The organism is Aeromonas sp. R5-4, from assembly GCF_040908215.1.
In the GTDB taxonomy this organism is placed as follows: Bacteria; Pseudomonadota; Gammaproteobacteria; order Enterobacterales; family Aeromonadaceae; genus Aeromonas; species Aeromonas veronii.
Window position 1 is genome coordinate 1 of the sequence record NZ_JBFODG010000014.1, and the last position, 56,222, is coordinate 56,222.

Annotated in this window: 50 protein-coding genes and 10 tRNA genes (1 of these 60 running past the window's edge); 23 read left to right on the forward strand and 37 right to left on the reverse strand. The window is 60.0% G+C overall.

The window, feature by feature from the left end:
- Nucleotides 1–532 precede the first annotated feature (532 nt).
- Both rapA and rluA read left to right on the forward strand, forming a co-directional pair.
- Entirely contained in the window at nt 533–3,400 is a 2,868-nt protein-coding gene (rapA, locus tag AB5Y83_RS05520; RefSeq protein WP_368174826.1) for an RNA polymerase-associated protein RapA, read from the forward strand.
- Nucleotides 3,401–3,515: 115 nt separating this feature from the next.
- The gene (gene rluA / locus AB5Y83_RS05525; protein WP_005343025.1) at nt 3,516–4,172 is read left to right on the forward strand and encodes a bifunctional tRNA pseudouridine(32) synthase/23S rRNA pseudouridine(746) synthase RluA; all 657 of its coding nucleotides are present in this window, start codon (nt 3,516–3,518) and stop codon (nt 4,170–4,172) included.
- Nucleotides 4,173–4,232: 60 nt separating this feature from the next.
- Here the strand turns inward: rluA and AB5Y83_RS05530 are convergent, their stop codons facing one another.
- The 5 genes from AB5Y83_RS05530 to treR all read right to left on the reverse strand — a co-directional run bounded on the left by AB5Y83_RS05530 (nt 4,233) and on the right by treR (nt 9,443).
- Nucleotides 4,233–4,421, reverse strand: coding sequence for a hypothetical protein (locus AB5Y83_RS05530; RefSeq protein WP_005336040.1), 189 nt, complete (start codon nt 4,419–4,421; stop codon nt 4,233–4,235).
- Nucleotides 4,422–4,541: 120 nt separating this feature from the next.
- Nucleotides 4,542–5,141: a sugar O-acetyltransferase gene (locus AB5Y83_RS05535; protein WP_368174827.1), complete on the reverse strand. Its 600-nt coding sequence runs from the start codon at nt 5,139–5,141 to the stop codon at nt 4,542–4,544.
- A 3-nt stretch (nt 5,142–5,144) separates the two neighbouring features.
- A complete protein-coding gene (gene treC, locus AB5Y83_RS05540) occupies nt 5,145–6,806 on the reverse strand; it encodes an alpha,alpha-phosphotrehalase (protein WP_368174828.1) in 1,662 nt (553 codons plus the stop codon).
- A 66-nt stretch (nt 6,807–6,872) separates the two neighbouring features.
- A complete protein-coding gene (gene treB / locus AB5Y83_RS05545) occupies nt 6,873–8,303 on the reverse strand; it encodes a PTS trehalose transporter subunit IIBC (RefSeq protein WP_005348758.1) in 1,431 nt (476 codons plus the stop codon).
- 192 nt (nt 8,304–8,495) lie between these two features.
- Nucleotides 8,496–9,443, reverse strand: coding sequence for a trehalose operon repressor TreR (treR, locus tag AB5Y83_RS05550; RefSeq protein ID WP_021229070.1), 948 nt, complete (start codon nt 9,441–9,443; stop codon nt 8,496–8,498).
- A gap of 137 nt (nt 9,444–9,580) precedes the next feature.
- On the opposite strand from treR, the gene AB5Y83_RS05555 reads away from it, so the two are divergent.
- The 7 genes from AB5Y83_RS05555 to pbpG all read left to right on the forward strand — a co-directional run bounded on the left by AB5Y83_RS05555 (nt 9,581) and on the right by pbpG (nt 15,199).
- Nucleotides 9,581–10,531, forward strand: a complete 951-nt coding sequence (locus AB5Y83_RS05555) for an AEC family transporter (RefSeq protein ID WP_368174829.1) — start codon at nt 9,581–9,583, stop codon at nt 10,529–10,531.
- A 62-nt stretch (nt 10,532–10,593) separates the two neighbouring features.
- Nucleotides 10,594–10,788, forward strand: a complete 195-nt coding sequence (locus AB5Y83_RS05560) for a heavy-metal-associated domain-containing protein (protein ID WP_005357810.1) — start codon at nt 10,594–10,596, stop codon at nt 10,786–10,788.
- 130 nt (nt 10,789–10,918) lie between these two features.
- The gene (ansB, locus tag AB5Y83_RS05565; RefSeq protein WP_279488462.1) at nt 10,919–11,977 is read left to right on the forward strand and encodes an L-asparaginase 2; all 1,059 of its coding nucleotides are present in this window, start codon (nt 10,919–10,921) and stop codon (nt 11,975–11,977) included.
- 17 nt (nt 11,978–11,994) lie between these two features.
- Complete coding sequence (locus AB5Y83_RS05570; RefSeq protein WP_201990967.1) at nt 11,995–12,273, forward strand: hypothetical protein; 279 nt, start codon at nt 11,995–11,997, stop codon at nt 12,271–12,273.
- Nucleotides 12,236–13,528 (forward strand): hemolysin family protein, encoded by a 1,293-nt coding sequence (locus AB5Y83_RS05575; protein ID WP_040069001.1) that lies wholly within the window; start codon nt 12,236–12,238, stop codon nt 13,526–13,528. Before AB5Y83_RS05570 ends, AB5Y83_RS05575 begins: the two co-directional genes overlap by 38 nt.
- Before the next feature lie 18 nt (nt 13,529–13,546).
- The gene (locus AB5Y83_RS05580) at nt 13,547–14,212 is read left to right on the forward strand and encodes a DedA family protein (RefSeq protein ID WP_150995431.1); all 666 of its coding nucleotides are present in this window, start codon (nt 13,547–13,549) and stop codon (nt 14,210–14,212) included.
- A 159-nt stretch (nt 14,213–14,371) separates the two neighbouring features.
- Nucleotides 14,372–15,199: a D-alanyl-D-alanine endopeptidase gene (gene pbpG, locus AB5Y83_RS05585; RefSeq protein WP_088868356.1), complete on the forward strand. Its 828-nt coding sequence runs from the start codon at nt 14,372–14,374 to the stop codon at nt 15,197–15,199.
- 343 nt (nt 15,200–15,542) lie between these two features.
- Here the strand turns inward: pbpG and AB5Y83_RS05590 are convergent.
- The 12 genes from AB5Y83_RS05590 to pncC form a co-directional block, all read right to left on the reverse strand.
- Nucleotides 15,543–15,619 (reverse strand) — tRNA-Arg (locus tag AB5Y83_RS05590).
- Nucleotides 15,620–15,647: 28 nt separating this feature from the next.
- Nucleotides 15,648–15,724 (reverse strand) — tRNA-Arg (locus tag AB5Y83_RS05595).
- A 29-nt stretch (nt 15,725–15,753) separates the two neighbouring features.
- Nucleotides 15,754–15,830: transfer RNA gene (locus tag AB5Y83_RS05600), tRNA-Arg, on the reverse strand.
- Nucleotides 15,831–15,855: 25 nt separating this feature from the next.
- Nucleotides 15,856–15,932, reverse strand: a tRNA-Arg gene (locus tag AB5Y83_RS05605).
- Between the two features lie 100 nt (nt 15,933–16,032).
- Nucleotides 16,033–16,109: transfer RNA gene (locus AB5Y83_RS05610), tRNA-Arg, on the reverse strand.
- A gap of 3 nt (nt 16,110–16,112) precedes the next feature.
- Nucleotides 16,113–16,205, reverse strand: a tRNA-Ser gene (locus tag AB5Y83_RS05615).
- Between the two features lie 214 nt (nt 16,206–16,419).
- Nucleotides 16,420–16,608, reverse strand: coding sequence for a carbon storage regulator CsrA (gene csrA, locus AB5Y83_RS05620; protein WP_005336053.1), 189 nt, complete (start codon nt 16,606–16,608; stop codon nt 16,420–16,422).
- A gap of 103 nt (nt 16,609–16,711) precedes the next feature.
- Nucleotides 16,712–17,950, reverse strand: coding sequence for an aspartate kinase (locus AB5Y83_RS05625; RefSeq protein ID WP_005336054.1), 1,239 nt, complete (start codon nt 17,948–17,950; stop codon nt 16,712–16,714).
- Between the two features lie 16 nt (nt 17,951–17,966).
- Nucleotides 17,967–20,591, reverse strand: a complete 2,625-nt coding sequence (gene alaS / locus AB5Y83_RS05630; RefSeq protein ID WP_139433435.1) for an alanine--tRNA ligase — start codon at nt 20,589–20,591, stop codon at nt 17,967–17,969.
- Between the two features lie 295 nt (nt 20,592–20,886).
- A complete protein-coding gene (locus AB5Y83_RS05635; protein ID WP_101530905.1) occupies nt 20,887–21,396 on the reverse strand; it encodes a regulatory protein RecX in 510 nt (169 codons plus the stop codon).
- Nucleotides 21,397–21,440: 44 nt separating this feature from the next.
- Nucleotides 21,441–22,505 carry a recombinase RecA gene (recA, locus tag AB5Y83_RS05640; protein ID WP_040068994.1) on the reverse strand — a complete coding sequence of 355 codons (1,065 nt, stop codon included), beginning with the start codon at nt 22,503–22,505 and terminating at the stop codon, nt 21,441–21,443.
- 80 nt (nt 22,506–22,585) lie between these two features.
- Nucleotides 22,586–23,077 carry a nicotinamide-nucleotide amidase gene (pncC, locus tag AB5Y83_RS05645; protein WP_005357800.1) on the reverse strand — a complete coding sequence of 164 codons (492 nt, stop codon included), beginning with the start codon at nt 23,075–23,077 and terminating at the stop codon, nt 22,586–22,588.
- Between the two features lie 322 nt (nt 23,078–23,399).
- Between pncC and mutS the strand changes: the two genes are divergently transcribed.
- Entirely contained in the window at nt 23,400–25,919 is a 2,520-nt protein-coding gene (mutS, locus tag AB5Y83_RS05650; protein WP_368174895.1) for a DNA mismatch repair protein MutS, read from the forward strand.
- A gap of 90 nt (nt 25,920–26,009) precedes the next feature.
- Here the strand turns inward: mutS and AB5Y83_RS05655 are convergent, their stop codons facing one another.
- The 4 genes from AB5Y83_RS05655 to AB5Y83_RS05670 form a co-directional block, all read right to left on the reverse strand.
- On the reverse strand, nt 26,010–26,873 hold the full coding sequence (locus AB5Y83_RS05655; protein WP_005357796.1) for a patatin family protein: 864 nt from the start codon (nt 26,871–26,873) through the stop codon (nt 26,010–26,012).
- 277 nt (nt 26,874–27,150) lie between these two features.
- Nucleotides 27,151–28,050 carry a hypothetical protein gene (locus AB5Y83_RS05660; RefSeq protein ID WP_368174830.1) on the reverse strand — a complete coding sequence of 300 codons (900 nt, stop codon included), beginning with the start codon at nt 28,048–28,050 and terminating at the stop codon, nt 27,151–27,153.
- A 75-nt stretch (nt 28,051–28,125) separates the two neighbouring features.
- On the reverse strand, nt 28,126–28,815 hold the full coding sequence (locus tag AB5Y83_RS05665; protein ID WP_167557112.1) for an LrgB family protein: 690 nt from the start codon (nt 28,813–28,815) through the stop codon (nt 28,126–28,128).
- Nucleotides 28,808–29,209 carry a CidA/LrgA family protein gene (locus AB5Y83_RS05670; protein ID WP_040069042.1) on the reverse strand — a complete coding sequence of 134 codons (402 nt, stop codon included), beginning with the start codon at nt 29,207–29,209 and terminating at the stop codon, nt 28,808–28,810. Before AB5Y83_RS05670 ends, AB5Y83_RS05665 begins: the two co-directional genes overlap by 8 nt.
- Nucleotides 29,210–29,343: 134 nt before the next feature.
- Between AB5Y83_RS05670 and AB5Y83_RS05675 the strand changes: the two genes are divergently transcribed.
- Nucleotides 29,344–30,228 (forward strand): LysR family transcriptional regulator, encoded by an 885-nt coding sequence (locus AB5Y83_RS05675; RefSeq protein ID WP_005336083.1) that lies wholly within the window; start codon nt 29,344–29,346, stop codon nt 30,226–30,228.
- On the opposite strand, the gene AB5Y83_RS05680 is transcribed toward AB5Y83_RS05675, so the two are convergent.
- The 6 genes from AB5Y83_RS05680 to argE all read right to left on the reverse strand — a co-directional run bounded on the left by AB5Y83_RS05680 (nt 30,222) and on the right by argE (nt 37,275).
- Nucleotides 30,222–31,106 (reverse strand): transporter substrate-binding domain-containing protein, encoded by an 885-nt coding sequence (locus tag AB5Y83_RS05680; protein WP_368174831.1) that lies wholly within the window; start codon nt 31,104–31,106, stop codon nt 30,222–30,224. The genes AB5Y83_RS05675 and AB5Y83_RS05680 overlap by 7 nt on opposite strands.
- Before the next feature lie 112 nt (nt 31,107–31,218).
- Nucleotides 31,219–32,010, reverse strand: coding sequence for an ABC transporter substrate-binding protein (locus AB5Y83_RS05685; RefSeq protein ID WP_139747725.1), 792 nt, complete (start codon nt 32,008–32,010; stop codon nt 31,219–31,221).
- A 119-nt stretch (nt 32,011–32,129) separates the two neighbouring features.
- The gene (gene ybaK, locus AB5Y83_RS05690) at nt 32,130–32,594 is read right to left on the reverse strand and encodes a Cys-tRNA(Pro) deacylase (RefSeq protein ID WP_033135644.1); all 465 of its coding nucleotides are present in this window, start codon (nt 32,592–32,594) and stop codon (nt 32,130–32,132) included.
- Between the two features lie 147 nt (nt 32,595–32,741).
- Nucleotides 32,742–33,143 carry a hypothetical protein gene (locus AB5Y83_RS05695; protein WP_021231250.1) on the reverse strand — a complete coding sequence of 134 codons (402 nt, stop codon included), beginning with the start codon at nt 33,141–33,143 and terminating at the stop codon, nt 32,742–32,744.
- Between the two features lie 121 nt (nt 33,144–33,264).
- A complete protein-coding gene (gene ppc / locus AB5Y83_RS05700) occupies nt 33,265–35,898 on the reverse strand; it encodes a phosphoenolpyruvate carboxylase (RefSeq protein ID WP_115522987.1) in 2,634 nt (877 codons plus the stop codon).
- A gap of 231 nt (nt 35,899–36,129) precedes the next feature.
- Nucleotides 36,130–37,275: an acetylornithine deacetylase gene (gene argE / locus AB5Y83_RS05705; RefSeq protein ID WP_075115852.1), complete on the reverse strand. Its 1,146-nt coding sequence runs from the start codon at nt 37,273–37,275 to the stop codon at nt 36,130–36,132.
- A gap of 271 nt (nt 37,276–37,546) precedes the next feature.
- Between argE and argC the strand changes: the two genes are divergently transcribed.
- The 6 genes from argC to AB5Y83_RS05735 all read left to right on the forward strand — a co-directional run bounded on the left by argC (nt 37,547) and on the right by AB5Y83_RS05735 (nt 44,955).
- Nucleotides 37,547–38,554 carry an N-acetyl-gamma-glutamyl-phosphate reductase gene (argC, locus tag AB5Y83_RS05710; protein WP_368174832.1) on the forward strand — a complete coding sequence of 336 codons (1,008 nt, stop codon included), beginning with the start codon at nt 37,547–37,549 and terminating at the stop codon, nt 38,552–38,554.
- A 22-nt stretch (nt 38,555–38,576) separates the two neighbouring features.
- Nucleotides 38,577–39,356: an acetylglutamate kinase gene (argB, locus tag AB5Y83_RS05715; RefSeq protein ID WP_005336097.1), complete on the forward strand. Its 780-nt coding sequence runs from the start codon at nt 38,577–38,579 to the stop codon at nt 39,354–39,356.
- A gap of 25 nt (nt 39,357–39,381) precedes the next feature.
- Nucleotides 39,382–40,293 carry an ornithine carbamoyltransferase gene (locus tag AB5Y83_RS05720; RefSeq protein ID WP_368174833.1) on the forward strand — a complete coding sequence of 304 codons (912 nt, stop codon included), beginning with the start codon at nt 39,382–39,384 and terminating at the stop codon, nt 40,291–40,293.
- A gap of 68 nt (nt 40,294–40,361) precedes the next feature.
- On the forward strand, nt 40,362–41,597 hold the full coding sequence (locus AB5Y83_RS05725; RefSeq protein WP_033115910.1) for an argininosuccinate synthase: 1,236 nt from the start codon (nt 40,362–40,364) through the stop codon (nt 41,595–41,597).
- Between the two features lie 414 nt (nt 41,598–42,011).
- A complete protein-coding gene (gene argH, locus AB5Y83_RS05730; protein WP_368174834.1) occupies nt 42,012–43,397 on the forward strand; it encodes an argininosuccinate lyase in 1,386 nt (461 codons plus the stop codon).
- 10 nt (nt 43,398–43,407) lie between these two features.
- A complete protein-coding gene (locus AB5Y83_RS05735) occupies nt 43,408–44,955 on the forward strand; it encodes a HEPN domain-containing protein (protein WP_368174835.1) in 1,548 nt (515 codons plus the stop codon).
- Nucleotides 44,956–44,960: 5 nt separating this feature from the next.
- On the opposite strand, the gene AB5Y83_RS05740 is transcribed toward AB5Y83_RS05735, so the two are convergent.
- Together AB5Y83_RS05740 and AB5Y83_RS05745 are read right to left on the reverse strand one after the other, a co-directional pair.
- A complete protein-coding gene (locus AB5Y83_RS05740; RefSeq protein ID WP_368174836.1) occupies nt 44,961–45,416 on the reverse strand; it encodes a hypothetical protein in 456 nt (151 codons plus the stop codon).
- A gap of 248 nt (nt 45,417–45,664) precedes the next feature.
- The gene (locus AB5Y83_RS05745; RefSeq protein WP_368174837.1) at nt 45,665–46,180 is read right to left on the reverse strand and encodes a ClbS/DfsB family four-helix bundle protein; all 516 of its coding nucleotides are present in this window, start codon (nt 46,178–46,180) and stop codon (nt 45,665–45,667) included.
- Between the two features lie 133 nt (nt 46,181–46,313).
- Between AB5Y83_RS05745 and AB5Y83_RS05750 the strand changes: the two genes are divergently transcribed.
- Nucleotides 46,314–46,646, forward strand: a complete 333-nt coding sequence (locus AB5Y83_RS05750) for a nucleotidyltransferase family protein (RefSeq protein ID WP_139474361.1) — start codon at nt 46,314–46,316, stop codon at nt 46,644–46,646.
- Nucleotides 46,647–46,722: 76 nt separating this feature from the next.
- On the opposite strand, the gene AB5Y83_RS05755 is transcribed toward AB5Y83_RS05750, so the two are convergent.
- From AB5Y83_RS05755 to plsY, 6 genes are all read right to left on the reverse strand, one after another.
- A complete protein-coding gene (locus AB5Y83_RS05755) occupies nt 46,723–47,895 on the reverse strand; it encodes a nucleoside recognition domain-containing protein (RefSeq protein ID WP_368174838.1) in 1,173 nt (390 codons plus the stop codon).
- 105 nt (nt 47,896–48,000) lie between these two features.
- Nucleotides 48,001–48,076, reverse strand: a tRNA-Asn gene (locus tag AB5Y83_RS05760).
- Nucleotides 48,077–48,084: 8 nt separating this feature from the next.
- A tRNA-Phe gene (locus AB5Y83_RS05765) sits at nt 48,085–48,160 on the reverse strand.
- 3 nt (nt 48,161–48,163) lie between these two features.
- Nucleotides 48,164–48,239 (reverse strand) — tRNA-Thr (locus tag AB5Y83_RS05770).
- Between the two features lie 52 nt (nt 48,240–48,291).
- Nucleotides 48,292–48,367, reverse strand: a tRNA-Phe gene (locus tag AB5Y83_RS05775).
- Nucleotides 48,368–48,414: 47 nt separating this feature from the next.
- A complete protein-coding gene (gene plsY, locus AB5Y83_RS05780) occupies nt 48,415–49,077 on the reverse strand; it encodes a glycerol-3-phosphate 1-O-acyltransferase PlsY (protein WP_368174839.1) in 663 nt (220 codons plus the stop codon).
- Nucleotides 49,078–49,234: 157 nt separating this feature from the next.
- Between plsY and folB the strand changes: the two genes are divergently transcribed.
- The 3 genes from folB to AB5Y83_RS05795 all read left to right on the forward strand — a co-directional run bounded on the left by folB (nt 49,235) and on the right by AB5Y83_RS05795 (nt 50,730).
- Nucleotides 49,235–49,606 (forward strand): dihydroneopterin aldolase, encoded by a 372-nt coding sequence (gene folB / locus AB5Y83_RS05785; RefSeq protein WP_005355064.1) that lies wholly within the window; start codon nt 49,235–49,237, stop codon nt 49,604–49,606.
- Nucleotides 49,606–50,115 carry a 2-amino-4-hydroxy-6-hydroxymethyldihydropteridine diphosphokinase gene (folK, locus tag AB5Y83_RS05790; RefSeq protein WP_139474360.1) on the forward strand — a complete coding sequence of 170 codons (510 nt, stop codon included), beginning with the start codon at nt 49,606–49,608 and terminating at the stop codon, nt 50,113–50,115. The genes folB and folK overlap by 1 nt, the downstream gene beginning before the upstream one ends.
- A gap of 126 nt (nt 50,116–50,241) precedes the next feature.
- Nucleotides 50,242–50,730: a YbaK/EbsC family protein gene (locus AB5Y83_RS05795; protein ID WP_005336108.1), complete on the forward strand. Its 489-nt coding sequence runs from the start codon at nt 50,242–50,244 to the stop codon at nt 50,728–50,730.
- Here AB5Y83_RS05795 and mdtD read toward each other — a convergent pair.
- Nucleotides 50,702–52,105, reverse strand: a complete 1,404-nt coding sequence (mdtD, locus tag AB5Y83_RS05800) for a multidrug transporter subunit MdtD (RefSeq protein ID WP_236268716.1) — start codon at nt 52,103–52,105, stop codon at nt 50,702–50,704. The two genes, AB5Y83_RS05795 and mdtD, sit on opposite strands and share 29 nt — an antisense overlap.
- Nucleotides 52,106–52,116: 11 nt before the next feature.
- A complete protein-coding gene (locus AB5Y83_RS05805; RefSeq protein WP_005355070.1) occupies nt 52,117–52,725 on the reverse strand; it encodes a TetR/AcrR family transcriptional regulator in 609 nt (202 codons plus the stop codon).
- A 90-nt stretch (nt 52,726–52,815) separates the two neighbouring features.
- On the opposite strand from AB5Y83_RS05805, the gene AB5Y83_RS05810 reads away from it, so the two are divergent.
- Nucleotides 52,816–53,916 carry an efflux RND transporter periplasmic adaptor subunit gene (locus tag AB5Y83_RS05810; RefSeq protein ID WP_368174840.1) on the forward strand — a complete coding sequence of 367 codons (1,101 nt, stop codon included), beginning with the start codon at nt 52,816–52,818 and terminating at the stop codon, nt 53,914–53,916.
- On the forward strand, nt 53,913–56,222 hold the 5' portion of the coding sequence (locus AB5Y83_RS05815) for an efflux RND transporter permease subunit (RefSeq protein WP_368174841.1). It continues 798 nt past the right edge of the window; 2,310 of the gene's 3,108 nt are visible here — the first part of the coding sequence; the start codon lies at nt 53,913–53,915; its stop codon lies beyond the right edge, outside the window. Before AB5Y83_RS05810 ends, AB5Y83_RS05815 begins: the two co-directional genes overlap by 4 nt.

The following is a 56,222-nucleotide window of genomic DNA, read 5'->3' on the forward strand; positions in this document are numbered from 1 at the left end:
TCGACTTCTTATTGCTAAGAAATCGTCTTGGTCACTTCACCAGACATTGAAAATCAAAAATTGTTTTTGATGTTCGATGCTGTGAGTGCCCACACAGATTGCTTGATTCAAATTGTTAAAGAGCGACGCAACAGTGTGTTGCTGCGGGAGTGGAATTCTACTCAACCGCCTTCTCGAGTCAAGCCTTATTTCAAAGGCTTTTCGAGGTTATCGACGAGGTTGTTTGCGTTGCCGCTTGCCCTGTCGATGGAGGCGCATTATAGGGATCTGGATCACGCTTGCAAGGGTCTTTTCGAATTAAATTCGCATTTTTGGTTCAACCGTTCACTAATCACCCAAGAAGCGCATTTATCCTGCAATAACACACCCGTTTGGCGAGCTCGCTATCCTCTAGATGGCGTAGCGGTGGTAGCAGATCAAGGTTGTGGCGATTTGGTCTCTCTACATCTATATGCATGGTGATCGAGGTCACGCCTTCGGGTAACATAGCGCCCCTTTGCGATTCACACACTCTTGGGCTTTGGAGAGTTTAATGCCTTTTGCACTTGGCCAGCGTTGGATTAGTGATACAGAGACGGATCTGGGGTTGGGGACTGTCGTTGCTGTTGAAGGACGCATGGTTACCCTGTTGTTTCCGGCTACCGGTGAAAACCGCATGTATGCCAAAGAAGAGGCGCCGGTCACCCGGGTCAGCTTCAATGTGGGCGATCAGATCACCAGTCACGAAGACTGGACCATGACGGTCGACGAAGTGCAGGAGAAAGACGGCCTGCTTATATATGTAGGTGTGCGCACCGACAATGATGAGCCCGTTGCCCTCAAAGAAGTGTTTCTCAACAACTTTATCAAGTTCAACAAGCCGCAGGATCGCCTGTTCGCCGGTCAGATCGATCGGATGTCCCGCTTCACCCTGCGCTACGAGGCGCTGGTCAACCAGCACCAGCGTCGTCGCAACCCGACTCGTGGTCTGGCCGGTGGCCGGGTCAGCCTGATCCCGCACCAGCTCTATATCGCCCATGAAGTGGGTCACCGCTACGCTCCGCGCGTACTGCTGGCCGATGAGGTGGGTCTGGGCAAAACCATCGAAGCGGGCATGATCATTCATCAGCAGCTGCTCTCCGGCCGCGCCCATCGCGTGCTCATTTTGCTGCCCGAAACGCTCCAGCATCAGTGGCTGGTCGAGATGCTGCGCCGCTTCAACCTGCACTTCTCCCTGTTTGACGAGGAGCGCTGTATCGAGGCATTCGCCGATGCAGAGAACCCCTTCGAGACCGAGCAGCTGGTGATCTGCAGCCTCGACTTCCTGCGCAAGAAGCGTCGTCGCTTCGAGCAGGTGCTGGAAGCCGAGTGGGATCTGCTGGTTGTCGACGAAGCCCACCATCTGGAGTGGAGTGAAGAGGTGCCAAGCCGTGCCTATGAGATGGTGGAAGCGCTGGCCGAACAGGTGCCGGGCGTGCTGCTGCTGACTGCGACCCCGGATCAGCTGGGCCACCAGAGCCACTTTGCCCGTCTGCGCCTGCTCGATCCCGAGCGTTTCTACGACTACGAGGCCTTCCTCGCCGAGGAGCAGGCCTATGGTCAGGTCGCCAGCGCAGCGCAAGAGCTGCTGGATGGCGAGACCCTGAGCGATGAAGCCAGACAGACCCTCGCCAGCCAGCTGGAAGGGTTGGACTTGAGCGATGCGACTGCCCGTCAGCAGGCGGTCGCCAAGCTGCTGGACCAGCATGGCACCGGCCGGGTGCTGTTCCGCAACAGCCGCGCCAATATTCAGGGCTTCCCCGAGCGTCACCTCAACGTCTACCCCATGCCGCTGCCGGAGCAGTACAAGACTGCCATCAAGGTGATGGGCATGATGGGTGGCAACGGTGGTGATCTGCAGACCCGCGCCCTGCGCTACCTCTATCCCGAGAAGATCTTCCAGCAGTTCGAAGGCGACAACGCCACCTGGACCCAGTTCGACCCACGCGTTGAATGGTTGCTGGAGCTGCTGCTCTCTGCCCGTCAGCAGAAGGTGCTGGTGATCTGCTCCGAAGCGGCGACCGCCATCGCGCTGGAAGAGGCGCTGCGTACCCGTGAAGGGATCCGTGGTGCCGTGTTCCACGAAGGGATGTCGATCCTCGAGCGGGACAAGGCCTCCGCCTATTTCGCCCAGCAAGAAGGTGGCGCCCAGGTGCTGCTCTGCTCCGAGATCGGCTCAGAGGGCCGCAACTTCCAGTTTGCCAGTCATCTGGTGCTGTTCGATCTGCCCCTCAACCCGGATCTGCTGGAACAGCGTATCGGCCGACTGGATCGTATCGGTCAGCAGAATACCGTCGAGATCCACGTTCCCTATCTGGAAGGGACTGCCCAGCGCGCCCTGCAGCTCTGGTATCACGATGGTCTGGACGCGTTCGAGCAGACCTGCCCGACTGCCCGCCCGGTATTCGAAGCGGTACGTGAAGAGCTGTTCGAGCTGCTGGCAGCCAACACCGGCGATCAGGCAGCCCTCGACGCCCTGCTGATCAAGACCCGCGAACTGCACGAGCCGCTCAAGGCTCGACTGGAGCAGGGTCGCGATCGCCTGCTGGAGATCCACTCCAGCGGTGGCGCCGCCGCCCAGCAGCTGGTCGACAAGCTGGCCGCCGAAGATGACGACACCGGCATGATCTCCTTCGCCCTCAAGATGTTCGACGAGATCGGCGTCAATCAGGATGACCGTGGCGAGAACGCGCTGGTGCTGACCCCCGGGGATCACATGCTGGTCTCCAGCTTCCCGGGCTTGCCGCAAGACGGCATGACCATCACCTTCGATCGCAACACTGCCCTGTCGCGTGATGACATGGCGCTGCTCTCCTGGGATCACCCCATGATGCGCGGCGGTATCGACCTGATCCTGGGCTCCGAGATCGGTGCCACCTCGGTCGCACTGCTCAAGAACAAGGCGCTGCCCATCGGCTCCATCCTGCTTGAGCTGATCTTCGTTGCCGAGTCTGCGGCCCATCCCCAGCTCTACCGCTTCATGCCGCCGACGCCGATCCGTCTGCTGATGGACAAGAACGGCCAGAATCTGGGTGAGAAAGTGGCGTTCGATGCCTTCAACCGCCAGCTGACTCCGGTCAATCGCCACCTCGGCAGCAAGCTGGTCACCGCGTCCCAACCGGTGATCCACGGTCTGATTGGCAAGGGCCAGGCCATTGCCGAAGAGCTGAAAGCCGGGATTGTCGACAAGGCCCGTGCCCAGATGGCGCAGACCCTGCAGCAGGATCTGGATCGTCTGGAAGCGCTCAAGGCGGTCAACCCGAACGTGCGCGACAGCGAACTGGATTATCTGCGCAATCTGCAGGCAGAATTGCACCACCTGATCGATCAGACCCAACTCAAGCTGGATGCCATCCGCTTTATCGTGGTCACCCATAACTGACAAGGTACCGACCGACAGCGGCCAGAACCAGCTCAAACTGGATACCCAAGGCCACTTTGTCGTGGTTACCCATAACTGATGGGGGCTTGCCCCCACCTTCTGATGCGAGACATTTATGTTTGAATACTCACCGCCTCTGGAACCCTGGCTCGATATCCTGTTCAAGGACAAGGACATCATGGTGGTCAACAAGCCCACTGGCCTGCTAAGCGTCCCCGGGCGCGGCCCCGAGAATGAAGACAGCGTCCTGCATCGGGTCAAACAGCAGCACCCCAAGGCGGCGGCAGCTCATCGCCTCGACATGTCCACCACAGGCGTCATTGTCATTCCCCTCAATCCCAACTCTCATCGGGAGCTGAGTCGGCAATTTCGCGAGCGGGAGACCGAGAAGCACTACCTCGCCTGGGTGTGGGGTGAGCCGGAGGCAGAGTCGGGTCAGGTTGACCTGCCGCTCTGCGTCGACTGGCCCAACCGCCCGAAACAGAAAGTTGACCACGAAGAGGGGCGTCACGCCCTGACCCTGTGGCAGAAACTGAAGGTGGAGAACGGCAACAGCCTGATCAAGTTGACCCCCATCACAGGTCGCTCGCACCAGCTGCGCGTCCATATGCTGGAGCTGGGGCACCCGATCCTGGGTGACAACCTCTACGCTCATCCGGATGCGCTGGCGGCGGCGCCCCATCTCTACCTGCATGCGGCCATGTTGACCATCAGTCACCCCCGTAGCGGCGAGCGGATGACCTTCGAGGCGCCGGCTCCTTTCCCGGTCTGATCCCGCAAATCGCAGAGATAAAAAAGCCCCCATCGCGAGATGGGGGCTTTTTCATTAGGGTCAGACGCGAATATCGATCTTGCTTCCCAGAGAAGCGCTGGCCGATGTCGGTGCAACCGGCGCTGATTGCGCTGCGTTTTGCAGCAGCTTCAGCGCAGCTTCGCCCTCTTGGGTCTGCTGTTTCTTGGCCAGACTGGCCGTCATCAGAGCAGAACCAAACGACGCATTTGCAGAACTTGATATATCCATAGGGTTCCTCCTGCACTCAACAGTATCGGCCAAGCGGCCCCGAACATAAGCACTGAATGCAAAACAATCTGAAAGTCGCTTTTCTATCAATCAGATAGCAATAGCATTCATGGTCCCTGTTCACCGCTGGATGACGCCTTCAAGCTCCTGTGCCGTCATCGCCCGAAGCACCTTGCAGGGGTTGCCAGCCGCCACCACATTGGCGGGCACGTCTTTGGTCACCACCGAGCCTGCACCGATGACGCTGTTGTCACCGATAGTGACGCCGGGGCAGATGACGACGCTGCCGCCGATCCAGACGTTGTGACCGATCCGTACCGGCTTGCCGAACTCGACACCCTTGATACGTGGCGCCACCGCCACCGGATGAGCGGCGGTGTAGATCTGCACCCCGGGCGCCAGCAGCACGTTGTCGCCGATATGCACCTCACAGACGTCGAGGATGGTGCAATTCACGTTGGCGTAGAAGTTCTCGCCGACGAAGATGTTGGCGCCATAATCGCAAAAGAACGGCGGATTGATGGCGCACTCATGGCCGCGGCCACCAAGCAGTTCATGAAGCAGGGCATCCCGCGCCGGTTTCTCCTGCCAGCTGGTGTTGAAGGTGTGATAGAGCCTGCGGCAGCGCTCGCGTGCCGCTTTGAGCTCGGGATCGCCCGCATCATAAGGCTCCCCCGCCACCATCTTCTGCCACTCGGCACCGCGCACCACCTTCTCCATTATCTACTCCATCAGCCAGATCAGGGATTCATAAGGGCGCAGCATACCCGATTGCGGTTGGGCCGGACTATCTGGGTAGTTGCCGAGCAGCAGCCGACCTTGCCCGCTTTGCAGCTCGGCAGGCAAGGCAAACTCCACCGGCTCGCCGTAGAAGTTGCTCACCACCAGCAGGGTCTGGCCGTTGACGCGACGGGCGTAGGCCCAGATCTGCGGGTGCCCCGTCAGCAGCTCCTGATAATCCCCCTGAGTGAAGATGGGGTGCACCTTGCGAAGGGCGATGAGATCCCGATAGTGCCAGAACACCGAGTGCTGGTCGGCCAGCGCCGCCTCGGCGTTGATCTCGGGGTAGTTGGCGGCAGGTTTGAGCCACGGATTGCCTGCCGTAAAACCGGCGTTGGGGGCGGCGCTCCACTGCATCGGGGTGCGCGAGTTGTCGCGGGACTTGGCACCGAGAATGGAGAGGATCTCGGCCTCGCTCATCCCTTCCGCCTGCTTGATGGCGAAGATGTTGCGGCTCTCCACATCCTGATAGTCGTTGATATGCTGATAGCCGGGGTTGGTCATGCCTATCTCCTCCCCCTGATAGATGTAGGGGGTGCCTTGCAGGCCGTGCAGGGTACTGGCCAACATCTTGGCGGCGACCACCCTATGCTCACCCTCATCGCCGAAACGGGAGACGATGCGCGGCTGATCGTGGTTGCACCAGAACAGCGCCGACCACCCCTTGCCGTGCATGCCGCTCTGCCAGTGGTTGAAGATGCGCTTGAGTTCGAGGAAATCGAACGGTGCTTTCGTCCACTTGTCGCCGTTGGGGTAATCCACCTTCAAATGGTGGAAGTTGAACACCATGGAGAGCTCTGAGCCATCCAGCGCGCCGTAGCGCTGGCAGTGTTCCAGCGAAGTGGAGGACATCTCCCCCACCGTCATGGCGCCCACCGGAGCAAAGACGTCGCGGCTCACATCCTGCAAGAATTCGTGGATACGCGGCCCGTCGGTGTAGAAACGGCGGCCATCGCCGATCTCATCGTTCGGGAACGTCTGATCCTTTGAGATGAGATTGATGACATCGAGGCGGAAACCGTCCACCCCCTTCTTCGCCCAGAAGTGGATGATGTTCTTCACCTCGGCGCGCACTGCAGGATTTTCCCAGTTGAGATCCGCCTGCTCACGGGCAAACAGGTGCAGGTAGTACTGACCGGTGGCGGGATCCAGCTCCCAGGCGCTGCCACCAAACTTGGATTGCCAGTTGTTCGGCACACCGCCATCTACCGGATCTTTCCAGATGTAGTAGTCGCGGTAGGGGCTGTTCTTGTCCCCCAGCGCCGACTTGAACCAGGCGTGCTCGGTGGAGGTGTGGTTCACTACTATATCCATCACGATGCGGATATTCCGCTCATGGGCGGCGGCCAGCAGCGCCTCAAAATCGGCCATGGTGCCGTAGGCGGGATCAATCTGGTAGTAATCGGCTATGTCGTAACCGTTGTCCACCTGCGGGGAGACGTAGACCGGGGTCAGCCAGAGGGCATCGACCCCCAGGGTTTTGAGATAGTCGAGGCGGGCCATGATCCCCTTGAGGTCGCCGGTGCCACGGGCAGCGGAATCCTGAAAGCTCTTGGGGTAAATCTGGTAAATCACGGCACTCTGCCACCAGGGTGTTTGGCTCATGGGTCTTTCTCTTGTCTCGAATATGAAATGGAGAGGGCGACCCGCGGGTCGCCCTGATAATCAGTGTCAGGCGCTGGCTTGGGTCAACTTGCCAGCGGCTTGCTGGCGCTTGTAGACCAGCAGGGTCAGCACCACCGGCACCACGATGGCGACCAGCATGGCGATGGCAAACACCGCCCAGTATTGCGGCTGGATGGAGAGGATGCCGGGCAGGCCGCCCACCCCGATGCCGTTGGCCATCACCCCGGCGAAACCGCAGATAAGGGCCGCAAGGCTGGAACCCACCATGGCGCACAGCATGGGGAACTTGTACTTGAGGTTGATACCGTACATGGCCGGTTCGGTCACCCCGAGGTAGGCGGAGATGGCAGCAGGCACCGAGATCTCCCGCTCGTTCTCCTTGCGGCTAATCAGAATGATGCCAACGACCGCAGACGCCTGAGCGATGTTGGAGAGAGCGATCAGCGGCCAAATAGGAGTGCCACCCATGCTCTGCATCAGTTGCAGATCCACTGCGTTGGTGGTGTGGTGGATACCGGTGATGACCAGCGGTGCGTAGAGGAAACCGAACAGGGCAGCGCCGATGGGAGCGAAGGAGCCGGTCATGGCCGCCTTGGCAGCGAAACCGACGCCATCACCAATCCAGCGACCGAACGGGCCAATAAAGGCGTGAGCCACGATCACTGCCAGTAGCAGCGAGACAAATGGCACTATGACCAGATAGAGATAGGCCGGAATGATCCGCTTGAGGTTGGTCTCCACCCAGGCGAGGAAGACACCCGCCAGCAGCGCCGGAATGACCTGGGCCTGATAACCTACCTTCTGGATCACGAACAGGCCGAAGTCCCACACCTCGGGAGTCTGCTGACCGATACCGTAGGCGTTCATCAACTGTGGTGACACCAGCGTCACCCCCAGCACGATACCCAGGATCTCGGAGCCGCCCATCTTCTTCACTGCAGACCAGCAAACACCGACCGGCAGGAAGTGGAAAATCGCCTCGCCCAGCAGCCAGAGGAAGGCGTGTACCTGAGCCCAGAACTGGCTGATCTCGGTGAGGGTATGAGTGCCATCGTCAAACATCTTGATGTCGCCGATGACGTTGCGAAAGCCCAGGATCAGACCGCCGGTGATGATGGCGGGCAGCAACGGTACGAAGATCTCCGCCAGATGGGAGATGCCCCGCTCCAGCGGATTCATGTTCTGGCGAGCCGCCTGCTTGGCGGTCTCCTTGCTGCCACCGCTGACGCCGAGCTGTTCGGTCAGCGCCTTGTACCATTGCTCTACCTCGTTGCCGATCACCACCTGGAACTGACCGCCCTGGGTGAAGCTTCCCTTCACCGCCGGGATGGTTTCGATGGCCTTGCTGTCGGCCTTGGCCGGATCGTTCAGGACGAAGCGCAACCGGGTCAGGCAGTGGCTGACGGTGGCGATGTTCTCCTTGCCGCCGATCTTGTCGATCAGGGTGGCAAGCTGCTGTGCGTTGATCTTGGACATGGGTCTTCCCTCTGTGACGCCATTGAATAGTGGTCTGTATCGCCCTTTTGAGCCAGTCTGTCGGCCGGAGCGTTTTTGGTATCGTTCCCATTCAGCATGCCGACAATCTGGCCAGATCGAAATGGGAACGTTCCCAATTCGTGGCCAGCATCACAAAAAGCGCACTTTTTGTTCAGTCCGGAGTGATGGGGGTCACAGGGTTCGACAGGGGGCGATTGTCACCAACGGAGGCTGAGCCTGCTCAATCTGGCCGAGCAGCTGACGCGCCGCCTGCTCCCCCGCCCCTTTGTAACCAAGATCGAGACTGAGGGCGTTGGGGAAGAGGAAGCTGAGCATGGGATTGTTGCCAAGTCCGGTCACCAGCACCTCGCTACGCCCTTGTTCTTGCAGGTATTTTGCCGCGCCAATGGCGAGGGTGTCGCTGGCGCAGACCAGCGCCTGGGTGGAGGGGGTAAGCAGCTCGGCCGCCAGCCGGTAGCCGCTCTGCAGGCTGAGATCACCGAGGGCGCTGCGCGGGTGCAACCCCTGCTCTGCGCAGTAAGCGAGATAGGCGTCGAGGCGACGCTGGCCGGTGGTGAGATCCGAGGTATCCACCCCCAGATAGGCGATGTCGCGGGCGCCACGGCTTGCCAGCTGCGCCAGCATGGTGCGCACCGCACCGGCGTCGTCAAAGCAGACCGAGGAGAAACCGGGATATTCACGGGCGACCAGCACCAGCTTCTCTTTCAGCGGCGCCATGGCGGCATAGTCCAAGTCATTGAAGGCGAACAGGATAATGCCATCCACCCCGCGCCGCTCCAGGACCGCCAGATGCTCCTGTACCTTGGCGGGGGAGAACTTGCTCTCCATCAGCACAGCATCGTAGCCGCGCGGGTAGAGGGTCTCCAGCATGCCGCGCACCGCCTGATTCTCCGAGCTGGAGTCGAGCCGCGAGACGATGATCCCCACCACCTGCTGGCTCTGGCTGCGCATGGCCCGCGCCGATTTGCTCGGCACGAAGCCGTGCTCGGCGATAATCTGCTCTACCCGCTCGCGGGTCTCCTGCTTCACCTTGGGATCCTGATTAAGCACCCGGGAAACGGTCGACTTGCCGACGCCACTCAGTCTGGCGATATCGAGGATGGTCAGTTTCTTGTCCATGAATTGGCTCACAGGAGGCTAGGCGGTGGAATTGCCCACATTGTTGTGATTAACCCCTGTGAATACAAGCCCATGGCGTTAGAATGCCCTTTTTGCCCCGCCGTCAGGGTGTGTGGGCACAGCACAGGATGCCCATCATGGATCTGCTGGCCAGTCTGCTCTTCTCCCTCTCCATCACAGGCCCCATCTGCGTGGTGCTGCTGCTCGGCATCTTGCTCAAGCGGTTGGGGCTGCTGCCGGATCCCTTTACCGAATCCGCCTCGCGACTGGTGTTTCAGGTCACCCTGCCCGCTCTGCTCTTTCTCAGTATTCTGGGTACCAACTTCGTCACCATGCCGAGCCTCTGGTTTATCGGCTATGGCCTGCTCGCCACCGTTATCAGCTATCTGGTGCTGGAGCTGCTGGCCGGACGTTTTATCGGGGAGCAGCGGCTGCGCGGCATCTTCGTGCAGGGGAGCTTTCGCGGCAACAGCGCCATTATCGGGCTCGCCTATGTGCAGAACGCCTACGGCCACGAGGGGTTGGGGGCGGCGGCCTTCTACGTCGGTGCGGTGACCGTGCTCTACAACATTCTCGCGGTGATCACCCTCACCCGCAGTCTCGGCGGCGCCACCGGTATTCGCCCCATTCTGCTCGGCATCATCAAGAATCCGTTGATCATCGCCATTGTGGCGGCGCTGCCCTTTACCCTGCTCAGTATCAAGATGCCGCAACTGCTGCTCACCACCGGCAGCTACTTCGCCAACATGACGTTGCCGCTGGCGCTGCTCTGCACCGGCGCCTCCCTCAGCCTGGATGCTCTGCGCGGTGGCGCAGCCATTGCGGGCTGGGCCAGCATCATGCGGCTCTGCCTCATTCCGGCTGCGTTCACTCTTGGGGCAGCACTGCTCGGCTTCAGCCATCTGGAGCTGGGTATTCTGTTCCTCATCAGCGCTACCCCGACTGCCGCCGCCAGCTATGTGATGACCCGTGCCATGGGGGGCGACAGCGTGCTGGCCGCAAACATCATCGCCACCACCACCCTCGGTTCGCTGGTTACTACCAGCCTCGGGGCGACTCTGATGAACTACCTAGGGTTGATGTACTGACGGCTTGACCTTGCCGGAGGCGGCAGCTTTAGGCTGGTGCTCATCAACAGAGGAGATATCCCATGACCATCGAACTCACCGTGTCCGGCATGTCCTGTGGTGGCTGCGCCGCCAGTCTGCAAAAAGCGCTGCTGGCCCAGCCTGCGGTCACCACCGCAACCGTCGATTTCGCCAGCAGCAAGGCAGTCATTGAGAGCGAGCTGAGCAAGGCCGAGCTGATCGCCCTGATCGAAGCCAAGGGTTTCTCTGCGAGTTAAATTATCTCCATAGAGGTATAAAACAGGTTAAAAATCTGTACTCACCTGTCTTTTGGTGAGTTTTATCACAGACCCAGGTTATTAAACGGGCAAACTTGCTGCGATTATTCCAACCATAAGGATTTGCAGCATGACCCTACCGATCCGCAAGACCCTGCTCGCCGCCGTCGTCGGCCTGACCCTCTCCCCCATGGCGATGGCGCTGCCCAACGTCCATATTCTGGCAACCGGCGGCACCATCGCCGGGGCAGGCCAATCTGCCACCCAGTCCAACTACGAGGCAGGCAAGGTGGCCATCGAAACCCTGATCGCCGCCGTGCCCGAGATGAAAAACGTGGCCGATGTGCAAGGAGAGCAGGTGGTGAAGATCGGCTCGCAGGACATGAACGACGAGGTGTGGCTCAAGCTGGCCAAGCGGGTCAACGAGCTGCTGGCCAAGGATGACGTGGATGGCATCGTCATTACCCACGGCACCGACACCATGGAAGAGACCGCCTACTTCCTCAATCTGACCGTCAAGAGCGACAAGCCGGTGGTGCTGGTCGGCGCCATGCGCCCCTCCACCGCCATGAGTGCCGATGGCCCGCTCAACCTCTACAACGCCGTGGTGACCGCCTCCGACCCCGCCTCCAAAGGCCGTGGCGTGATGGTGGCGATGAACGACACCGTGCTGGATGCCCGCGACGTCACCAAGACCAACACCACCGGGGTGCAGACCTTCACCTCCCCCAACTTCGGCCCACTGGGTTACATCCACAACGGCAAGATCGACTATCAGCGCACTCCGGCCCGTCTGCACACCAGCAAGACGCCGTTTGACGTGAGCAAGCTCGACAAGCTGCCGCAAGTGGGCATCGTCTACAGCTACGCCAACGCCACCGACTTGCCGGCCAAGGCGATGGTGGATGCCAAGTTCGACGGCATCGTCAGCGCCGGGGTGGGCAACGGCAACCTCTACCACACCCTGTTCGATACCTTGGCCAAGGCGAGCAAGGATGGCATCCGCGTCGTACGCTCCGCCCGCGTGCCGACCGGCGCCACCACCCTGGATGCCGAGATCGATGATGCCAAGTACGGCTTCGTGGCCTCCGGCACTCTCAACCCGCAGAAAGCGCGGGTGCTGCTGATGCTCTCCCTGACCCAGAGCAAGGATCCGGCCCAGATCCAGCGCTGGTTCCAGCAGTTCTGATAAGGGTTGTCTGAACCATGACAAGCAAGGGCGGGACTTCCCGCCTTTTCCATCCAGCCATGCCACTTCGCCAAGCACCCGCCTCACCCATTACGTCGTTTGGCGAGGTCATCCTTCCCTTTTCCTGCCATCTTTTTCAGCCACCGCAGAGCGCTGTCATCAAATTAGCGAGCCGGATCACCCGCTTTCACAAGCGCATCGCCGCCAAATTCATTACACTGCCAGCGATCTTATCCACTCAAGGAGTGCTGTTGCTGTATGGAAATATTGATCCTGCTGGGATTGATTTTGCTTAATGGCGTCTTCGCCATGTCAGAAATCGCCATCGTCACCGCACGCAAGGCTCGCCTCGGCAAGCTTGCCTCTGAAGGCAACCGCTCCGCCGCCATCGCCCTCAAACTGGGTGAAGACCCGACCCATTTTCTCTCTGCCGTCCAAATCGGCATTACCAGCATAGGTCTGCTCAACGGTATCTACGGCGAATCCCTGCTGGCCCAGCCCTTCTCCCTCTGGTTGCAGGAGTGGGGGCTCCCCGCCAAGAGCAGTGGCCTGATCGCCACCGTCATCGTGGTGGTGGTGGTTACTTATCTCTCCATCGTGGTAGGGGAGCTGGTGCCCAAGCGCCTCGGCCAGCTCAATGCCGAGCGCATCGCCTGTCTGGTGGCCCGCCCCATGCACTGGCTCGCCACCCTGACCCGCCCCTTCGTCTGGCTGCTGTCGGCCTCTACCAATGCCAGCCTGCGGCTGCTGCGGGTCAACCAGAACGGCAGCGCCAACGTCACCGAGGAGGAGATCCACGCCATGCTGGTGGAGGGCTCTGAAGCCGGGGTGATCGAGGATCATGAGCACACCATGCTGCGCAACGTCTTCCGTCTCGACGAGCGCAGCCTCTCCTCCCTGATGGTGCCGCGCAGCGATATCCGCTATCTGGATCTGGCGCTGCCGCTGGAGACCAACCTGCAGCGACTGGTGGAGTATCGCCACAGCTATTTTCCGGTCTGCGACGGCAACCTGTCAGAATTGGTGGGTATCATCAATGTCAGCAAGGTGCTGCACGCCTATATCAAGGGGGAGCCCATCGATCTGGCAGCCCTGACCCAGGAGGGCAGCCTGCTGCCCGAGACCCTCAACGGCGTCGAGCTGCTCAACCACTTCCGCACCCACAGCGAACAGATGGCGCTGGTGGTTGACGAATATGGCGAGCTGCAGGGGCTGGTCACCCAGCAGGATCTGCTGGAGGCGCTGGCGGGGGATTTCCAGCAGGAGGATGGCGAGGACAACTGGGCCTTCCGGCGCGCCGACGGCAGCTGGCTGCTCGATGGCCTGATCCCGCTGCCCGAGTTGAAGGACTGTCTGGAGTTGGTTCGTCTGCCAGAAGAAGAAAAACATCACTATCACACCCTCGGAGGGCTTATCATGCTGCTCCTTGGTCGTGTTCCACAAACCGGAGACCTGGTGACACTGGAACAGTGGCAACTGGAAATTGTTGACATGGATGGCCTGCGCATCGACAAGGTGCTCGCCATGCCCTTGACCGATCAACCCAGCTAACCTGCGGAGTTTGCAAGTATGGAGCAGTTTTACCAACTGGCTCACGCCTTTATGAATCACGATCTGAACACACTTTCCGATCCCAAGATGGCCTTCATGATCTGTGGTGTGATTCTGACGTTTCTGGTACTGGAAAACGGATTCATCCCTACCGCCTTTCTGCCCGGTGACAGCCTGCTGATCCTCACCGGCGTGCTCATCTATCAGGATGTATTGTCTCTCGGGGTGATCCCGCTGTTGATCATGGCTACCTTTGTCGGCACCTGGCTCGGTTACATGCAGGGGCGCTTTCTCGGCCACACCCAGCTCTACCATCGGCTGATGTCCCACGTGGAAGAGCGGCACCAGCGGAAGGTCTACCACCTGCTGGACAAGTACGGGATCATCACCCTGATCACCGCGCGCTATATCGCCTTCGTACGCACCGCCTACCCCTACATCGTCGGTGCCACCGAACTGCCCCAGGGGCGCTTTCTCATCGTCAATCTGATCAGCTCCATCATGTGGATCTGCCCGCTGGTAGGGTTTGGCTACTACCTGAGCCACACCAAGCTGGCAGCCGAATACCAGACCCAGTTCTTCAACATCATCATCTATCTGCCGGTGGCCCTGCTGGTGGGTGGCATGGTGGCGCTGGTCTGGCGCTGGATCAGCAAACGCAGGGCCGCGCAGCCGCGGGATTGACCCCTAGCCCAACGCCTGACCCGAAAGCCCTCGCCAGAGGGCTTTTTTGATCGCCAATTTTGCGCAAATAGCAGAAATAGTCCCGCTCGGCCCTTGTAAAGCCGGGGTAAAAATGAGTGAATCTAGCGCCTTTTTTTGGATGGGAACGGAGTCGGTTGTATGTGGTGTCGGATTCGCGCAGCAGCGCTGGTTGTCGGGTTGATGGGAATGCTGGGATTGCCTGCGGTCAGCGCGGCACCCAACCCTGCCAAACTGGAAGTACGCTCGAGCAGCGCCCTGGTCGTGGATGTAAAAACGGGCAAGACGCTCTACCAGAAGAATGCCACCAAGGTGCGTCCCATCGCCTCCCTCACCAAACTGATGACAGCGCTGGTGGTGCTGGATGCCAAGCAGAATCTCAACCAGACCATCACGGTCGACAAGAACGATCTGGATCGGGTCAAACACACCCACTCCCGCATCCGCATGGGCACCAAGGTGACCCGCCGTGACGCCCTGCATCTGGCGCTGATGTCCTCCGAAAACCGGATGGCCTCGGCACTGGCGCGTCACTATCCGGGCGGTCGCAGCGCCTTCGTGCGAGCCATGAACAACAAGGCCAGAGCGCTCGGGATGCGTAATACCCACTTCTACGACTCCACCGGCCTCTCCACCCGCAACGTCTCTACCGCCCAGGATCTCGGCAAGCTGGCTGCCGCCGCCTATCGTCAGCCGCTGATCCGTCAGTTCACTCAGGATGAGAACCGGGAGATGCGCTTCAGCGCCCCCGCCTATAGCCTGATGTTCAACAACACCAACCCGCTGGTGAAAAACCCGGATTGGGACGTGCGCCTCTCCAAGACCGGCTTCACTGACGAAGCGGGTCGCTGTCTGGTGATGCGCGCCAAACCGGACAGCCGCGAGCTCGCCATCGTGCTGCTCAACTCGGTGGGCAAACGCACCCCCATCGGCGATGCCAACCGCATTCGCAAATGGCTGAAAAGCTGAGTAAATATCTCAACACAAAAGGATGCTGCGGCATCCTTTTTTATTGCCTGCAGAACGCTTCAGCAGGCCTTGCAGGATGTTGATGAGCGAACCTTTAGTAATGAGTGGCCCAGCATCTGCCGTTGCAACAGCAGGCATACAGCGCGCCTATAGATGAGGCAAAGGGTGATGAGGCGGTGCAACGATCAGAAGAACTGTGCGCAATCACAGAAAGGGGAAGAAATGAGGACAAGAACAGCCAGGTAAACGGGCGATCCACCCGCAACAGCGCACGGGGATCCGCACCAAAAGCTAAATATCGCCCATAAAAAAACAGCCCCGACCGAAGTCGAGGCTGTCTGTATGGTGCGCCCGAGAGGATTCGAACCTCTGACCACCTGGTTCGTAGCCAGGTACTCTATCCAGCTGAGCTACGGGCGCTCATAAACTTTTGGTACTGCTTGAAATATGGTGCGCCCGAGAGGATTCGAACCTCTGACCACCTGGTTCGTAGCCAGGTACTCTATCCAGCTGAGCTACGGGCGCTCACAAACTTTTGTGTACTGCTTGAAAAATGGTGCGCCCGAGAGGATTCGAACCTCTGACCACCTGGTTCGTAGCCAGGTACTCTATCCAGCTGAGCTACGGGCGCTCATAAATCGTTGTTTCGTTTTAAATGGTGCGCCCGAGAGGATTCGAACCTCTGACCACCTGGTTCGTAGCCAGGTACTCTATCCAGCTGAGCTACGGGCGCCCTGTTTTAAAACGATAAAAAAAGCTTACTTATCAGTAAGCCTTTTCCAAAGTGTCGACTTGCTGATGGTCAACACATGACTCTTGCTTGAGTCGTAATATGGTGCGCCCGAGAGGATTCGAACCTCTGACCACCTGGTTCGTAGCCAGGTACTCTATCCAGCTGAGCTACGGGCGCAAATGGCGGAGAAGGGGGGATTCGAACCCCCGATGCGGGTATAAGCCGCATACTCCCTTAGCAGGGGAGCGCCTTCAGCCTCTCGGCCACCTCTCCGTTTGCGGGGCTGATAATACTTCACAGGGATTTTTAGTCAAACACTTTTTTGGAGAAAAAAGTGCGTTCGCTCAGCATTTGGTCAAAGCGTGGAATATTCAAACAATATCGGCACTTATCCCGCAGTTTCGCGCCCTGCAGGGCGATTTCAGGGGCCGAGAAAAAACAAAAGGCGACACATGAGGTGTCGCCTTGTCACAGCCATGAAAGTGGCTTAGAAGCCCGGTTGGCCCGGAACTTTCTCGGCCTGGATGCGCTGGTAGATCTCTTCGCGGTGTACGGAGACCTCTTTCGGCGCGTTAACACCGATACGGACCTGGTTGCCTTTAACGCCCAGTACGGTGACAGTCACTTCATCACCAATCATCAGGGTTTCCCCAACACGACGAGTCAAAATAAGCATTCGCTTGCTCCTGTATCCTGTTTTGTTTTTATATCGATATGCGACATTATCTAACAAAGATACCGATATGGTAAATGGTTGAAACTAAATCAATCAGAGATTGTTAGCCCAAGGGCTGCTCTTGCGGTGCCTGATCCAACCCGAAAGCCGCGTGCAGGGCTCGCACCGCCAGCTCCAGATACTTCTCGTCAATCACCACAGAGATTTTGATTTCAGAGGTCGAGATCAACTGCATGTTGATCCCCTCCTCGCCCAATACCTTGAACATGGTGCGCGCAACACCTGGATGGTTCCACATGCCGACACCGACAATGGAAACCTTGGCAATTTCGCCATTTCCCTGCACGCAGGAGGCGCCAAGTTCAGTAGCTGTCTCCTCCAGCAGTGCCCGGGCGCGGCGATAGTCATCACGATTCACCGTGAAGGTGAAGTCGGCGGTGCCATCTCCCAGGGTATTCTGCACAATCATGTCGACATCAATGTTGGCGTCACTGATCGGATTCAGGATCTGCGCGGCAACGGTTGGTCTGTCCGGCACGCCCAGAATGGTCAGGCTGGCCTCGTTGCGGTTAAAAGCGATCCCGGATACCAGGGGAGCTTCCATCCTATCACCTCCATATGTGATTAAGGTTCCCTCTCCATCGATAAAGCTCGACAGCACCCGCAGCGGGACGCGGTACTTGCCCGCAAACTCCACCGAGCGGATCTGCAACACCTTGGCGCCGAGACTGGCCATCTCCAGCATCTCCTCGAAGGTGATGGTGTCGAGACGACGCGCCTTGGGCTCGATGCGCGGATCCGTGGTGTATACCCCATCCACATCGGTAAAGATCTGGCACTCATCGGCCTTGATGGCCGCCGCCACGGCAACCGCCGTGGTATCCGAACCGCCGCGGCCCAGGGTCGTGATGGCATTATGCTCGTCACGGCCCTGGAAACCGGCGATCACCACCACCTTGCCCGCAGCCAGTTCGGCATGAACCAGCTCGGTGTCGATGTGGGTGATGCGCGCCTTGCCATAGGCGGAATCGGTATGAATCCGTACCTGATCACCGGTCATTGAGACCGCAGGACAACCGCGTTTGTTCAACGCGATCGCCAGCAGCGCTATGGTGACCTGCTCACCGGTGGAGACCAGTACATCCATCTCCCGTCGGTTGGCATCAGGATCCAGCTGCTGGGCCATGCCCAGCAGCCGGTTGGTTTCGCCCGACATGGCGGAGACCACCACCACCACGTCGTGTCCTTGGGCGCGGGTCTGCTCGACCCGCTCAGCTACCGCCTCGATCCGCTCCAGTGTGCCGACCGAGGTGCCGCCGTACTTCTGTACATAGAGTGCCACAGATCACCTCGCCCGATTACAGGCGCTCTTCCAGCCAGGAGTGAACGGATTGCAGCGCTGCCGGCACCGCCTCAGGCTGGGTACCACCCGCCTGTGCCATGTCCGGACGGCCACCGCCCTTGCCACCCACCTGCTGGGCAACCAGATTGACCAGCTCACCGGCCTTGACCTTGCCGGTCAAGTCGTTGGTGACGCCCGCGATCAGATTGACCTTGCCGTCGGCACAGGTGGCCAGCAGTACGACACCGGACTTCATCTGGTTTTTCAGCTCGTCCAGCATGCCGCGCAGGGATTTCGGATCGGCCCCTTCCAGCGCTGCAACCAGCACCTTCTGACCGTTGATCTCGATCACCTGACCCAGCAGATCGTTACCAGCCTGAGCGGCCAGCTTGGCCTTGAGCTGCTCCAGCTCGCGCTCCATCATCTTGGCCTTGTCCAGCATCTGGCGAACCTTGTCGGCGATGCAGAACTGGTCACCTTTCACCAGTGCAGCGGCTTCTTCGATCTGCTCGCCAACCTGATGCATGAAGTCGATGGCCGCTTTGCCGGTCACCGCTTCGATACGGCGCACGCCAGCTGCGATACCGCTCTCGGCGATGATCTTGAAGAAGCCGATATCACCGGTGCGCTTGGCGTGAGTACCGCCGCACAGCTCGGTGGAGTAATCGCCCATGCGCACCACGCGCACGTCGTCTTCATATTTTTCACCAAACAGCGCCATGGCACCGGCGGACTTGGCCGCTTCCAGATCCATCAGCTGGGTGGTGATTTCGTGGTTGGCGCGGATCTGGTTGTTGACCAGCTCCTCGACCCGGCGAATGGTCGCCATGGTCAGCCCCTCGAAGTGGGAGAAGTCAAAGCGCATGCGCTCGGCCCCAACCAGAGAACCTTTCTGGGTGACATGCTCGCCCAGTGCCTGACGCAGGGCAGCGTGCAGCAGGTGAGTCACGGAGTGGTTCAGGGCGATGGCCTGACGACGATCGCCATCAACCACAGCTTCCACTTCGGCGCCCTTCTCCAGAGTGCCCAGCTCCATGTAGCCCTTGTGGATGATCGCCTTGCCTGCTTTCAGGGTGTCGGTCACGGCAAAGATGCCGTCGTCCACTTTCAGGGTACCGCTGTCGCCGATCTGGCCGCCGGACTCGGCGTAGAAGGGGGTCTCCTCCAGCACGATGACCGCTTCGTCACCGGCGATAAGACCGCTCACCTCTTCCACACCCTTGTAGATACCAACCACGCGGGTGCGCTCGGTCAGGGTCTTGTAACCGGTGAAGGGGGTCTCGAAGTCGAGCTTGAGCATCTCGTTGTAGTTCACGCCGAAGCTGGAGGCCTCTTTGGCACGAGCACGCTGCTTCTCCATCTCGGCCTTGAAGCCCTCTTCGTCGATGCCGATCTCGCGCTCGCGCACCACGTCAGCAGTCAGGTCGGCCGGGAAGCCGTAAGTGTCATAGAGCTTGAACACCACTTCGCCCGGAATAACCTTGGCATCGCCCAGATTGGCCAGAGCGTCCTCCAGCAGCAGCAGACCGCGATCCAGCGTGCGGACGAACTGCTCCTCTTCGATGCGCAGCACACGCTCGACCAGCGGCAGCTGGGCGATCAGCTCGGCAGCGACATCCTTCATCTGCACCGCCAGCTCGGCAGCCAGTTTGTAGAAGAAGACATCGGTCGCGCCCAGCTTGCGACCGTGACGCACGGCGCGGCGGATGATGCGACGCAGCACATAGCCACGACCTTCGTTGGACGGCATCACGCCATCAGCCACCAGGAAGGCGCAAGAACGGATGTGGTCAGCGATGACGCGCAGAGACTGGTTGCTCAGGTCGGTGGTACCGACAATCTCGGCCGCTTTCTTGATCAGCGCCTGGAAGATGTCGATTTCGTAGTTGGAGTGGACACCCTGCATGATGGCGGAGATACGCTCCAGACCCATGCCGGTATCCACGGACGGACGCGGCAGCGGCTCCATGGTGCCGTCAGCCTGACGGTTGAACTGCATGAAGACCACGTTCCAGATCTCGATGAAACGGTCGCCATCCTCTTCCGGTGAGCCGGGACGGCCACCCCAGATGTGATCGCCGTGGTCATAGAAGATCTCGGTGCAGGGACCGCACGGGCCGGTATCGCCCATCGCCCAGAAGTTGTCGGAAGCGTAAGGGGCACCCTTGTTGTCACCGATGCGCACGATGCGATCGGCCGGCACACCGACCTCTTTTTCCCAGATATCGAAAGCTTCATCGTCAGTCGCGTAGACGGTCACCAGCAGGCGCTCTTTCGGCAGTTGCAGCACCTCGGTCAGGAAGCCCCATGCAAACTTGATGGCATCCTGCTTGAAGTAGTCACCGAAGCTGAAGTTGCCCAGCATTTCAAAGAAGGTGTGGTGACGAGCGGTATAGCCGACGTTTTCCAGATCGTTGTGCTTACCACCGGCACGCACGCAACGCTGGGAAGTCGTCGCACGATTGTAGGCACGCTTGTCTGCGCCAAGGAACACGTCCTTGAACTGGTTCATACCCGCGTTGGTAAACAACAGGGTCGGGTCGTTATGCGGTACCAGCGAGCTGGAGGAGACAACCTGGTGCCCCTGGGAACGGAAATACTCGAGAAACGCAGCGCGAATCTCTGACGTGGACATATACATGGAAAATCCTGCTTGATTCGAATACGGACTTTTAACCGCATTAATGTAAGTTTTCTGCGGGGTAAAGTAAAACGGACAGGGCCGCCACGGGCGAAAAAGCGCACATAAACGGGCCAGATAAGAGCGCCGCTGCCCACAGTGGCTTTTTTCACTGTCGAGAGGCAAAAAAGCAGCGCAGAAAGAGGGATGAGATGAACAAAAGGCCGCTTTTTCGGGATTGTGTACGCAAGCTACTGAACGGGCAGGAAAAACCTGCCATAAGGAGAGGTAAAACGACGTTTGCCACGCAGTGGCGTTACTCTTCCCGCTCCTGCAGGGCAGAGATGGCATAACGGGCCTGATCCTGGGTAAAACCGCGCCCCAGCAGATACTTGAGCCACTTCATCCGCAGCTTGAAATCCGCCAGATCGGCCACCCGGGCGCGCCGTTCGAGCAGGGCAAACGCCAGTTCGAACCAGTCCAGCTCCGGCTGATCGAATGCGGCATCAATCTGCATATCGTCGAGTCCCTTGCGGCGCAGATCGAAGCGGATCTTGATGGGGCCATGACCCTTGGCGGCACCGGCCCGTACAGCCATACCGCCGTAACGTTCGTCATTGACCCAGTTGTAACCGCGGCAGTAGTCGACCACCGCCTCGATCACCTCTTCATTGAAGCCCTGCTGGCGCAGCCGGTTGGCCAGCTCCGACTCGGCACTCTCGCGGCGGGCCAGACTGCGCATGGCAAAGGCGCGGGCAGCGGCAAGCTGCTCGGCAAAGGTCGGCTCGGCGGGCTCAACCGGTTCGGTCACGGATTCATCTACCATCATAAATAACAAGGCCGGGTAGATACCCGGCCTTCCTTTGTTCCTTATTCGAACTCTTGTTCGCTTTCGGCATCGAACTCTTCTGCCTCAACCGGTGCAGCCTTGTCGTCGACTGGCACGGCACCGGAGAGCAGCAGCTCGCGCAAGCGGGCTTCCACTTCGCCAGCCATCACCTTGTTCTCGGCGAACAGCTTCATCACGTTGGCCTTGCCCTGACCGATCTTCTCGCCGTTGTAGCTGTACCAGGCGCCGGCCTTGTCGATCAGCTTGTGCTTGACGCCGAGATCCACCAGCTCGCCCTCTTTGGAGATACCGGCACCGTAGAAGATCTGGAATTCAGCCTGCTTGAAGGGCGGGGCAACTTTGTTCTTGACCACTTTGACGCGAGTCTCGTTACCGACCACTTCGTCGCCTTCCTTGATGGCGCCGATACGACGGATATCCAGACGCACGGAGGCGTAGAACTTGAGCGCGTTACCACCGGTAGTGGTCTCCGGGCTACCGAACATGACGCCGATCTTCATCCGGATCTGGTTGATGAAGATGCACAGGCAGTTGGCGTTCTTGATGTTGGCGGTCAGCTTGCGCAGCGCCTGGGACATCAGACGGGCCTGCAGGCCAACGTGGGAATCCCCCATTTCACCTTCGATTTCCGCTTTCGGCGTCAGGGCCGCCACGGAGTCGACGATGATGACGTCAACCGCGTTGGAGCGAACCAGCATGTCGCAGATCTCCAGCGCCTGTTCACCGGTATCCGGCTGGGAGATCAGCAGGTCGTCGACGTTGACGCCCAGCTTGGCGGCATAGATAGGGTCGAGGGCGTGCTCCGCATCGACGAAGGCACAGGTTTTGCCTTTCTTCTGGGCTTCCGCGATCACCTGCAGGGTGAGGGTGGTTTTACCGGAAGATTCCGGGCCGTAGATCTCGACGATACGACCGCACGGCAGACCACCAATACCCAGCGCCACGTCCAGCGAGAGGGAGCCGGTGGAGATGGCTTCGATATCCATGGTCTTGCTGTCGCCCAGACGCATGATGGAACCTTTGCCGAACTGCTTTTCAATCTGACCCAGCGCAGCCGCCAGTGCCTTCTGTTTGTTCTGATCCATGCCAATCTCCGCTGGAAATCGTGAGTAAGAAGTGAAGTTGGGCTAAGTATACTGTCTATTCATACAGTATCAAGCCCAATTTATCTAAGCAGAGCCAACAGACCCGACAAGGCCTGTCTCACCGCCTGCTGGCGTACCTGTCGGCGATCCCCGTCGAAGCGGGCGAGCAGGGAGTGGTGACGGCCATTGCGGTCGGCCCAGGCGAACCAGACGGTGCCGACCGGCTTGCCTTCGGTGGCGCCGCCGGGGCCGGCGATACCACTGATAGCAACGCTGATGGAGGCAGACGAGTGGGCCAGCGCGCCGCGGGCCATCTCCAGCACCACGGCTTCGCTCACGGCACCGTGCTGTTCAAGGCTATCGCTGCTCACCCCCAACATCTGCTGCTTGGCCTCGTTGGTGTAGGTGACAAATCCGCGATCGAACCAGCCGGAGCTGCCCGCGATGTCGGTGATGGCGCTGGCCACCCCGCCGCCGGTACAGGATTCGGCGGTCGCCGCCAGCCAGCCCCGCTGACCGAGGGCCCGTCCCAGCTCGATGGCAAGGTGCTCTATCTCTGCATCCAGTTTCATCACGACTCCTTCTGATCCGCTCAAGGGGCACATTATGCGATCCCGCTAGCGCCGCCCGCAACCACGGCAGACCGCCCTTGCCTGCCGCAATGTGAGGTGCCGCATCGGTGTCATGCCTTCAATAGTGCAGAACAACCGCGCCCGGAACACCCGCTCCCCCGGCGCGGCGCTTATGTGTAGAATGGCGCCATCAAGCTCAAGGCTCATCACCGCAGACACTGGCCCGCAGAGGCCCCTTCTGGAACAGAACATGACCGCACAACACCAAGCCAGCGGCGCCACAAGCTCCGCTCCCGGCGCCAATCTGAGCGCCCACACGCCCATGATGCAGCAGTACCTTGGCCTCAAGGCCGAGAACCCAGAGATCCTGCTGTTCTACCGGATGGGCGACTTCTACGAGCTGTTCTATGACGATGCCCGCAAGGCCTCCCAACTGCTCGATATCTCCTTGACCAAACGCGGCCAGTCGGCGGGCAGCCCCATCCCGATGGCGGGGGTACCTTATCACGCTATCGAGGGCTATCTGGCCAAACTGGTACAGCTCGGCGAGTCGGCCGCCATCTGCGAGCAGGTGGGGGATCCCGCCACCAGCAAGGGGCCGGTGGAGCGCAAGGTCATTCGCATCATCACCCCGGGCACCGTCTCCGACGAGGCGCTGCTCAGCGAGCGCCAAGACAACCTGATCGCCGCCGTCTATCACGATGGCCGCCGCTTCGGCTATGGCACAATGGACATCGGCTCCGGCCGCTTCTTCATCAACCAGTTCGAGAAAGAAGAGACCTTGCTGGCTGAGCTGCAGCGCACCAATCCGGCGGAGCTGCTCTACCCGGAATCGTTCGAATTCCTGCACCATATCGAGGGGCGCCGCGGCCTGCGTCGCCGCCCGGAGTGGGAGTTCGAGCTCGGCACCGCCCGCAAGCTCTTGTGCCAGCAGTTCGGCACCCAGGATCTGGTGGGCTTTGGCGTCGACAAGAGCGAGACCGCCCTGTGCGCCGCTGGCTGCCTGATGCAGTACGTCAAGGACACCCAGCGCACCGCCCTGCCCCACATCCGCAACGTGCGCCTCGAGCAGCCGGATCACGCCGTCATCATGGATGCCGCCACCCGCCGCAATCTTGAGCTGACCCAGAATCTGGCCGGTGGCTATGAAAATACCCTGGCCGAGGTGCTGGATCGCACCGCCACTCCCATGGGCAGCCGCCTGCTCAAGCGCTGGATCCACCAGCCGATCCGCGATCGGGTGATCCTGAAAGGTCGCCAGAGCACCATCAAGGAGCTCATCGAGCAAAACCTCTACGACGAGTTGGGCAACCTGCTGCGTCAGGTGGGGGATGTGGAGCGCGTACTGGCCCGTCTCGCCCTGCGCTCGGCCCGTCCGCGCGACCTCACCCGGCTGCGGCAGGCCTTCGCCCAGTTGCCCGAGTTGCAGCGCCTGCTGGCGGACAACGAACACGAAGCGGTGCAGCAGCTGGCCGAGCGCGCCAGCACCTTCCCTGAACTGCTCGACCTGCTGGAGCGCGCGGTGATGGAAGTACCGCCGGTGCTGATCCGCGATGGCGGTGTCATCCGTGACGGCTTCAATCAGGAGCTGGACGAGCTGCGGGATCTGGCCAACGGCGCCACCGCCAGCCTCGCCCGCATCGAGGAGCGGGAGAAGCTGCTGACCGGTATCAACACCCTCAAGGTGGGTTACAACAAGGTGCACGGCTTCTATATCGAGGTGAGCCGCGCCAACAGCCATCTGGTGCCGGCCCACTACATCCGCCGTCAAACCCTCAAGAACAACGAACGCTACATCATTGATGAGCTGAAGAAGTACGAGGACAAGGTACTCACCGCCCAGTCCCAGGCGCTGGCGCTGGAGAAACGGCTCTACGAAGAGCTGCTCGATACTCTGCTGCCCCACCTCGGCGATCTGCAGGATTCCGCCGCCGCACTGGCGGAGCTGGACGTGCTGGCCAATCTGGCCGAGCGGGCCGAGACCCTCGACTATCGCTGCCCCACCCTCATCGACGAGGATCAGATCATCATCGAGGCGGGCCGCCATCCGGTGGTGGAGCAGGTGATGACAGATCCCTTTATCGCCAACCCTATCCGGCTGGAGCGGGAGCGGCGGATGCTGATCATCACCGGCCCCAACATGGGCGGTAAATCGACCTACATGCGCCAGACCGCGCTGATCGTGCTGCTGGCCCATATCGGTGCCTTCGTCCCCGCCGACAGCGCCCGCATCGGCCCCATCGACCGTATCTTCACCCGCATCGGAGCATCGGACGATCTCGCCTCCGGCCGCTCCACCTTTATGGTGGAGATGACCGAGACCGCCAACATCCTCAACAACGCCACCGCCCGCAGTCTGGTGCTGATGGACGAAATTGGCCGCGGTACCAGCACCTACGACGGCCTCTCGCTGGCGTGGGCCTGTGCCGAACAGCTGGCGAGCAAGATTGGCGCCTACACCCTGTTCGCCACCCACTACTTCGAGCTGACCCGCTTGCCGGAGCTGATGAGCGGGCTGGCCAACGTCCACCTGGATGCGGTGGAGCACGGCGACACCATCGCCTTTATGCACGCGGTACAGGAGGGGGCGGCCAGCCGCTCCTACGGCCTGCAAGTAGCGGCACTGGCGGGGGTACCCAAATCGGTGATCCAGCAGGCCCGTCACAAGCTGCATGAGCTGGAGAGCGCCACTCCGGTCGCCGCCGGTGAAAGCCGCCCAGCCCCGGTGGCCCTCGCCTCGCAGCCTCATCCGGTGGTGGAAGAGCTGGAAGCGGTGCGCCCGGACGAATTGACCCCCCGTCAGGCCCTGGACCTGCTCTATCGCCTCAAGCAGCTGCTGTAAGCAGCTGCCGCCGCGCAAGCATGCAAAAGGGGAACCGCGAGGTTCCCCTTTTTATGTTCAGCGCATCATATTCAGCACCCGGCAAACCAGTCAGGCCACCGCTCGCGCCTCTCCACGGGCCCGCAGCAGGCTCTGGCGCCCCTGCCAGTAACCCTGCAGATAGCCGGACTCCAGCTTGACCGGATCCTGGGTAAAACGGGAAACCATGAAATCGGCCGGTGGCGCGATCACCTCGATCTCGCAATCGGCAGGGGGATTGGCGATGAAATCGAGCGCCCGGTTGTAGGCGCGATCCCGCTCCAGCATGGCTTGCGCCAGCGCAGGCTGGGTTTTCAGCAAGGCTTTGACCATCCAGCAGAAACGGGCCGGCTTCTTGCGATATCCCCAGGGCTCCGACAGCACCACCGTCATCCGCCGCGCCCCGCGCCGATAGGCCTCGATCACCGGAATGGAATCGCTGATGCCGCCATCGGCCATCGGGCGACCATCGACGCAGGGGGTATCGTGCTGCACCACCGGCAGGGCGCAGGTAGCGGTCAGCACCTCATCCATGTTGTCGGGCCGCACCGGCAGATAGATGGCCTTGCCGCTCGCCACATCGGTCGCCACCGCGTAGAAGGGAATGTCGCGGGCGCAGAAAGTGTCGAGATCGAGCGGGAAGCGATGGCGACTGGCTTGCCACAGCCAGCCGATGTCCACCAGATCGCCCCCTTTGACGAAACGCAGGGGATCGAGAAACCGGGAGCTGCAAGCCAGCTCGGTGATGATGTGGTGACTGCGGCGCGGCTGCTCGCTCAGATAGGAGACCAGATTGGTGGCACCGGCCGAGACGCCCATGACGAAATCGAACGGGTAGTGGTGACTTTCGACAAACGCATCGAGCACGCCGCTGGCAAAGATGCCGCGCATCGCGCCCCCTTCGACAATCAGGGCGCAAGAGTGGGGATTAAACATAACAAGGCTCCGTCAGCTGTAATACCTGCCGGGATCGATCCCGGCCCAGTGATGGACGCCTTCATGCAGAACATCAAGACGCCGCAGCAGGACGATTCAGGCTCACTCACACAAGCCAGAAGCGGGCAGGAGCAAACCTGAACCGTGAAGCGACCCCCAGTATATGCAGCGCACCAACCTTCAAAAAATGAATTTAAATAATAAAAAACATGCCTTTTTGGCATGACTTGGTTCATCAGCAGAGACGGCCCTTTATCCGGGAACAGCACCATCAGGATCAAGGCAGCCCGGGCCCGAACGTCCCGTCGACGGGGTTGTAGTGGTAGGCCCGATAATCAAAATCCACCTTATCCAAGCGCGGATTGGCCAACTCGAACAACAGGCGTCTGGGGAGCTGTGCCTGATCGAGGGAAGGTTTGAAGTGGCGCAGCCAGAGCTGTTGCAGCGAGCCATCCCGCCACGCCAGCTTGAGCCCGACCGAGATGCGGCGGATGGCGGCCTGATTATCCTTGTGGGTGTAGAAGAGGTGGAGGAAGGGATAGTGCAGCGCCACTCGCCGATCCACGGTGAGGCCGGGCAGATCACTGTGCTGCTCCTGCTCGATAAAGAGCTCGTTGGCCCCGCGGCAGAAGAGGTCGATGCGACCGCGAACCACCAGCTTGAACAGCCGCTCGTAACCGTCGATCTCCTGCACCTTGAAACCCCCATGACGCAGGATCTCCGCATCCTGCCAGCCACGCCCCTGCCCGTGCAGAAATTGCTGCAGCTCGGCCAGGGTATTGACCCTTGCCACCGCATCGGCCTGCTGCGGACTGACAAAGCAGATGCGATAACCGAGGATGCCCAGCTCCACCGGAAAACGGACGTAATCCAGCGCTCCGCTCTCCGCGGCCGGACGCAGACTGTCGGCTACAAACAGATTGGGGTATTGCTGAGTCTGCACAATCTGTCGCATCCGGATACGGTTCATCGGCGGCGCGGTTCGCAGCTCGTAGTCACCGAAGCTGTCGCGGGTCTTCTCCAGCGCCAGCTGCAACAGATCGCGAAAATAGAGGGTACGCAAGTCCCGATCGCTCTCGGGGCTGATGTGAGTGATGACGTCGCTCGCCCGTAGGGGAGTGGCAAGGAGGGAAAGGCTGCACAGCAGCAAGCAGGAAGCGAGGCGATGAAAGGTCATACTGCTCATCCCGGGGAATACACGCTCACTAGAGTGTAGCGCCGGGACGAGCCGCCTTCTAAAGGGAAACTCCGCCTACCAGAACATCCGGCCCAGCAGGGGCGCCAGCAGCACGGTCACCATGCCAGCGATCATCATCACCATGCTGGAGACCACGCCCTCTTCGTTGCCCATCTGATAGGCCCTGGCGGTGCCGGCGCCGTGGGCCGAGGCTCCAAACCCCGCCCCCTTGCCGAGACGGCTGCGAATGGCCAGCACGGTGAGCACGCTCTCCCCCACTGCCATGCCGATCACTCCGGTCAGCACCACAAACAGCGCAGTGAGATCGCTTTGGCCACCGATGGCACGGGTCGCCTCCACCGCAAAGGGGGTGGTGATAGAGCGCATCGCCAGACTGCGTTGCAGCATGTCGGAGAGATCCAGCCAGCGCGCCAGCAGCACTGTGCTACCAACCGCCATGATGACCGAGGCGACCACCCCCACCGACAGCGACAGCCAGTGGCGACGAATGAGCTGGCGGTTCTCGTAGACCGGCACCGCAAAGGCCACGGTGGCCGGGCCCAACAGCCAGAGCAACCAGTGGGATTCCGCCATGTAATCCTGATAAGGGATGTGGAACAGCAACACCACGGCCACCAGCAGGGTCGGTGCCAGCAGCAGCGGCATCAGCGGCAGGATGCGCTTTTTGCCGTAGAGCCACTTGCTGGCGTAGTAGAAGATCAGGGTCAGGGCGAAACAGAGCAGCCCGAGCAGGGTATCAGACATGACGGCGACTCCGGCGGGCCAGTTTCAGTTCGAGGCGGTAAACCCTGTCCACCACCAGCGCCGTGGTGCCGAGCACTAGCGTAGTGCTCACCAGCAGCACCACCATGATGCGCCACCCCTCCTGCAGCAGCAGATCCTGATAGTTGACCACCGCCACCACGGCGGGCACGAAGAAGAGCAGCATCTCGGCCAGCAGCCAGCGAGCACCCGCGCTGAACCACTCGGCCTTAACCACCCCGAGCAGGATACAGGCCAGCAGCAACAGCATGCCGGTGAGGTTGGCGGGCAGCGGCAGATGGAGGGTACGCACCGCTGTATCGGCCAGCAGCCAGATGGCTGCCAGCAACACAATCTGGAAGGGAGTCTGTAACCAGCGCAAGCAGAGGGCTTTCATGATCATCGTCTTTCTGTGAACCGGCTCACAGTATAGAGTTGAGCAAAACCTGCCAGAAATGAATTAAAATTATCGAATTCATGCCGCATAGGCATACTTCATCCCGTACCCGCCAACACGAGTCGAGAGAGTCCATGGATATTCGCGCCCTGCGCTATTTTGTCGAACTGGTGCGGGAGAAAAGCTTCACCCGCGCCTCTGAAAAGCTGTTCGTCACCCAGCCCACCATCAGCAAGATGATCCGCAATATCGAGGAGGAGCTGGGCCAACCCCTGCTCAACCGGGAAGGACGCCGCTTCACTCTGACCGACAGCGGCCAGGTGCTGTTCAACCGGGCCCAGACCATCTTGGCAGAGATGCAGCAGCTGGAGGCCGAACTGGCGGATCTGCAGAGCCTGCAACACGGTCGCCTCACCCTCGGCATTCCCCCCATGGTGGGTCACGTCTATGCGGATCTGATCCGCGCCTACCGCACCCGCTATCCCAAGGTGGAGCTGACCCTGGTGGAGTACGGCGGTCGCCGCATCGAACAGGCGGTGCTGGAGGGGGAGCTGGATCTCGCCATCACCATGCTGCCGACCAAAGAGGGGGGCGCCCTCAGCGCGCTGGAGCTGGATCAATACCCGATCCGGGTAGTGCTGCCAGATCAACCGCGCTGGCATGGCGAGGCACCGCTGCGGCTGGAGTCCCTCCAGGAGGAGCCCTTCCTGCTCTATACCCAGGCGTTTACCCTGAGTGAGCGGCTGGAGCAGGCGTGTCAGGAGGCGGGCTTTGTGCCGCAGGTGGCGGCGCGCAGCAGCCAGTGGGATTTTCTCACCGCCATGGTGCGCAGCGGCATGGGAGTCGCCTTCTTGCCGGAGCCGGTCTGCAACCGGCTGACCCCGGATGGTCTGGTGCTGCGACCGCTGGAGCCCGAATTGAGCTGGCGACTCGGGGTGATCTGGCCGAGCGAGCGCTACCTGTCGCGCACCGCCGAGGCCTGGCTGGCCCTCTGTCGCCAGCGGCAGGCACCTCAGTAATCGCCGAAGCGATCGGTCTGCGGATTGTAGAAGTAGGGGCGGTAATCGAAGCTGATCCCGTCGAGGAAGGGATTATCCAGTCGCAACAGTCGGCGCTGGGATAGCTTGGCAAAGGCGATGGCCGGGCCAAAGCTCTTGCGCCACAGCGCCTGTAGCGAGCCATCCTGCCACGCCAGTTGCAACCCCCGCTCGACCCGCTGCAGTGCCTCGCGATTGTTGGGATTGGTGTAGAAGACCCGAGGCAGCGGGTAGTAGATCAACAGCGCATCATCCACCAGCAGATCCGTCATCTCCTTGTGGGTCAGCTGCTCGCTGCGCAGCTCGCTCACCCCGCGGCAGAAGAGATCGAAGCGGCCCCGCGCCACCATTTTGAACAGCTTTTCGTACCCCTCCACCTCCACCACCTCCATCCCGGCGTAGCGCAGGATATCCACATCCAGCCACCCCTTGCCCTGACCGAAGGTGAACTGCCGCAGCCCCTTGAGGTCGGTCACTTTGCTCACCGCCGCCTTTTGCTGCGGGCTGACAAAACAGATGCGGTAGCTGACGATCCCCAGATGGATGGGAAAACGGACATAGGCGAGCCCCAGATCCTCACGGGTGCTGCTGTAGCTGTCCATTACAAAGAGGTTGGGATAACTGTCGAGCTGCATGCTGAGCCGCTCACGCGCCTTGGTCATGGGCGGCGCAGGATCCAGCAGATAGTCGCCAAACTGGTCGCGGGTCTTGTCGAGGGCGAGCCGCAGCAGCTCCCGATCATAAGTGGTGCGCGGATCCCGCTCGCTCTCCGGGCTGATATAGGTAAACCGGGTGGCCGCCTGTCCGGTCAGCGACAACATGCAGAACAGAGCGGCAGCCAGCAGATGCAGGGGTGACATAAACCGCGCCTTGGCTGAAGGGGGTACTTTCAGTGTAGCCCTGAGCGTGGGCGCTCGGCCCTGCCACCACCCCACGCTCTCCTCCCCTTTTCGGCCAGTCGCATCCATCAGCCTACTCCCCCACCGGAGGCGTTCTTCTGAGCGCTGTGGCATAACGCTGATAGGCAGCAGAGTCGCGCACCTGCTCGATGGCATCCCACACCTGCCGGCTTTGTCGGGGATGGGCCTGATAAAAGCGGTGAGAGAAAACCAGATAGTAGGGCTTCTCCACCAGCACCGGCGACAGCCGCTCGATGCGGGCCTGCAACTCGGGATGTGCCGCCAGAATACTGTCAGCCACCTCGGTCTGGATGGCGGTCGCCTGCGCCCGATCCATCACCAGCTTTTTCAAAATGATCAGCGGGTCACGGCTGGAGTCATCCACCTCGGCTCCCGCAGCCTGCAACAAGTCGACGATGGAAAATCCTGACTGGGCAGCCACCACGCCATTGACCCTGAGGGTGGTGCCATCCCACTGGCTCTTACCCCCCTTGAGCTGGTAGAGACTGTAACTCTCTGTCAGCAGCCGCTTGGCAGGGTCGGGTTTGCCCTCACGCATTGGATAGACCCCCACTGTGGTCGCCCGCTCGACGCTATAGCTCATCTTGATGGCCGCATCCATCTGGCCACTGCTCACCTGAGAGAGGCAGCGCTTCCACGGTAGCGGCGTCAGCACGATCTCGGCATCAAGAGCGGTAGCAACCGCCTTGAGGTGATATTGCACAACCCCCTCCCCCGATTGCAGCAGCCAGGGGTAGGAATCACTGTTTTCAAAGCAGGTACGCAGCGTAAAGGCTGGGGTCGCACTGCCGGTGGCGGGCAGCAGCAACGCAATAAAGAGCAGATAGCGGGCAGATGCGCGCATGGGCCATATCCTTGGCGGCAATTATTCCATCTCCACTATATCAGCCAACAGGAGTGAGCCAACAAGGATACATCCGGGCCACCACCGGCCCGGAGAGCAGGTTCACACCGTGCCCGGCACTACTCTTCGCCGATAGGTGCGGCGATCCACTTCATCAGCGTCAGCATATCCTGCGGCGCCACGCCGACCGAGAGGCCGCGCTTGCCGCCGCTCACCAGGATCTCGTCAAACTGCAGCGCCGACTCATCGAGCACGGTAGGCAACAATTTCTTCTGGGCCAGCGGGCTGATGCCACCCACCTTGTAACCGGTCAGCTTCTCCGCTTCCGCCGGTTTCATCATCTCCACCTTCTTGAGGCCGGTCGCCTTGGCCAGCTGTTTCAGGCTGCACATGCCGGATGAGGGAACGATGGCCACCACCGCCTGTTTGTCGTGGTGGGCGATCAGGGTCTTGAATACCTGAGCCTCCGGCAGCCCGAGCTGGGTCGCGGCATGCTTGCCGAAATCGTCGTGAGCTTCGCACTCGTAGGGGTAGAGCTTGTGGGGGATCTTGAGCTTCTTCAGCAGGTTGATGGCAGGAGTCATGATGGTTGCCTTGAATCGAATCGCATAAAAACAAGGCCAAACAGTCTGCTCCTTACACTTGGGTGATGCAAGTCACGCTCGAACGTTGATGTTCGGCAAGAGTTAGAGCAAGCCAATACTTTTAACAAACTGGTGAGGAGCGATTAGTCACATGGCAGGCCATTGCCCATTCAGTTCAATACACTCCTTACGAAACTTGCCCCATAGTTTGGGGTCTGTAACGCCATTTAGTTTCAAGCCCATATTGATCAATAGACTCCGGAAAATCCGGAGCTGGCGCAAAACATTGAACTCAGCCCGCTCATGTGTGAGATGAGTGGACGCAACCAATTGAGAAATCGAGTCATCAACTGTTGAACCATACTCCTGACGGAAATCATCCAAGGTAGCATCGAACGTTGATTCTCTGAGCTCTTTTAGGATGGCGGGAGACATAGTGGAATAGTCTTGAGCTTTAGTAATCAAGCCATCACAGACCGTGTTGATATCCGTTGTATTAGCCCATGATGCGGAAGAAACGAGCAGGAAAAGTAAATAGAGTTGGCGCATGAATAGATTCCCCCCATAAAGGCTGAAATGATGCTGCAATCAACAAATTTTGAAAAGGGCGCCTTGTCGGCGCCCTTTGGCTGGATGGATATCGCTGAAGCCTGCTGGCTTGGGCTGGCGATCAACCGGTGTTGCGCATACCTGCCGCAATACCGGCGATGGTGACCATCAGCGCCTTGTCCAGCTCGGGATGCAGGGTCTCCGGGTGGTTGCGGGAGCGGTTGAGCAGCTCGGCCTGCAGCACGTTGAGCGGGTCTGTGTAGGGGTTGCGCAGCTTGATGGACTCCTTGATCCAGGGCTGATCTTCCAGCAGATCCCCGCGCGGGCTCAGCTTCAGCACCACCTCGATGGATTCGGCGAGCTCCTGACGCAGCTGTTTGCCAAGGCCCCACAGCTCCTGCGGCACCAGACGGGTGTCGTAGTACTCGGCGAGCCAGACGTCCGCCTTGAGGAATACCATCTCCAGCATTTCGAGGCGAGTGCGGAAGAAGGGCCACTGGGCGCTCATCTCTTCCAGCACCGCCAGCTTGCCGCCGTCGATGGCCTGTTGCAGCGCCTTGTGGGCACCGAGCCAGGCCGGCAGCATCAGGCGGTTCTGGGTCCAGGCGAAGATCCACGGAATGGCGCGCAGGCTCTCGACGCCGCCGTTGGGCTTGCGCTTGGAGGGACGGGAGCCGAGCGGCAGCTTGCCGAGCTCCATCTCCGGGGTAGCGGCACGGAAGTAAGGGACGAAGTCCGGATGACCGCGCACAATGCTGCGGTAGTGATCGCAGGAGTCGGCGGCCAGCTGTTCCATCACCTCGCGCCAGCACTCTTTCGGCTTGGGCGGCGGCAGCAGGTTCCCTTCCAGCACGGCGCTGGTGTAGAGCTCAAGACTCTTGATCGCCACTTTCGGCAGACCGAACTTGAAGCGGATCATCTCCCCCTGTTCGGTGGTACGCAAACCGCCGCGCAGGGATCCCGGCGGCTGGGAGAGGATGGCCTGATGGGCAGGCGCACCACCACGACCGACGGTACCGCCACGGCCATGGAACAGGGTGAGGCGGATGTTGTTGGCTTCGGCAAGTCCCACCAGGGATTCCATGGCGGCGTACTGGGCCCAGCCAGCGGCCATCATGCCCGCATCCTTGGCAGAGTCGGAGTAACCGATCATCACGTACTGACGGCCCTGAATGTAGCCGCGATACCAGTCCACCGAGAGCAGACGCTCCATCACGGCGGTGCCTGCCATCAGGTCATCCTGGGTTTCAAACAGCGGGGCGACCGGCATGCGGAACTTGCAGCCAGCCTCTTTGAGCAGCAGTTGCACCGACAGCACATCGGACGGCGCACCGGCCATGGAGATGATGTAGATGCCGAACGCATCGGGGTCGTGCTCGGCGATGACCTGACAGGTATCCAGCGTCTCGCGCACCTCGGCGCTCGGTTCCCAGTCGTGGGGAATGAGCGGGCGACGGGAGTTCAGTTCGTTGAGCAGGAAGGCCTGTTTGTCATCTTCGCTCCACTCGGCGTAGTCACCCAGACCCAGATAGCGGGTCAGCTCGGAGAAGACCAGCCCGTGACGCTCGCCATCCTGACGGATATCCAGCTTGACCAGATGGATGCCGAAACAGGCGACTTTGCGCAGCACATCCAGCAGCATGCCATCGGCGATGTTGCCCATGCCGCAGGCGTGCAATGAGTGGTAGCAGAGCTCCAGCGGCTCGCGCAGCTGGGCGGTGGTCTTGACCAGATCCTGACTCTCGCTCGCCTGGCCCTGCACCTTGGCGGTGAGGTGCTCCTTGGTTTCGCGCAGCGCTTCACGCAGCTCGCGCACCAGCGCGCGGTAGGGCTCGGGGTGATCGCCAACGCGAGCGCGCACGGCGTCGGTACAGTCAGACATGGAGAGCTCGGAGGTGAGCTCCTTGATGTCTTTGTAGAACAGGCTCACCGCCATCCAGCGACCCAGCTCCAGCACTTCGGCAGTCACCTTGGCGGTAACGAAGGGGTTGCCGTCTCGGTCACCGCCCATCCAGGAGGTGAACTTGACCGGCGCGGCATCCAGCGGCAGCCGCACACCCAGATGGTGTTGCAGACGCTCGTCCAGATTGCGCATGAATTCGGGGATGGCAGGCCACAGGCTGTTCTCCACCACGGCGAAGCCCCACTTGGCCTCGTCGACCGGTGTCGGGCGCTGTTCGCGAATCTCGTTGGTGTGCCACGCCTGATTGATGAGCTGCTCGATGCGATTGAGGATCTTGTCCCGCTCGCGGGGCAGCAGGTCGGAGAGCTCCAGCGCCTCGAGGCAGTCGTTGAGCTGTACGTGCTTGTGGATCAGGGTGCGACGGGTCACCTCGGTGGGGTGAGCGGTCAGCACCAGATCGATATCCAGCTCGCGCACGGCCTGAATGATGGCCTCTTGCGACAGGTTGGACGCTTTCAGCTTGTCGAACATCTGCTCCAGCGGATCCGGGGTGCAGACCTGCTCTTCACAGCGACGGGAGATGGTGTGGAACTGTTCCGCCACGTTGGCCAGATTGAGGAACTGGCTAAAGGCGCGGGCCACTGGCAGCAGTTCGTCATCGCTCAGGGTGCGCAGGGTATCGAGCAGACGTTCCCGGTCTGATTCATTGCCCTTGCGGGAGGACTTGGCCAATTGGCGAATGGTTTCGATCTTGTCGAGAAAGGCCTGACCCTGATGATCCTTGATGGATTTACCCAGCAGCTGACCCAGCATACCTACGTTGGCGCGTAGTGCGGCGTACTTTTCGTTCATTCCACATCCTTATCTTGTTGGTGCCTGACACCCATCCGGGGTGCTAGACGACCTCACTTATTGTTGTGCGATTACAACATATGCTCCGTCATCTTAGGGTGACAATCTACCCAGATTGTCTGCGCAAGGTCAAATAACAGGCCGATTCAGAACATGTATTTCCATCACCACTCCACAACCGGCTTGTTATGTAACTTACTTACAGTTCTTACGCCCCTTTCACCGCCGCCGCTACAGGCAAAAACGTCTGATCAGGTGCTGCAACACCGAGGTGGTCGGCTTGACGAAGGAGAGGTCGAGATACTCATCCGGCTGGTGCGCCTGGGTGATATGACCGGGGCCCATCACTATGGTCTCGCAGCCAAGCTGCTGGATAAACGGCGCCTCGGTGCAGTAGTTGACCGACTCGGCGGCGCGGCCGCTCGCCTTCTCCGCTTCGCGCACCAGCACAGAGTCGTCGGCGCAGGCGTAGGCAGGAATGGGTTCATGCAGATGTTGCAGATGCAGACAACCCGGCTGGTGGATCTCGATGGGCGACAGCGCTTCTTTGAGCATCCCCATCAGCTCGTCAGGCCCCACCTGCGGAGTGGGTCGCAGATCGATATGCAGCTCGCAGCAGCCGCAGATGCGGTTCGGGCTGTCGCCGCCCTGAATGTAACCGAGGTTCAGGGTTGGCTGCGGCACGGCAAAGCGGTGGTCGGCGTAGCGATCTTTCAGATCCTGCTGCAAGCGCAGCACCTGCCCCATCGCCTTGTGCATGATCTCCATGGCGTTGACGCCGTTGGCGGGATCCGAGCTGTGACCGCTCTTGCCGGTAATGCGGATCGCCTCCGACATATGCCCCTTGTGGGCCACCACAGGCACCAGTCCGGTCGGCTCGCCAATCACGGCGTAGTCGGGTTTAAGCTCCGCCGCCGCGGCGATGGCGCGGGCCCCCGCCATGGTGGTCTCTTCGTCGGCAGTGGCGAGAATACGCAGCGGCTTGGTCAGCTTGGTGAGGTCAATATCTTTGAGCGCCTCGACGATAAAGGCGAAGAAGCCCTTCATGTCGATGGTGCCGAGGCCATAGAGGCGATTGCCCTCTTCGGTCACCTTGAAGGGATCCTTGCTCCAGCCCCCCTCATCGAACGGCACAGTATCTGTGTGGCCTGCCAGCAGCAGACCGCCCTCCCCCTGACCAATCGTCGCCACCAGATTGAACTTGCCCGGCAGATCGGGGAGCGCCGTTACCTCGCACTGAAAACCGAGCTGACCGAACCAGTCGGCCAGCAGCCGGATCACAGCCTCATTGCTCTGATCCCACTTGGGATCCGTGCTGCTGATAGAGGGAATCGCAATAATATTCTTATAAAGTGAAAAAAAATCCAGATTGGCCATCAGCTCCTCCTTGCGTCCCCGGAATGTTTCTGTTAGAAAATACAAATGCAAAGTGAGTGCATGAATATTCTGTAATTTTACCTGAATATCTGGCTCATCAACAAAGGCTTCTAGTTGTAAGGGAAAGTTAATGTTCTGTCACCTGATCTATAACCGACGACACACACCCGCCTGAATTGCCCCTCCGCACTTGTGCAAAGGGGCGCTCGAACCCCCTTGTGCACTGCAGCGTCATGCTGTGAATCTCGAACTCTGACTTGGAATTTTCAACATGCTTAACACCGTTATCGTCGGTGCCAGTGGCTACGCGGGAGCCGAACTGGCCGCACTGGTACAGAACCATCCACAACTCAAACTGTTCGGCCTCTATGTCTCGGCCGGCAGTCAGGATGCCCACAAGCGCTTCTCTTCCCTGCATCCCCAGTGGGTCGGAGCCCTCGATCAGCCGCTGCTGCCGCTGGACGACGACGGCATGACCCGGATCCTGACCCAGGCCGATCTGGTGCTGCTGGCCACCGCCCACGAGGTGAGCGCCGAGCTGGCACCCAAGTTTCTCGCCAAGGGGCTGCCGGTGTTCGATCTCTCCGGCGCCTTCCGGGTCAAGGATCAGGGCTTCTACGACAGCTTCTACGGCTTCACCCACGACAGCGAGCAGTGGCTGGATCAGGCCGTCTATGGCCTGGCGGAGTGGAATGCCGATGCCATCGCTACCGCCCAGCTGATTGCGGTGCCGGGTTGCTACCCGACCGCATCGCTGTGCGCTCTCAAGCCGCTGCAGCAGGATGGTCTGATTGCCAAGGGGTGGCAGCCCATCATCAACGCCGTCTCCGGGGTTTCCGGCGCCGGTCGCAAGGCGGCCATCAACACCAGCTTCTGCGAAGTGAGCCTCAATCCCTACGGCACCTTCAATCACAGACACCAGCCGGAGATCAGCCACCACCTCGGCAAGGAGGTGCTGTTCCAGCCCCACCTTGGCAACTATGTGCGCGGCATTCTGGCCACCATCTATGTACAGCTGGCGGACGGCGTCCCCCCCACCCAGGTGGATCAGGCCTTCCTCAAGGCTTACGAAGGCAAGCCGCTGGTGCGCCTCACCGGCCAGATGCCCTCCATCCGTGGCGTCGCGGGCACCCCTTACTGCGATATCGCCTGGCAACAGCAGGGCAACATGTTGGTGGTGGTCTCTGCCATCGACAACCTGCTCAAGGGCGCCGCCTCGCAAGCCATGCAGTGCATAAATATCAAATTTGGTTTTGAACCGGCCACCGGCCTGATTTAAGGACTTAGGAAGGATCTCGAACATGGACAAACAGACGTTGGTAATCAAGCTGGGCGGCGCCCTTATCGAGAACGACGAGGCGCTGACCGCCCTGTTCGCCACCCTCAAAACCTTCCTCGACGATCAGCACCGTCCGCTGGTGTTGGTGCACGGCGGTGGCTGTCTGGTGGATGACCTGCTCAAGGGGCTGGGCCTCACCTCCACCAAGAAGAACGGCCTGCGGGTAACCCCGTTCGAGCAGATCCCCTTTATTGCCGGTGCGCTGGCAGGGACCGCCAACAAGCAGATGATGGCCAAGGCGATCGCCACTGGCATTCCGGCAGTGGGGCTCTGCCTCGCCGACGGCGGCCTCTGTCAGGTGACCCAGCTCGACCCGGATCTCGGCGCGGTCGGCGAGTGCAAGCCGGGCAACCCGGCGCTGGTAGCGGGCATCCTCGGTCAGGGCTTCTTGCCGGTAGTGAGCTCCATCGGCATCACTGCCGAAGGGCAGCTGATGAACGTCAACGCAGATCAGGCGGCCACCGCCATTGCCGAAGCGCTCGGTGCCGATCTGGTGATGCTCTCCGATGTGAGCGGCATCCTCGATGGCAAGGGCAAGCTGGTGCCCCAGCTCGACAAGCTGACCGCGCTGGATTTGATGGAGAAAGGGGTGATCCGCGACGGCATGGCGGTCAAGGTAGAAGCAGCCCTGCACGCCGCCGAGACCCTCGGCAAGCCGGTCTGTGTCGCCAGCTGGCGCTACCCGGATCAGCTGCTCAAGCTGCTGGCTGGCGGCGCGGTCGGCACCCAGGTAGCTATTTGATCTCCACCGGAACAAGGAACATCCGATGCAACATCTTCTGAAAGACAGTGATCTGAACAAAGCCCAGATTGAAGCGCTGATTGCGCTGGGCAAAGCGGTCAAGGCCGACCCGAAGAAGTACAGCCAGGCGCTGGCGGGCAAGAGCGTGGTCACCCTGTTCGAGAAACCCTCCCTGCGCACCCGGGTCACTTTCGACATCGGCATCGCCAAACTGGGCGGCCACAGCGTCTATATGGATCAGCAAAACGGCGCGCTGGGCAAGCGGGAGTCGGTGAAGGATTTCGCTGCCAACCTGTCCCGCTGGTGTGATGCCATCGTCGCCCGGGTGTTCGATCACCAGACCCTGGTCGAGCTGGCAGAGCACGGCTCAGTGCCGGTAGTGAACAGCCTGTGCAACCTCTACCACCCCTGTCAGGGGCTGGCCGACTTTATGACCATTGCCGAGCACTACGACGATCTGTCGAAGGTGAAGCTTGCCTACCTCGGTGATGGCAACAACGTCAGCCACTCTCTGCTGCTGCTGGGGGCCACCCTGGGCACCGACGTCACCCTCATCTGCCCGAAAGGCCACGGCCCGGATACCCAGATCTTCCTGCAAGCGCAGGCTCTGGCGGCCAAGTCGGGGGCGACCATCCACATCAGCGATGACGTGGCGGATATCGAAGGGTTCGACGTGGCCTACACAGATACCTGGGTCTCCATGGGCGACAACACCCCGATGGAGCAGGTCAAAGACCTCTTTATGCCTTACCAGATCAACCAGGCCCTGCTCGACCGCACCGGCATCCAGCACGTGCTGCACTGCCAACCGGCGCACCGCGAGCTGGAGATCACCTCGCAGGTGATGGATGGCCCCGCCTCCCTCATCATGGACGAGGCCGAAAACCGGATGCATATCCAGAACGCCGTGTTGCTGACCCTTCTCGGCGGCAAGTAACGCGGCACTCAACCTGAATCACGACCCTTTTATTGAATCATCATCGAATCATCACGGAGAGAAGTAACATGAGCGGAATCAACAAGATCGTACTGGCTTACTCGGGTGGACTGGATACCTCGGCCATCATTCCCTGGCTGAAAGAGCACTATGACGCCGAAATCATCGCCTTCGTGGCCGACGTCGGTCAGGAGCGCGACGATCTGGAAGGGATAGAGCAAAAAGCCATCGCCTCTGGCGCCACCAAGTGCATCATCAAGGATCTGCGCGAAGAGTTTGTCAAAGAGTACGTCTATCCGACCCTGAAGACCGGCGCCGTCTATGAAGGCACCTATCTGCTGGGCACCTCCATGGCCCGTCCGGTGATCGCCAAGGCGATGGTCGAGGCCGCACTGGCGGAAGGGGCCGATGCCATCTCCCACGGTTGCACCGGCAAGGGTAACGATCAGGTGCGTTTCGAAGGTGCGGTCGCCGCGCTGGCGCCCCAGCTGAAAGTGATCGCCCCGTGGCGGATCTGGGACATGCGCTCCCGGGAAGATCTGCTCTCCTATCTGGAGACCCGCAACATCCCCTGCAAGGCGACCCTGAAGAAGATCTACAGCCGCGACGCCAACGCCTGGCACATCTCCACCGAGGGTGGCGAGCTGGAGAGCACCTGGAACGAGCCCTCCGAAGCGGTCTGGCAGTGGACCGTACCAGCCGAGCAGGCACCGGATCAGCCGGAGTACGTCAAGCTGACCGTGGCGCAGGGTGAAGTGGTGGCCGTTGACGACCAGCCGCTCAGCCCGCACCAGATCCTGATGACCCTGAACGAGCGTGCCGGCAAGCACGGCGTGGGCCGCATCGACATCACCGAAAACCGGATGGTGGGGATGAAGTCCCGCGGCTGCTACGAAACCCCGGGCGGTACCGTGATGGTCGCCGCGCTGCGCGCCGTGGAAGAGCTGGTACTGGATCGCCCGACCCGCGCCTGGCGGGAAAAGCTGGGTGCCGAGTTCTCCCATCTGGTCTATGACGGTCGCTGGTTCACCCCGCTGTGCAAGGCGATCCTCGCCTCTGCCAACGCCATCGCCGAAGATCTGGACGGTGAAGTGGTGCTGAAGATGTACAAGGGTCAGGTCACCGCGGTGCAGAAGAAGTCGCCGAACAGCCTCTACTCCGAAGACTTCGCCACTTTCGGGGCCGATGAAGTGTATGACCAGAGCCATGCCGAAGGCTTTATCCGTCTCTACACCCTGGCCAGCCGGATCCGCGCCATGAAGGAGCAACATCAAGCCATCGGTGGCGACCATACCCACGGCTAAGCAAGCGCGATAACCCATTGATTCCGTTGAGGGGGCATGGCCCCCTCTTCTACAGGCAGAGGGCATAGCCCCTGACCCATCATCAGCGGGTGTGACAAGAGCGGCAGCGCCCCGGCCGCTTCTGTGAGATAACAGGGGCTGTGTGAATATGATGCTGACGTATTTTCTCCCTTCTCCCCTTGCGGGAGAAGGGGCGGGGATGAGGGGGGAATTACCCTCACCCTAGCCCTCTCCCAGAGGGAGAGGGAACCGATTCGCAGTTGCTGGATTTGACGTGTTCAACGGCAACAGCACTCATCACCACTGCACTGTTATTCAGGAAAATACAGGGCAAGATTTCTGCGCGCAGGCCAAGAGGCCGCGCGAGTACGGCAGGCGTAAACACCTACCGACAACGCATTCAAGGAGAGCAGTATGGCACTTTGGGGTGGACGCTTCAGTCAGGGAGCCGATAGCCGGTTCAAGCAGTTCAACGATTCGCTGCGGTTCGATTACCGGCTGGCGGAGCAGGATATTCAGGGCTCCATGGCCTGGGCCAAGGCGCTGGTGAAAGTGGGCGTGTTGACCGAGGGCGAGCAGGGCAAGTTGCAACAGGCGATGGAGGTGCTGCTCGCCTCGGTGCAGCAGGATCCCCAGCAGATCCTGAGTTCGGACGCCGAAGATATCCACTCCTGGGTCGAGAGCCAACTGATTGCCGCCGTCGGCGATCTCGGCAAGAAACTGCACACCGGCCGCTCGCGCAACGATCAGGTCGCCACCGATCTGAAACTCTGGTGCAAGGCGCAGGGCGAGCTGCTGCTCGGCTCCATCACCGCCCTGCAGCAGGGGCTGGTCGCCTCCGCTCGCGCCAATCAGACCGCCGTGCTGCCGGGTTACACCCACCTGCAGCGCGCCCAACCGGTCACCTTCGCTCACTGGGCGCTGGCCTATGTGGAGATGCTGGAACGGGACTACTCCCGGCTGCAGGATGCCCTCAAGCGCCTCGACACCAGTCCGCTCGGCTGTGGTGCGCTGGCGGGCACCGCCTATGCCATCGACCGCGAAGCGCTGGCGCTCGACATGGGCTTTAGCGGCGCCACCCGCAACAGTCTGGATTCGGTCTCCGATCGGGATCACGTGGTGGAACTGATGCATGTGGCATCCCTCTCCATGACCCACCTGTCGCGCTTTGCCGAAGACCTTATCTTCTACAACACTGGCGAGGCGGGCTTTGTCGAGCTCTCCGATGCAGTCACTTCCGGCTCGTCGCTGATGCCGCAGAAGAAGAACCCGGATGCGCTGGAGCTGATCCGTGGCAAGACCGGCCGGGTGGTGGGCGCCCAGATGGGCATGCTGATGAGCCTCAAGGCGCTGCCGCTGGCCTACAACAAGGACATGCAGGAAGACAAAGAGGGGCTGTTCGATGCCCTCGACACTTGGCACGACTGCCTCGATATGGCGGCGCTGGTGCTGATCGACCTGAAAGTAAATGGCGAGCGCACCATGGCGGCGGCGCAAGGCGGCTACGCCAACGCTACCGAGCTGGCGGACTATCTGGTAGCCAAGGGGATTCCATTCCGTGAAGCGCACCATATCGTCGGCGAAACCGTGGTCTTTGCCATCAGCGTGGGCAAACCGCTGGAAGAGCTCTCCATCGGCGAGTTCCAGCGCTTCAGCCCGGTGATCGAGTTCGACGTCTACCCCAACCTGGAGCTGGAAGCGACCCTGGCCAAGCGGGTCGCCAAAGGCGGCGTCGCCCGCGAACAGGTAGAAGCAGCCCTGACTGCCGCCGAAGCTTGGCTGGCCAAACGGGTGGGTTAAGCCAACCGGCTTGTCATCCAAAGTTGAAAGCAAAACGGCAACCTCGGTTGCCGTTTTCATTATTAATCGGTATTTTATTAAAAATACACCATTAAATAATAAAACTCTCCGAGATATTAAAATGGAAACTTTTAGGAAAGAAGTCTTACACCTAGATGAAAATCAAACTATCAATATAACATGGAGATATAATGAGAATAGTTTTGCAGGTAAACTATCTTTGTCTCCAAGCAATATTACAATAAAATTTACAGGAGAAACAAGATACGGAAGAGAATTTCCATTTCTATCTATACCTGAAGATGAGTTAATTTTTTGTTCATTCACAAGCACCTTTATAGCTTATAACTTAAAGCCTATCCATGGCTTCAGTAAAATTCTTGATGAAAACTCAACATTTTTCGAGTGTGAATATTCTGTCGGGCACCTAATCTTTCTTCCTACAAATTTTTATAACGAAAAGTTTGGTGTTGAATGTATAGACATACATTCAGACATACTAAGCTCCTGGATTGGAATTACCAAAAAACAACAAGAAATAATAGAGCTTCATAGTCAAGGAAAAAATTTATTCACTCATAAATTTGATGCAAACCAAATATCATGTTGTGTGAATGAGGACCTGTTTTTATCCATTGGATATAATCTATCGACCTACCAATCTTTTAAAGATTTTAGCTATGGATTTGAATATCCCCCATCGTTGAGTTTGCACTTCAGAAACGACCAAAATTTTTCTTCAATAAAACATTTATTTGATGATATTTATTCACTCCTATGTTTTTTTATAGGAGGTGACTTTCCTATAACAAAAGTCGCGTTGCACGTTGAACACTATAGCCAAAGAATGCCCGGCTTTCTTTATTTCCCAACTCACATTGAACATCGAGCAGAAAGATCTCCATATAATTTCTTCCCTCTTGGGCACGATCTTGCATTTGATACCATTGGGCTACCTTCTCTTCCCATTCATGTTTTTGAAAAATTTTTCTCATTAGAGAAAAAAAATAAATCATTATTCGTTAAGCTCTTAAAATACAGAAGAATGAATAATATAGAGGAGAGATTTTTAGGTTACTTCAGGCTACTAGAGTCTCTCTGTCATCAGACAAAATTTCATCTGGATCCAGATGCACTCAAGGCATTAATTAAACGAGTCAAACCATTCATGAGGAAATACTTCCATAATAGTAAAGGTGTATCATCATTTTTGAACGGATTACCTCGTTTCAATAGGAGTAAATATAACACTGAGAAATGTATATCTGACTTCTATAGGACATTACCGACAACAATAACTAATCAATGGAACCTAAATGCACAAGACATCAAAGATATATGCACTCTTAGAAATGACATAACACACGCAAACGATTTTTATATCGATGAGCAAGAATTAACAAGGAAGACTGTTTTTATCGAGACATTACTTATATTTTCTCTAGGCGAAAAAATCGGGATAGATATGGAAATTATGGGGGCCGTCATCCATAGGCTCAATGGTTACCATATGTTGATCAATAGTAATATTAATTACACGAAAGCATTATCAAATTAACAGAACTAAGCTGTTGCATTAAAAAACTTACCAACCCCCTCTCCCTTGCCATTGGGCAGGGTCTGTTTAAAGGCGCCGAGCAGCTGATCGAGGTTGAGATGGCTGGCACCGAGGGAATCCTTGAGGGTATCGAGCTCACTTTGCAGCGCATTGAGGCGGGTGCTCTGGGTGCCGCTCGCCAGCTGGTTGCGGGCGCTATCGATGGCGGCTGGGAGTGACTGACCGCTATTTTCCTGCCCCAGAGTCTGCATCAGCTCCCCCATAAAGTGGTTGATGGCCGAGCGATTTTGCTCGTTGTCGGCATCCTTAATGCCGAGTCGCTGGAATAGACTCTGGACGGTCGGGGCAAGGTGTTCCTCCTGTACGGCAGGCTGCGCGGGCTGGGGTTTGCTACTGCTGCCAAGCAGCTGGCTGCCCAGCTTGAGGGCGATCGAGGCAAGGGGAAGCAGGCTGCTGATCATGATATCTCTCCGCGACAACGACCCTTGATGGTGTTGCCAAGAGATGTGCATAAGCGGGGCCAGCACGGCGATAAAACGCACCGCACCGGCTAATCCCTTGAATGGCTGATCTATTTGTTCAAGCAGCACGCAGGAGATGGCCGAGCGCAAAGGGGAGTCCGGCGGCCAGTAGCTGCCGCCACGGGCGGCAGTGGCAATATGGTGGCAAAGCGTTTTGCCGCCGCCCCCGGGCAGCTATCACCCTCTTTTCACACCCGGATCGCCAACTCTTTGAGCCACTTGCGCAGCCGCCCGTTGGCGTAGAGATAGGGGGAGGCGCTATTGAACGGGATCATCCGCCCGAGCGTCCACTTCTCATACCAGAGGCTGCCATACAGCTGCAGGTCGCTGCGCGCCTCCACCAGTTCGATGATGCGCCCTCTGGCGGCCACCAACCGCTGTAACAACGCCGGATAGCTGAGCCCCTCGTAATCCCGATAGAACTTTTGGGCCAGCCCGCCCAACTCGTTCCACTTAAAACCGGTTTCGGGAAAATCCACTGGCAGACCTGCCGCATCCCGCTCGATCCACCTGATCAGCAGTTCGTTCCAGCCGATAAGGTAGGCCAGCAGATTGACGACGCTCATGGTGGTTCCCTTGCTGTGCCCTGCCAAGGTCGGCTCCCGCACCCGGCTCTCGGGGACGGCCTGCAACGCCTTGAACAACTTGCTGAAATTGGTATCGATCGCGAGTAGCAGCTCGGCCTTGTTTTGCGGGATCCCCATTGCTCTCCCCTTTTCAAGTTTACTTGCGGTGTAGCCGAGGCGATTGCCGCAACCAAGGCAGCACGTTACGCTAGCCTTCTTCCATCCTGTGCAGCTCATCCAGTGCAGGCCAACCATCACGGCAAGATCGGCAATGAATCAACTAATCAGCTATATCAGGGCCATTCATCGACAGGCGAGCCCCGTCACCCTCACACGCCAAGAGAGTGAACACTATAGCGAGCATGATGAGAGCGGCACTGTGATCCAGCACCAGATAACCACCAGCTGGTTTGCCAATGGAGTCGTCATCCGCCAGCAAACCGAACAGGACGAAGCGCCATCGCAGCAGCTTTGTGCCGAGTGCTGGATCAGCTATCGGGTCATCGCCAGTCCCATTCCCATCACTCCAGCCAGCAAGCTGTTTCACAACCACTGTCAGGAGCGATTCTGGTTGAAGGTGCAGGGCATCACGCAGCAAAGGTGATTGGTGCGCCCGTGAGCAGGGGGAAACGCAAAGAGGCTCCGAAGAGCCTCTTTTTGTATCCGTATCTGAACCCGACTCAGCCCAGCAGTAGATAGAGCTGGTGAGCGGCCACACCGGCGCACAGGCCGCCGATAGTGTGGGCGACGATGGCGCGGGAGGTGAGGTGGCGATAGCCGAGGGCATCGAGCATGGCGGTGTGGGTGCTCAAAAAGCCACTCCAGCACATCCCCATGGCGGTAAACACCGCGACCTCGTTACCGGTGATCCACCCTTTGGCGATAAAGGGGGGCACCAGCGACATGGCGGCACCGACCGCACCGAGCGAGGTGGCCGGGAAGGCGACCAGCTCCGGCTGCAGGAAGCCAAACAGCAGGTCAAACAGCCAGCTTACCTTGGCAGCCAGCACCGGCAGCAGGGCAACCCCCTGGAACGCTTCGCCGGTATAGCCCTTCTCCCCCGGGCCGAAGGTGAGCAGCATGACGAAAGTACTGATGATGAGCACGCCCGGGATCACCGCCATCCCCAGCTCCACGCCGGATTTGCCGCCATCGAGCAACGAGTTGAGGATCCGCAGCCAGCCGGGAGCCGCCTCTTTGGTCACCCCGACCTTGCGGCCGTCGGACGACACAGCGTCATCGTTCAGCACTTCCCCCACCAGTGGGCGGATCATCCGCTGCATCAGTCGGGTAGAGACCACCGAGCCTACCAAGGCGCCGAGCAAACCGATCAGCGCCGCGCTGGCGGTGGATTCACCGCTCGGCAGTTGCAGGGTGGCCATAAAGGTGACCACGATCAGCCCCATGCCGAAGGCGGTGCCGAAGTTCGTGAGCGACACCAGCTGCCAGGGGGTGAAGCCTTTGCGAAAGCGGCTGTCTTTGGCGAGGCTGATCACCGCCGGGTTGTCGGAGAAGAAGGTCATCAGCGCCGCCAGCGCGGTGCGGCCAGGCAGACGAAACACCGGCTTCATCAGGGGCGCCAGCAGCACCTCCAGCAGGCGGATCACCCCGAACTCGCTCAAGAGCTGGCTGAGAGCGCCGGAAAGTACGGTGATCCCCATGATAAAGAGCACGGTATTGAGCAGCAGCTGGTGGGCGGTATTGAACAGGGTGTTGACCATGGCAGAGAGGCCCATCTGGCTGCCGAGGTAACCGAACAGGCTGCCAAGAATAAGCAGCACCAGAACGGGTTCCATCCAGTTCCGAATGGCGGCAAGTCGCCCCTTTGACTCTATAACTACATGATTTTCCATATCTATCCTGCGGTTCATCTGTGCGTGTGTGGTTGTTTTTATGGTTAAAAAATGGCTGCGCCAAATAGAAAAAAGCCCTTGTCTTGCGACAAGGGCTTTTTGAATTGGCTCCTCCTACTGGACTTGAACCAGTGACATACGGATTAACAGTCCGCCGTTCTACCGACTGAACTAAGGAGGAATTGTAATTGGTGCCCAGAGACGGAATCGAACCGCCGACACGGGGATTTTCAATCCCCTGCTCTACCGACTGAGCTATCTGGGCAAATGGTGCCGGCTACCGGAATCGAACTGGTGACCTACTGATTACAAGTCAGTTGCTCTACCTACTGAGCTAAGCCGGCACACTTTAAACCATTGTGCATGAACAAATTTTTTATTTCATGGCACCAAAATTGGTGCCCAGAGACGGAATCGAACCGCCGACACGGGGATTTTCAATCCCCTGCTCTACCGACTGAGCTATCTGGGCGTGGGCGCTATTAAACGGATTTTAAGGCAGATGGTCAACGGGAAATTTCACTTTTTGTCTCGTTCGTCTCTTTTTTGCGCAACATCGTCCATTTCTGCCACTTCTTCGGCACGGGCCGCGCCTTTTCGCCCCCAGACTCTGGGTTCCTCCCCCTTGAGCAGGCGGGAGATGTTCTCGTGATGGCGGATCAGGATGAGGCAGGAGAGCAGGGAGACTGGCAGGGTATATTCGGGTTTGAGCAGATAGGTAAAGAGCGGCGTCAGCAGCACGGTAATGATGGAGGCCAACGAGGAGTAGCCGCTCACCAGCAGCACCAGCAGCCAGGTGCCAATCACGGCGCCCCCCATGGTAAAACCGATGGGCATCATGGTCCCCAGTGCCGTGGCGACCCCTTTACCACCACGAAAATGAAAGAAGATGGGATACATATGGCCGAGGCAGGCGGCGACCCCGATAAAGCCGAGGTAGACGGGTTTGATCTGCAGATACCAGGCGAGATAGACAGGCACAGTGCCCTTAAGCACATCAAGCAGCAGCACCACCAGCGCCGCCATCCGGCCACCGAGGCGCAGCACATTGGTTGCCCCCGGATTGTGGGAGCCATGATCCCGCGGGTCGGGCAGACCGGAGCAACGGGAGACCAGCACAGCACTGGATAGTGAACCACCCAGGTAGGCCAGAATAATCATCAAAATCGTCAGGGCCGTCATCTTGGTCGTTTTTACCACGATATGAATGGGGTATGATGCGGGCCACATACGCTGGCATGGGCCCATGCCCACCCAGAGCGCCTCGGCAAGCCTGTTGCCCGGCCAGCATCCCTGCGCTGTCATCACAGCCCATCAAGAGTAAAGAAGAAGTACAGTCATGGACAAGGTGTTTATTCGCGGACTCGAAGTTTTGACCACCATCGGTGTATATGAGTGGGAGAAGGGCATTCGCCAAAAGCTCCGTTTTGACCTCGAGATGGGGTTCGACAACCGCCCCGCGGCAGCAACCGACGACATCAATCTGGCACTGGATTATGCCGACCTCTCCAACAAGATTTGCGAGCATGTCAGCGGCAAGGTGGTCGAGCTGGTCGAGACCATGGCCGAGCAGGTTGCCATGCTGGTGCTCGCCGACGAGCGGGTACAGTGGGTCAAGGTGACCCTCACCAAGCCGGGCGCCGTGCCCAATGCCGCCGGAGTCGGCGTCGAGATCCTGCGCCATCGCACGCCGGCCGCGAGCAGCAACTGATGACCACCATCTATATCAGCCTCGGCTCCAACATCGAGCGGGATCGCCATATCCGCGCCGGGCTCGATGCCCTGCACGCCGAATTTGGCGAGCTGCGGGTCTCCCGGGTATTCGAAAGCGAGGCCGTCGGCTTCAACGGCCGCCCCTTCTACAACCTGGTGGCGGCAGCCGAGACCGATCTGCCGCTGGCCACCGTATGCCAGCGACTGCGGGCCATGGAGTTCGCCCACGGCCGCGAGCCGGATGCCAAGAAATTCGCCCCGCGCACCCTGGATCTCGATCTGCTGCTCTATGGCGATCTGGTCTGCGACACCCCGCTGGTGCTGCCGCGCGGTGAAGTGCTAACCAACGCCTTCGTGCTGTGGCCACTGGCCGAGCTGGCACCCAAACTGCGCCACCCCGTCGATGGCCGCACCATGGGCGAGCTGTGGCAAGCCTATGACAAGGCCTCCCAGCAGCTGTGCCCCATTCCCTTTCACTGGGAAGCGTGCGAATTGCAGCATCACTGATCAACAAGGGCGCCTCACGGCGCCCTTGTTGTTTGCACAGACAGGGTTGCTTATCACGGATAAGAAAGTGTCATTGGGCCTGACCCTGCGAGGCTGGCAGGATAGCGCCCACTACAGGAGAACCCCATGCCACTCGATACCATTCACCACTTCAACTGCCAGCTGCTGGCCGAACTGCCCCACCAGCGCTATGAGCATGAACCCATTCTCGACTACGCCACCGATGAAAAGGTCAAGGCCCGCCTCGGCTGGCAGGCGGAGTTCAGCAAGACCCTGTTTCTCAAGTTCAAGGATGGCCGCTTCGCCCTGCTGCTGACCCACAGGGACGGCAGGCTCGACAACAAGGCGGTCAAGGCCGCACTCGGTGCCAAGCCCTCCATCTGCACCGCCGAAGAGATGCAGGCGGAGATTGGCTGCCTGCCGGGGGCGGTCTGCCCCTTCCTGCCCCGCGCCGATATTCCGCTACTGGTGGATCCGCAACTGCTCAACCACACCGCCTTCACCTGGACTCCGGGCCACCCGGAGCAGACCTTTCTGCTGGCGACCGAGCATCTGGCCGAAGTGCTGGCGCAGCTCCCCTGCGAGGTCAGCTATCTGCCCGCCCCGACGGCGTAGCCCCATCGCGTGCCAGCTGGGCGAAGATCAGCGCCGCCAGCATGGAGAGCAGCCCGACACAGAGGTAGGTAAGGTGGAACCCGGCCAGCCACTGGCCGTTGGCCGCAGAGGTACCCGCCGAGAAGAGCCCGAGCAGGCTGGCGGCAATCGCCACCCCCAAGCTCATGGAGAGCTGCATCACCACCGAGAGCAGACCGTTGCCACTGCTAGCCAGGGTCGGGCTGAGATCTTGCAGCGTGAGAGTGTTCATGGCGGAGAACTGCAGCGAGTTGATGGCGCCGAAGATCGCCAGCCAGCCCAGCAAGACCCCGTAGGGGAGCTGGTTGTCGATAAAGTAGAAGCTGGCGATCATCGCCCCAAGCAACAGGGTGTTGCCGATCAGGATGCGGCGATAGCCCACCTTCGGAATAAGCTTGTTCACCAGCGTCTTGGTCAGCATGGCGCCAATCACGGTGGGGATCATGGTCATCCCCGCCTTGCTCGGGGAGAAACCGAGCCCCAGCTGCAGAAACAGCGGGGTGAGGAAGGGCATGGCGCCGCTGCCGAGGCGGGCAAACAGGTTGCCCCAGATGCCGATGGCAAAGGTGGTGGTCTTGAACAGGTTCAGGCTAAAGAGCGGCTGCTGTGCATTGGCGGCATAGAGCCAGTAGCTCGCCATCGCCGCCAAGCCGAAGATCAGTGCAAACAGCGCCCAACCGGTGGAGATGCTGTGCTCCCCCAGCCCCTGCAAGCCGACCGACACCAGCACCATGCCGACGCTGAACATCACAAAGCCCTGCCAGTCGAACCGGGCGGTCTGCTGCCGCAGCTCCGGCATAAAGTGCCAACTGGCGATAAAGCCGAGCAGCCCCACCGGCAGGTTGATGAGAAATACCCAGTGCCAGCTCGCTACTTCCACCAGCCAGCCACCGAGTGCCGGCCCCATCAGCGGGCCGAGCAGCCCCGGGATGGTGACAAACGACATCACCCGCAGCAGCTCGTGCTTGTCATAGACCCGCAGCACCGCCAACCGTCCCACCGGCATCAGCAGCGCACCGCCAATCCCCTGAAGCACCCGGGCGGCCACCAGCATGGAGAGCGAATTGGAGGCGGCACAGGCGAGCGAGCCGAGGGTAAAGAGCGAGATGGCGGTCAGATAGATGCGGCGGGTACCGAATCTGTCTGCCAGCCAGCCGGAGGCCGGGATCAGCAGCGCCACCGTCAGCATGTAGGCGATGATCACCGACTGCATCTGCAGCGGGCTCTCCCCCAAGGTCTCGGCCATGCTGGGCAGGGCGGTGTTGAGAATGGTGCCATCCAGCGCCTGCATAAAGAAACCGACCGCCGCCAGCAGGGGCAGCCACTTGCGCTGGGCATCTGTCACTGTGTGGCTCATTGCCACCTCCATTATTTTTGCGGGGGAGCGGCGGCGGTCAGGAAGAGATCGACACAACTCAGGGTCCAGGCATCCTGCTCGGCAGCGCTCTGGGTCAACGGCAGACCCAGCTCACGGAGCATGCGCTCCTTGCCCTGCCACATCAGCAACAGCTGCAAGGCGGCCTGTTCGCTGTCTTGATGGCACAGCAGGCCTTGCTGCTTCTGCTGCTCCAGCCAGTTGGACAGCATCTCGGTCACGTAGAGCGGGCCAGCCTCGAAAAAAAGGGTGGCCAGCTGGGCATCGTTGCAGCTGATGCAGGTGCGAAAGATATTGATGGCATCATCGCTCAGGATCAACTTGCGAAAGCTGCGACCAAAGGCAATCAGGCTCTCCCGCACATTGTTGCCACGCAGCAACACCTCCGGCATCAGCTCGCTGCTGACGCACTTGCTGCCCACCGCTTCGGCAAACAGCGACTCCTTGTTGGCAAAATGGCTGTAGACCGTCTGCTTGGAGACGCCCGCTTCACTGGCCACCATGTCCATGCTGACCAGATGCAGACCGTGCTGACAGAAGAGCCGCCCGGCAGCATCAAGGATCGCAGCCCGCTTCTGCTGACTACGGGGTGAAATGTTCATTTTTCCTCCACAATCAAACTGGACAGTCTAGTTTCGAAAAACTAGACTCACCGGTGTGATTTGATGTTATGTCAACCAGAGGATGATGTCATGACACTTTGCTTAATCCTGCTGGCGCTCTTACTGAGTGGCTGCAGCCCGGTCACAGAGTCAGAAGAAACACCCGCCCTGACCCGGGTGATCGCCCAGCCGCTGCAAGCCAGCGATCACTACCCGGTGCTGCACCGCTTCAATGGCCGTGTGATCGCCCCCGAGCACAGCCAGATAGGCTTCGAGCAGGCAGGGCGGATCGCCACTCTGCACAAGGGACGCGGAGAGCCGGTCGCGGCTGGCGAACTGCTGGCCACACTGGACACCCGGCTGCTGGCAGTGGAAGCCAAAGAGCTGGCCGCCCGGGCAGCCCAGAACGAGGCCGAGCTGACCCTTGCCCGGCAGACGCTCGACCGGCTCACCGCCTTGCGCCAGCAGCAGTTCAGCTCCCGTCAGGCGCTGGATGAACAGCAAGGCAAAGTCCGCATGCTGGAGGCAAGCGCCAACCAGCTGGCCGCCGCCCTCGAAGCCAACCGGGTCAAACAGGAGAAATCACAGCTGCGAGCCCCCTTCAACGGGATCGTGGTCAGCCGCGAGCAGGCATTGGGGGCCGTGGTGGCCGCAGGTCAGCCTCTCTTCTCCCTGACCCGCAGCGGCCAGTGGGAGGCCGATATCGGCGTGCCGGTGAAACAGGCCGAGTCCCTGATCGTCGGCCAACGCTATCCCCTGCAAAGCGGGGCGCAATCACTGGAGGGGCGCCTGCTTAATATGGGGGTACAAGTGGACGGGCAGACCCACACCCGCACCGCCCGCTTCCAGCTGACCCGGGGCGGCGAACAGCTGGCAGAGGGGCAACTGATCACCCTGCTGCATCAGACCCGCGAGCCCACCCGCGCCTACGAGGTGCCGCTAACCGCGCTTACCCAGGGATTGCGCGGCAGCTGGACCCTCTACCTGCTCAACGACGAAACGCCACCCCGGGTGGTCAGTCGGGACGTCACCCTGCTGCAGCAAGATGGCGAACGGGCCTGGATCAGTGGTGCCCTGAGCGGACAGGAACAGCTGGTGATCGATGGCCTGCATAAACTGGTGCCGGGCCAGCAGGTCACCCTGACAACCAGCGTGGATCATCAGGCAGGCCATCCGGAGCCACAGTCATGATCCGCCCGTTTATCGAGAATGGCCGCCTGCTGCTGTTGACGGTCGCGCTGCTGCTGACGGCCGCCCTTGCGGCATTGCAGACCCTGCCCAGAACCGAAGATCCCCAGCTCACCAGCCGTTTTGCCAGCGTGGTTACCCACTTCCCCGGGGCCAGCGCCGAGCGGGTGGAGGCGCTGGTGAGCGAGCCCATCGAGAACCGGCTGCGGGCCCAGAGCGAGATCAAGCTGATCGAGTCGAGCTCTCGCCCCGGTCTCTCCATCATCAATCTGGAGCTCAAAGATGAGGTCAGCGATGTCGAGCCCGTCTGGTCCAGAGTCCGTGACCGGCTGGCAGATCTTGCCGCCGGACTGCCAGCCGGCGCCAGTGCCCCCAAGCTGGATGACGAGAAGGGCTACCCCTTCACCCGGCTGGTCAATGTGGTCTGGCGCGGGCCGGGCCAGCCGCAGCTGGATCGCCTCGCCCGCTACAGCGCCGAGCTGGAACGCCGGGCTCGCCAGCTGCCGGGCACCGAATACGTCGAGCGGGTCGGGGCACCGCAGGAGGAGATCGAGGTGCGGTTCGATCCCCTCGCCCTCAGTGCCAGCGGCATGAGTGGCGAACAGCTTGCCCAGGCGCTGAGTGGTGCCGATGCCAAAGTGGCCGCCGGGGAGTTGCAGGGCAGCCACAATCGCTTTCAGGTAGAGATCCGTGGCGCCCTCGATACCCTGGAGCGGATCCGCCAGATCCCGCTGCGTACCGGCGAGCAGGGCCAGACCCTGCGCCTTGGCGATCTGGCCGAGGTAAGACGTACCCTACACCAGCCGGAGAGCCAGCTGGCCTTTGCCAATGGTGAGCGGGCCGTGGTGGTCGGCCTGCGCATGGCACAGGATCACCGCATCGACCTCTGGTCGGCACGGGTCGATACCATGCAGGCCCAGCTGCAACAGGACTTGCCGGATAATATCGGCCTCGTCACCAGCTTCGATCAGCAGCGTTATACCGATCAGCGGCTCGACACCCTGCTCATCAACATTGTGCAGGGCTTCCTCATCATAGTGGCAGTGCTGCTGGTGACCTTGGGAGTCAAGGCCGCCATTATCGTTGCCCTGTCGCTGCCGCTTACCGTGGCGTTCTCATTCGCCTGCATGAACCTGATCAATCTGCCCATTCACCAGATGTCGGTCACCGGTCTGGTGGTGGCGCTCGGGATCATGGTGGACAACGCCATCGTCATGGCGGATCGGGTGCAGTATCAGCGCCGCCACGGCATGGCCATGAGTGCCGCCGCACTGGAAGCCATCGGCCACCTCTGGCTGCCACTGCTGGGATCCACCCTCACCACCATGCTCGCCTTTATGCCGATCATTCTGATGCCGGGCCCCGCAGGCGAGTTTGTCGGCGGCATAGCCTGGGCGGTGATCTGCTCGCTGCTGGGATCCTACCTCATCGCCCACACCCTGGTGGCTGGCCTCGCAGCCCGCTGGATTGGCAGTGATCAGGGGGGGCGCTGGTATCAGGATGGCTTGCACCTGCCCCGGGTGAGCGCCCGTTTCCAGCAGAGCATCGCCATGGCGCTTGCTCACCCATGGCGAACCCTGCTGCTGGTCAGTCTGCTGCCCCTTCTCGGTTTCTGGGTGGCGGGCCGCCTCACCGAACAGTTCTTTCCCCCTGCCGACCGGGACATGATCCACATCGAGGCCAGCCTCTCCCCACAGGCGAGCCTGACGCGCACCCGCGAGCTGGCACTGGGGATCTCCGCCGAGCTGGACAACCTCCCCGAGCTGGTTCGCCAGGATTGGGTGGTGGGCGACAACGCCCCCAGCTTCTACTACAACCTGGTGCCCAGAAAACAGGGGCGGGCCGATTACGCCCAGGGGATGATCACTCTGCAGGATGCCGATGCCGCCGAGCGGCTCATTCCACAACTGCAGCAGCGGCTCGATGCAAAATTTCCCGAAGCGCAGATCCTGGTGCGCAAGCTGGAACAGGGGCCGCCCTTCAATGCCCCGGTCGAGCTGCGGCTGTTTGGCCCCGATCTTGAACAACTACACCGTCTGGGAGAGGAGCTGCGCAGTCTGCTCGCCAATACCCCGGTCGTGGTGCAGACCCGCGCCACCTTGCAGGCAGGGGCACCCAAACTCTGGTTGCAGGTCGATGAGGAGGCCGCCCGACTGGCAGGCATGAGCCTGACCGATGTTGCCTCCCGGCTGGCGGGCGCACTGGATGGCAGGTTGGGCGGCACTGTGCTGGAAGGCACCGAGTCAATTCCGGTAAGAGTGCGGCTGGCAGAGCCCTTGCGTCAGGATCCGGATGCGCTGCTCAATGTG

What these genes read in the sequence shown, in the direction of transcription:
- AB5Y83_RS05810 (WP_368174840.1), top strand. Translation starts at nt 52,816, where the DNA reads ATGACACTTTGCTTAATCCTGCTGGCGCTCTTACTGAGTGGCTGCAGC.
- AB5Y83_RS05670 (WP_040069042.1), bottom strand. Translation starts at nt 29,209, where the DNA reads ATGAAAGCCCTCTGCTTGCGCTGGTTACAGACTCCCTTCCAGATTGTG.
- AB5Y83_RS05685 (WP_139747725.1), bottom strand. Translation starts at nt 32,010, where the DNA reads ATGCGCGCATCTGCCCGCTATCTGCTCTTTATTGCGTTGCTGCTGCCC.
- AB5Y83_RS05570 (WP_201990967.1), top strand. Translation starts at nt 11,995, where the DNA reads ATGACAAGCAAGGGCGGGACTTCCCGCCTTTTCCATCCAGCCATGCCA.
- AB5Y83_RS05680 (WP_368174831.1), bottom strand. Translation starts at nt 31,106, where the DNA reads ATGTCACCCCTGCATCTGCTGGCTGCCGCTCTGTTCTGCATGTTGTCG.
- argC (WP_368174832.1), top strand. Translation starts at nt 37,547, where the DNA reads ATGCTTAACACCGTTATCGTCGGTGCCAGTGGCTACGCGGGAGCCGAA.
- AB5Y83_RS05725 (WP_033115910.1), top strand. Translation starts at nt 40,362, where the DNA reads ATGAGCGGAATCAACAAGATCGTACTGGCTTACTCGGGTGGACTGGAT.
- AB5Y83_RS05560 (WP_005357810.1), top strand. Translation starts at nt 10,594, where the DNA reads ATGACCATCGAACTCACCGTGTCCGGCATGTCCTGTGGTGGCTGCGCC.
- mdtD (WP_236268716.1), bottom strand. Translation starts at nt 52,105, where the DNA reads ATGAGCCACACAGTGACAGATGCCCAGCGCAAGTGGCTGCCCCTGCTG.
- csrA (WP_005336053.1), bottom strand. Translation starts at nt 16,608, where the DNA reads ATGCTTATTTTGACTCGTCGTGTTGGGGAAACCCTGATGATTGGTGAT.
- AB5Y83_RS05720 (WP_368174833.1), top strand. Translation starts at nt 39,382, where the DNA reads ATGCAACATCTTCTGAAAGACAGTGATCTGAACAAAGCCCAGATTGAA.
- AB5Y83_RS05635 (WP_101530905.1), bottom strand. Translation starts at nt 21,396, where the DNA reads ATGGTAGATGAATCCGTGACCGAACCGGTTGAGCCCGCCGAGCCGACC.
- AB5Y83_RS05745 (WP_368174837.1), bottom strand. Translation starts at nt 46,180, where the DNA reads ATGGGGATCCCGCAAAACAAGGCCGAGCTGCTACTCGCGATCGATACC.
- AB5Y83_RS05535 (WP_368174827.1), bottom strand. Translation starts at nt 5,141, where the DNA reads ATGGAGAAGGTGGTGCGCGGTGCCGAGTGGCAGAAGATGGTGGCGGGG.
- AB5Y83_RS05675 (WP_005336083.1), top strand. Translation starts at nt 29,344, where the DNA reads ATGGATATTCGCGCCCTGCGCTATTTTGTCGAACTGGTGCGGGAGAAA.
- AB5Y83_RS05530 (WP_005336040.1), bottom strand. Translation starts at nt 4,421, where the DNA reads ATGGATATATCAAGTTCTGCAAATGCGTCGTTTGGTTCTGCTCTGATG.
- argE (WP_075115852.1), bottom strand. Translation starts at nt 37,275, where the DNA reads ATGGCCAATCTGGATTTTTTTTCACTTTATAAGAATATTATTGCGATT.
- AB5Y83_RS05750 (WP_139474361.1), top strand. Translation starts at nt 46,314, where the DNA reads ATGAATCAACTAATCAGCTATATCAGGGCCATTCATCGACAGGCGAGC.
- AB5Y83_RS05795 (WP_005336108.1), top strand. Translation starts at nt 50,242, where the DNA reads ATGCCACTCGATACCATTCACCACTTCAACTGCCAGCTGCTGGCCGAA.
- AB5Y83_RS05805 (WP_005355070.1), bottom strand. Translation starts at nt 52,725, where the DNA reads ATGAACATTTCACCCCGTAGTCAGCAGAAGCGGGCTGCGATCCTTGAT.
- treR (WP_021229070.1), bottom strand. Translation starts at nt 9,443, where the DNA reads ATGGACAAGAAACTGACCATCCTCGATATCGCCAGACTGAGTGGCGTC.
- pncC (WP_005357800.1), bottom strand. Translation starts at nt 23,077, where the DNA reads ATGAAACTGGATGCAGAGATAGAGCACCTTGCCATCGAGCTGGGACGG.
- AB5Y83_RS05740 (WP_368174836.1), bottom strand. Translation starts at nt 45,416, where the DNA reads ATGATCAGCAGCCTGCTTCCCCTTGCCTCGATCGCCCTCAAGCTGGGC.
- alaS (WP_139433435.1), bottom strand. Translation starts at nt 20,591, where the DNA reads ATGTATATGTCCACGTCAGAGATTCGCGCTGCGTTTCTCGAGTATTTC.
- folB (WP_005355064.1), top strand. Translation starts at nt 49,235, where the DNA reads ATGGACAAGGTGTTTATTCGCGGACTCGAAGTTTTGACCACCATCGGT.
- treC (WP_368174828.1), bottom strand. Translation starts at nt 6,806, where the DNA reads ATGAGCCAAACACCCTGGTGGCAGAGTGCCGTGATTTACCAGATTTAC.
- AB5Y83_RS05580 (WP_150995431.1), top strand. Translation starts at nt 13,547, where the DNA reads ATGGAGCAGTTTTACCAACTGGCTCACGCCTTTATGAATCACGATCTG.
- mutS (WP_368174895.1), top strand. Translation starts at nt 23,400, where the DNA reads ATGATGCAGCAGTACCTTGGCCTCAAGGCCGAGAACCCAGAGATCCTG.
- folK (WP_139474360.1), top strand. Translation starts at nt 49,606, where the DNA reads ATGACCACCATCTATATCAGCCTCGGCTCCAACATCGAGCGGGATCGC.
- rluA (WP_005343025.1), top strand. Translation starts at nt 3,516, where the DNA reads ATGTTTGAATACTCACCGCCTCTGGAACCCTGGCTCGATATCCTGTTC.
- ppc (WP_115522987.1), bottom strand. Translation starts at nt 35,898, where the DNA reads ATGAACGAAAAGTACGCCGCACTACGCGCCAACGTAGGTATGCTGGGT.
- AB5Y83_RS05660 (WP_368174830.1), bottom strand. Translation starts at nt 28,050, where the DNA reads ATGACCTTTCATCGCCTCGCTTCCTGCTTGCTGCTGTGCAGCCTTTCC.
- AB5Y83_RS05555 (WP_368174829.1), top strand. Translation starts at nt 9,581, where the DNA reads ATGGATCTGCTGGCCAGTCTGCTCTTCTCCCTCTCCATCACAGGCCCC.
- AB5Y83_RS05665 (WP_167557112.1), bottom strand. Translation starts at nt 28,815, where the DNA reads ATGTCTGATACCCTGCTCGGGCTGCTCTGTTTCGCCCTGACCCTGATC.
- plsY (WP_368174839.1), bottom strand. Translation starts at nt 49,077, where the DNA reads ATGACGGCCCTGACGATTTTGATGATTATTCTGGCCTACCTGGGTGGT.
- pbpG (WP_088868356.1), top strand. Translation starts at nt 14,372, where the DNA reads ATGTGGTGTCGGATTCGCGCAGCAGCGCTGGTTGTCGGGTTGATGGGA.
- argB (WP_005336097.1), top strand. Translation starts at nt 38,577, where the DNA reads ATGGACAAACAGACGTTGGTAATCAAGCTGGGCGGCGCCCTTATCGAG.
- treB (WP_005348758.1), bottom strand. Translation starts at nt 8,303, where the DNA reads ATGTCCAAGATCAACGCACAGCAGCTTGCCACCCTGATCGACAAGATC.
- AB5Y83_RS05755 (WP_368174838.1), bottom strand. Translation starts at nt 47,895, where the DNA reads ATGGAAAATCATGTAGTTATAGAGTCAAAGGGGCGACTTGCCGCCATT.
- argH (WP_368174834.1), top strand. Translation starts at nt 42,012, where the DNA reads ATGGCACTTTGGGGTGGACGCTTCAGTCAGGGAGCCGATAGCCGGTTC.
- rapA (WP_368174826.1), top strand. Translation starts at nt 533, where the DNA reads ATGCCTTTTGCACTTGGCCAGCGTTGGATTAGTGATACAGAGACGGAT.
- ansB (WP_279488462.1), top strand. Translation starts at nt 10,919, where the DNA reads ATGACCCTACCGATCCGCAAGACCCTGCTCGCCGCCGTCGTCGGCCTG.
- AB5Y83_RS05695 (WP_021231250.1), bottom strand. Translation starts at nt 33,143, where the DNA reads ATGCGCCAACTCTATTTACTTTTCCTGCTCGTTTCTTCCGCATCATGG.
- AB5Y83_RS05655 (WP_005357796.1), bottom strand. Translation starts at nt 26,873, where the DNA reads ATGTTTAATCCCCACTCTTGCGCCCTGATTGTCGAAGGGGGCGCGATG.
- ybaK (WP_033135644.1), bottom strand. Translation starts at nt 32,594, where the DNA reads ATGACTCCTGCCATCAACCTGCTGAAGAAGCTCAAGATCCCCCACAAG.
- recA (WP_040068994.1), bottom strand. Translation starts at nt 22,505, where the DNA reads ATGGATCAGAACAAACAGAAGGCACTGGCGGCTGCGCTGGGTCAGATT.
- AB5Y83_RS05575 (WP_040069001.1), top strand. Translation starts at nt 12,236, where the DNA reads ATGGAAATATTGATCCTGCTGGGATTGATTTTGCTTAATGGCGTCTTC.